Below are 42,655 nucleotides of genomic sequence, written 5' to 3' on the forward strand. Positions count from 1 at the left end.
CCGTATTAGCGCGGGCTGTTTCTTGTTTGGGAGATTAGAACTGCAATTTCGACTCGATAAACGCTTTGAGCTCGCTGATCGGCATCCGCGTTTGCTCCATCGTATCGCGGTCACGAACGGTCACTTGACCGTCCTGCTCCGACTCGAAGTCGTACGTAATGCAGAACGGCGTACCGATCTCGTCATGACGACGGTAACGCTTGCCGATCGAACCGGCCTCGTCATAGTCGACCAAGAAGTGCTTCGCCAAATCGGCAAATACTTGGTTAGCTCCGTCGGAAAGCTTCTTCGAGAGCGGGAAAATCGCCGCTTTATAAGGCGCCAGCGCCGGATGCAAATGCAATACCGTCCGGCTGTCGTCGCCTTCCAGCTTCTGTTCCTCGAACGCGTCAATCAGGAACGCCAGCGTTACCCGGTCCGCACCCAACGACGGCTCGATGCAGTACGGAATATACCGCTCGTTCGTTTCTTGCTCGATATAGTTGAAATCTTCGCCGGAATGCGTCATATGCTGCTTCAAATCGTAATCCGTGCGGTCGGCGATACCCCACAGCTCGCCCCAGCCGAACGGGAATTTGTATTCAATGTCCGTCGTTGCATTGGAATAATGGGACAACTCGTCGTCCGAGTGATCGCGCAGACGAATGTTCGCCTCCGTGATGCCGAGGTTTAAGAGCCAATCGCGGCAATACGAACGCCAGTATTCGAACCATTGCAGGTCTTCGCCCGGCTTGCAGAAAAATTCAAGCTCCATTTGTTCAAACTCGCGCGTACGGAAGGTGAAGTTCCCCGGCGTAATTTCGTTCCGGAAGCTTTTACCGACTTGGCCGATGCCGAACGGCAGCTTTTTGCGCATGGTGCGCTGTACGTTCTTGAAGTTGACGAAAATGCCCTGCGCCGTCTCCGGACGCATATAAACAACGTTCGCGCTCGATTCGGTTACGCCTTGGAACGTTTTGAACATCAGGTTAAACTGGCGAATTTCCGTGTAATCCAACGCTCCGCAGTCCGGGCAAACGATCTTATGCTCGGCGATCAGCTTCTCCATCTCGGCAAACGACAGGCCGTCGACGATCATCTCGATGCCTTTTTCCGCCAAGGCGTTCTCAATCAATTTGTCCGCGCGGTGACGCACTTTACACTGCTTGCAATCGATCATCGGATCGTTGAAGTTGCCTACATGACCGGATGCGACCCAAGCTTGAGGGTTCATCAGAATAGCCGCGTCGAGACCGACATTGTACGGGGATTCTTGAATGAACTTTTTCCACCAGGCGCGCTTAATGTTATTCTTCAGCTCAACGCCAAGCGGACCGTAGTCCCACGTATTGGCAAGACCGCCGTAAATTTCGGAGCCCGGGAAAATAAAGCCTCTGTGCTTGGCCAAAGCGACCAATTGTTCCATCGTTACGGATGACATCGTATATTCTCTCCTTCTACTTCTCTGGTTTGGACCGCTTCCGGTGTCCGTCAAACCTATGACAGATGCTTGATAATCTGATCCACGATGCGGTATGAGTTTTCGGAAGCCTGCACGGTGAATTCCGCAAAATTGACGTGCGCCGATCCGTCCGCCTTGTCGGACATGGAACGGATGATGACGAACGGGATACCGTTCATCGAGCAAGCCTGGGCGACCGCCGCGCCCTCCATCTCGACGCATGCGCCTTGAAGCTCCTTATGCAGCAATTGGACCGTCTCCCGGCTGGCGATAAACTGGTCGCCGGAAAGTACCCGTCCTTCCTTGACTGCTCCGAACAGCTCCCGGCTCGCTCCGGCCGCAGCGCTACGCAGTTCCGTATCGGCAGCAAAAACCGACGTCGCCGCATAAGGAATCGTCCCGCGCGAAAATCCAAGGGCCGTTACGTCCATATCGTGCTGTAGGCACTCCGTCGACACCACGATATCGCCGACGTTCAGCGACGGGTCAACCGCCCCTGCCACTCCGGTGAAGATTACGGCTTCCACGCCGTAGGTATCGATTAAAATCTGTGTCGTTACCGCAGCGTTCACTTTGCCTACGCCCGATTTGCACAGAACGATGCTTTTCCCGTGGAAAACGCCTTCGTAGAACGTGATTCCTGCCTTCGCCGATTCCCGCACCTGCTCCATATGCTCGTGGAACAGTTCGATTTCTTCCTTCATCGCGCCGATGACGCCTAGTTTACCGTACGTCAACCCCAAATCCCCCTTTTTACAAAAGAAAGTGGCTCATATTAGCGATGAGCCACCGAATTTCTATAAATCACTTCATGCGGCAAAATAACCTGCGACAGCTCCGAAGCATCCTTCGTTTCTTTATTCATCAGCTTGGTCAACAAGCGCATCGCCACAGCACCGATGTCGTACATCGGCTGAGCAACCGTTGTCAGCAGCGGACGAACCATCGAAGCCATCCGAATGTTGTCCACGCTGATGACGGACATGTCTTCCGGAACCTTCAAGCCGTTATCCTGCAGCGTGTGAATCGCTCCGATCGCCATCTCGTCCGTTGCGGCAAAGATCGCCGTAGGACGGTTGTCCAGCTCCAGGAAGTACTTCGTTACTTCCAGACCCGATTCATAGCGGTAGTTCCCGATACGGACCAGTTCTTCGCGCACCGGAATGTTCGCGGCTTCGAGCGCTTTCTTGTATCCTTGGTAACGTGCGTAACCGTTGGCAGGGTCCTGCAAAGTGCCGGAAATCATGGCGATATCGCGGTGTCCGTTCTCCAGCAGTACGTTTACGGCGTCAAACGCCGCCTTCTCATGGTCGATATCGACCGAAGGAATCGTCCGCTGTTCATCCGCCGTCGCACACAGCACCACCGGTACAGAAGACGTCTTGAACGCCTGAATGTGTTCCTCGGTAATCGCCCCGCCCATGAAGAGCAGTCCGTCTACTTGCTTCTCCAGCAAGGTGTTGATTACGCGGATTTCTTTTTCCTTCTTCTTGTCCGCGTTGGATAAAATAATATTGTAGTGATACATATTCGCGATATCTTCGATGCCGCGCGCAACCTCGGAAAAGATCGAGTTGGAAATATCGGGAATGACCACGCCGACCGTTGTCGTTTTCTTGCTGGCTAAGCCTCTTGCTACGGCATTCGGACGGTAGCCTAAACGCTCGATCGCCTCAAACACCTTCTTGCGCGTCTGCGGCTTCACGTTCGGGTTATTGTTGACAACCCTGGAAACGGTTGCCATGGAAACGCCTGCTTCTCTGGCTACATCATAAATTGTCACAGTCACGGCCATTCTCTCCATTGTTCTAAAAAGTATAATGCGATCATGTCATTTAGCCTTATCATACGACAAAATGCTTGTTTTCGCAATGAATTGGTCATAGTCCTACGAATATAGTATCAAAAAGACACAAAAAAAGCCAACTGCGAAGCAGCGGCTTTCAAAAATCGTGTACCGTTACCGAATGCTTGGCGATTTGCGACAGTCTTTTGCGGACGTCGTCAATCCATCCGCCGTCGTCCAGCGACTGGGCCAATAGCAGCAGATCAAGCAGTTCGTTGATTCTTTCTTGGATTATTGTCTCTACGGGGTCGGCTGCCCTTTTTTTCTCCGTTACTTTGACCATCAAATGGGCGACTTCGCATACATCGTCAAACTGAAGCAATTGCTTCTCCGGCTCGCTGCCGAGCTTGCCGATGAGTCCGGTTAATTCCGGCTTCACTTCGGCAAACACCTCGCTGCGGTTGCAGGTGTCGCACGAGAAAATCGGAACGTTCCCGATCTCGACTTTGTTTTGGTAAATGACGGTTCGAAGACGAATGCTCATCGCCTTACCACACTTGCACGGCTTATGCAACAACTACCACTCCTTTTGGCAGCAACGCCAAACCTTTCTCAAACGATCGGAATCCGTTGATTCCGACGGTCCCGACAAACGCGCCACCGTCGTCAATGACGGCACATTCGTTCATCCTGCTTAGATACAAATATTCTACCTTCGCGAACAAACTCCTGCCGCCGCGAGGCTAGTAATATTTAGCACACAGGCGCTCGTAAGCGCGCCGGACAAAAGGCAGCGACAGCGCAAGCATCGCCAAAGCGGCTCCAATCCCATCGTTGCGGATATCCATGACATCCGGCGTGCGCCCGGGTACGAACGATTGGTGATATTCGTCCGTCACCCCGTAAAGCACGCACAGCAGCACGACCGTAAACTTCGCCAGGAAGGTCAGCCGCTTGGGACGAAGTGCCCATAAATAAGTCCAAGCCAATATAAAGTAAGAAACGAAATGGCCCCAATCGAACCCTTCCATCGCAGGAATAATCAGGCGGATTTCATCCAGCCATCCCCCAAGATCGTCGCCGGTCCGCGAGGACAAATAAAAAATAACTGCCATCCACAGGACGGAAGGCAGCCACCTGACGATCATGTTCATCCCTTATGCTCCTCGGCATATTGCGCTAAACGGTCCACGAACGCTTTGGTAAACGCCGGAAGATCCGGAGGTCTGCGTCCCGACACAATGTGACGGTCGACTACCGCTTCCTGATCGACCCAAATTGCTCCCGCATTTTCAAGATCGTCCTTGATGCCCGGCGTGGAAGTCATGGTGTAGCCCTGGCATATTTTCGCCGAAACGAGCACCCAGCCGGCATGACAAATGTGCGCAATCGGTTTTTCCGCTTCGTGAAATTCACGGGTCAGCCGCAGCACCGAAACATAACGGCGCAGTTTGTCCGGCGCCCAGCCGCCCGGCACATAAAGCCCGATATAGTCTTCGGACTTCACTTCGTCCAGGGCGTATTCGGTCGTCAGAGGAACGCCGTATTTTCCGTGATAGACGGTGCCCGCTTTAGGACCTGCCAGATGTACGTCAAGCCCGGATTCCCGCAGCCGCAGCACCGGGTACCACATCTCCAGATCTTCAAATTCTTCGTCGACAAACGCAAGTACTTTATGTCCCGCAAGATTCATCCCATTCTCCCCCAATTATGTCTAGTATCGTAAAAAGTCAACAGTGCTTATGAGAAACCGCAAGCGGGTCTCGTGTGGCCCGACTGATCGGCGATATCCGTCTCCAAATACTTGGTAAGGACGGTCACCACTTCGGCGCTGCTGGCACAGCCGGCCAGCTCCTCCCAAATCTTCTCGCCTTCGCTGTGCCTGCTTTGGAGCAGGCTGTTTTTCACCTTCAAAATCGACTGCACTGACATGCTCAAGTCGGTAATGCCGAGCGCGATCCAAATCGGCAAAGCGCGGACATCCCCTGCCAGCTCGCCGCATACGCTGATATGCGTCCCATGCTTGTGGGCATGATCGGCCGTAATCTTCAGCATGCGGAGCACCGACGGATGAAACGGGTCGTACAAATGCGCCACCGTCTCGTTCATCCGGTCGACGGCCAGTACGTATTGCACCAAGTCGTTCGTTCCGATGCTGAAAAAGTCGACCTTTTGCGCGAGCAGATCGGAGATCATGACCGCAGCCGGAAGCTCGATCATAATGCCGACCTCAATGTCGGAGCGGAACGGGGTTCCTTCGGCAGCAAGCTCCTTTTTCGCTTCCTCCAGCACTTCATTGGCTCTGCGCAGCTCGTCTAGCGAGGAAATCATCGGATACAAGATTTTAACGTGACCGTAATGGCTGGCCCGCAATATGGCCCGAAGCTGCGTTTTGAACAAATCCGTCCGGTCCAGCATGATCCGGATCGCGCGGTAACCAAGCGACGGATTCTCTTCCTCCGGCAGGGCCAAATAATCGAGATGCTTATCCCCTCCGACATCCAGCGTCCGAATGACAACCGGCTTGCCGCCCAGCCGCTCGGCCACCTCGCGGTATACGGCGAACTGCTCCTCTTCTTCGGGAAAGCTGCTGCGGTCCATGTACAAAAATTCCGTCCGGAACAGGCCGACGCCGGAAGCGCCGTTCTTCATGACCAGCTCCAGCTCCTTCACCGAGCTGATGTTGGCCGCCAAATGCATCTGCCTTCCGTCCTCCGTCCGGGTAGGCAAATGGGCCAGCTTTTGCAGCTGCTCCTGAACGGCTTTCCACGTTTCCTTGCGCGCCTTGTATTTCTCGATCACAGCGTCGGCAGGATTCACATAGACGACGCCCTCGTCGCCGTCGATGATCAGATAATCTCCGTTTTGGATCGGCGTTTGCAGCTTGCCCTCAAGCCCGAGAACGTACGGAACGCCCATCGCGCGGGCCATGATCGCCACATGCGACGTTTTGCCTCCCAGCATCGTGACCAGCCCTAACGCCAGACTCACGTCCAGATGCACCATTTGGGACGGAATCAGCTCTTTGGCTACGAGAATGTAAGGCTGATCCTTGGGCGGCAGCGTCTCTTCGAGCGCTCCCAGCAGATGCTTGAGCAGCCGGTTGCCGACATCTTTAATATCGAGCGCGCGCTCCTTCATATAGCCGTCGTCGAGCAGATCGAACATTCCTACGAACTTATCGATCGCTTCTTTGACGGCGACCTCGGCCGCTTTGTACTGCCGCTGCATGATCCCCTGCACTTCGTTCATGAAAATCGGGTCTTCCAAGATGGCCAGATGCGCGTCGAAAATTTGCGTTTGCTCCTCGCCCAGTACGCTGACGAATTCCTGTTTGATCAGTTCGATTTCATCCTTGGAATGGCGGATTCCGTCATATAACCTTTCGAATTCGTACGCCAAGTCCGTGACGTCGATCAGCTTTTCGGGAAAGTCCCATTCCCAGGTTGGAATAACGAAAGCTTTGCCCATTGCAATCCCCGACGAAGCTCCGATCCCCTCAACCATAAGCGTTCCCTCCCCCTGTAACTCCTGTTGTAGCGGTATTTTTCAGCATGACGGACATGACCGACGCCTGTCCTTTCTTCACGGCTTTGTAAGGCGCGAAGCTCCATGATCTCACCATATCGACGTTCGTGATGAGCATAGGCGTCGCGAGCGACTTGCAGTTTTTCTTCACTTTCTGCAGATTGAACCTGACGAGCAGTTGGCCCGGTTCGACCAGGTCTCCTTCTTTCACGTAAGCGGTAAAATATTTGCCCTGCAGGCCAGCAGTATCGATTCCGATATGGAGGAGCACTTGAAGTCCTTGCTCCGTTTCGATCCCCAGGGCGTGAAGCGTCGGATAAACGTGGATGATTTTACCGGCCACAGGCGATACGAGCTCCCCTTTATCGGGGAAAAAGGCGACACCGTTGCCTACCAGCTTGCCGGCAAAAATTTTGTCCGGCACTTCCTCCAGCGGGATCATCCGCCCTTGCATCGGCGAGCTGAACAGCACCTGCTGAATATCTTTGCGCATGGACTTGATCATCTCTTCACGGATCAATTCCGAATACGTCCCGAACACGACCTGAACGTTGCCTCCGCCCAAACGGATAACGCCGGCCGCACCAAGAAGTCGAAGCGCCGACACATCCATCTGGCGGTCATTGACTAGCGTGAGCCGCAGGCGGGTAATGCACGCTTCGATGTTCTTGATGTTTTCTTTGCCGCCCAGCGCCTGCAAAATGAGCGGCGAACGGTACGGAATGTCCCCGGCCCATTCTTCGAGCTGCGAGCCTTCTTCGCGGCCGGGCGTCGGGATGCGGAAGCGGCGGATCGCCCAGCGGAACAGCACATAGTAGACGAAGCCGTACGCCAGCCCGATCGGAATCAGCAGCAGGCCGCGGGTCGACAAGTGCAGATTGATCAAGTAATCGATCGCTCCCGCCGAATAAGAGAAGCCGTGGTGAATATCGAGCACGTAAGCGATCCACATGGCCAATCCCGAAAGAATCGCATGCACGAAAAACAGATACGGCGCCACAAACAAAAACGCAAACTCAATCGGCTCGGTCACCCCGGTTAAGAAGCAGGCGAAAGCCGCCGTCAGGAAAGTCGTGCGAATTTTCGGCTTTAAATCCTCGCGCGCTTCCTGAATAATCGCCAAGGCAATAGCGGGCAGCGCGAACATCATGATCGGATATAGGCCGGCCATATACACTCCCGCTGTCGGATCACCGGCAAAGTAACGGGGCAAGTCGCCGAATACCGGCTGTCCTTGCGCATCATTGTATGCACCTAGCTGAAACCAGAAAAAGTTGTTAAACACGTGATGCAGTCCGGATGGGACCAGAAGACGGTGAATAATGCCGTATAAAAATGTGCCGAAGCCGCCGAGCCCCAAGATAAAATTCGTGAGCTTCTCCATCCCTGTTTCGAGCACAGGACCGACTTGGATCATCAGCAAGATCAATAAGAAAATGGCAAGCCCCATCAGCAGCGGCACCATACGGGGGCCGCCGAAAAATTGAATCGATTCGGGAAGCTGAATATGCTTTACCCTATGATAAATGACGGCGGCCAGCAACCCGATCATAATGCCGCCGGGAACGCCGAGCTGAAACGAATCGCCGAGGTAACGCTGCGTCGCTTCACTGAACATGTAATGGCCGATAAGCGCCGACATGCCCGCGATTCCTGCGCTTTCCGTCAACCCCAGAGCGACGCCGACCGCAAAAATAAGCGGCAAATACGTAAAGATCGTTGTGCCGCAGAGCAATAAAATTTCCCCGACGCGGGGCATATGAATCCGATCCCAAGGCAGGGTACCGAGGCGCAGCAAGATAGCGGCAACGGGAAGGGTAATGGTCGGCATCATAAGCGACCGGCCAAGCTGCTGCAAGTTTCCCATCCAATTCAAATCGGTCCGTTCCCCCTTTCATACTAACGATGGTACGCTCCGAACCGTTTTTTGTCAAACCGTAAGTTCAGGGAAAACACAAAGAAGACGGGCCTGCCGGGCCCGCCCGTTCGAAGCTGCTTGCCGATTAAAATTAGAATCTGTTAAAGCCGATGCCGCTGGCGCCGAAACCGGCTGTGCCGATACCCACTGCGCCGATGCCGAATTGGCTTTGCGCCGGTTGATTGGAATCGGAACGGAGATACGCATCGTGATCTTGTTGGTTGCCGCGGTAGTGAGCCAGATGGTACGATTGCGGGCTTTGGAATTGGGAGTACGATTGCCCGGAAACGCCCAATTGCTGCCCGAATTGATTTTGGCTTGCAAAGCTTGTGGCACCGAATTGGCTTGCGCCGATGCCGAATTGGCTTTGGGCCGGCTGCGTGGAATCTGAACGCAGGTAAGCGTCATGACCTTGTTGGTTCCCGCGGTAATTAGCCGTATGATACGATTGCGGCGATTGCGGGCTTTGATATTGCGAGAACTGTTGTCCGGCTCCGAAAGAAGAAGCGCCGAATTGGGGTGCGCCGATTCCGAATTGGCTTTGGGCCGGCTGCGTGGAATCGGAGCGAAGATAGGCGTCATGCCCTTGTTGGTTACCGCGGTAGTTGGCCGTATGGTACGATTGCGGGTTTTGGAATTGAGAGAACTGCTGCCCCGCTCCGTATTGCTGGCCGATTCCGGATTGATTCAAGGACTGGTTGTATTGGGATTGTACATAACCGACCGGTTGGTATTTCGCGTATTGGGAGCTTGCAAGACCGGCCGTACCCAATTGGTTTTGATAGCTGCTTTGGTAGCCTTGTTGGTACATGCGACAAAATCCTCCTCGAAGTTATTATAGAAAGTCTTCCGGTGCTGGTCGTTGTTCCGTTCCATTCCAGAAGCCTTTCTTATTGTCTTCAAGGAGGATTTATTTTATTACTTGCCGTTTATTTTTTTTAGGATTGTCCGGGACAAACTTCCTGCTTTAACTGCCGGGCGGCCGAGCAAGGATCGCTTTGCCGAACGATAGCCGATACGACGGCTACTCCGTCCGCGCCGGCCTGAATGACGGGCGCCGCATTGGAAGCGTCAATGCCTCCGATCCCGACCATGCTAATATGCGGCCAGCGCTGCTTGCTCTCCGAAATCAACCCGGTGCCGATCGGTGCCCCGGCATCCCCTTTGGTAAGGGTGGAATAGACGGCGCCCACGCCCAAATAATCTGCGCCTTGAGCCATGGCCCACTCGGCCTCAGCCATCGTGCCGGCGGAGATGCCGATGATCTTATCCTCGCCGAGCAGCTTACGGGCTTCCAATCCCGGCAGATCGTCCTGGCCGACATGCACACCGTCGGCGTCCAGCGCCAGCGCCACATCGACCCGGTCGTTGACCAGAAACGGGACGCCATATCCCCGACAAAGTTCCCGCAGCGCTCTGCCTTCTTCGATGACGCGGGCCAGAGGCGCTTTTTTCTCGCGAAGCTGGATCATCGTTACGCCGCCGTCCAGTGCCGCCCGGGCGATATCAAGCGCCGACTTCCCTTCGTGGCCCGTAAGATCCATAACCAAATAAACCGATAAATAACGACGCACGTCTGACCGGAACAATTTATTTCCCTCCGGGCAGCAAAATCGAGTCTTCTACTTTGATGCAGCGGTCCATGATCACTTCGAGACCGCCAGCGCGGGCAATATCCGCCGCTTCTTCGTTAAAGATCCCCTGCTGCAGCCAGAACACCTTGGCCCCGATCTTTACCGCTTCTTCGGCTACGGGAACGACCTGTTCGCTGCGGCGGAATACGTTCACGATATCGACCGGTTCGGGAATATCGCTGAGCGATGCGTAGCAAGTTTCCCCGAGAATCGATCCGCTTACGGTCGGATTGACCGGAATAATGCGGTAGCCTTTCTTCTGCATGGCTTCCGCAACCATGTAAGATACGCGGTCGGGCTTGTCGGACAGCCCAACGACCGCTACGTTGCCGGCTCCTGCCAATAGTTCTTTAATTCGTTCACGTGGTGGATTTTCAAAAACCATGACGTACCGCTCCTCGCTTCATGAATTTATTGTGCCTTTGTATAGCTTAACGCTTGGCGTCCCATCGCATCCCATGTTGCGATAAACGCTTCTTTGTCGATTTTTTTGTTGCTTTGGCCGGCAAGAGGGTCGTTGACATATACGTACTGTTCGTCAAAGCCGACCAGCAGCACCGCATGCTCCATAAAGGTCGTCTCGATGGGACCGATCGGCGTATCCCACACGACCCAATTGGCCGGAACCTGATAATTGATCGTCGTCCAAACGACGGACGGCACTCCCTGAATCAATTGGTCTTCCAGCTTCGAGAACGGCTCTTTGGTCAGATCTTGCGCCGTAGGAACATAAGCCTTAAGCAGCTCGAACAATGCGCTATGGTAGATCCCGAACCCTTTGGCAGCCCCCGTCACCTCTCCGACGAATCCGGTGTTCGGGTTGCCCCAGTAAGCGATCGAGCCGTTTTTGTTATAACGGATCGGGGTCGGATCTTTTTTCATCTCCGGAACCAAGTCCATCTTGGATTTGTTCACGCCGTAATATTGCAACAGCATCGTAAGACTCGTCACTTCGCATCCGGAAGGAAGCTCGGGCAGCTGCCGAATATGCGGAGCTTCCAGCAATATGCTTTTCGGCCGCTCGACCGGCTTCGCCGCAGGCGGTGCAGCGGTTGCGGCTGCCTTCGCTGCGGCAGCTTCTTGCTCCGCGTAGGCAACGGTCGGGTCCCGGAACCATGTCTGTCCCGTTAGTTTAGCGTAAAGCAGTACGCCAAATACGCCGCTCGCAAAGAGAAGCCCTGTGATGAGAAATAAAGCAAGCGTGACCTGGATTCCTTTCCACAATACGGTCACGTCCTTCACCGCCTCGTTACGATCAGCATGCCGATCATGATGATGGGTTGAGCAACGCCGGCGCGCGGCGCCTTACTCTTGAACCAGTTCGATCTGCGCCCCGAGCGACAGCAAATGCTCGAAGTAATGCGGGTAAGATTTGGCCACATGGTGCGCGTCGTTGATAATTAATCCTTGTTCGGAGCGGAGGCCGACGACGGTAAGCGCCATGATGACGCGGTGGTCGTAGTGCGCGTTAATCTCGACGCCACCCGTTACGCTCTGCGGACGCCCGTGAACGATGATCTCGCTTTGTCTTTCTTCCACATCCGCCCCGGCTTTGCGCAGCTCGTTGACAAAATCCGTAATTCGGTCACATTCCTTATACCGCAGGTTCTCTACATTGTAGAAGCGGGACGTACCTTCCGCGAACACCGCCGCAGCAACCATCGCCAGCACGGCGTCGGTGAAATGATCCCCGTCGAATTCGCCTGCGGTCAGCGTCTGATTGCCGCGAATCCGAACGGCATCGTTCTCGTGAGTAAGATCGACGCCCATCGCGCGGAGCACATCGACGACGGCCCGCTCGCCCTGCTTGCTTTGCTCCGCCAGATGAAGCACCGTTACGTCCGAATGCGTCACAGCCGCAGCGGCTAGAATGGCGGCAGAGCCGGGATAATCGCCCTGAACCGTGTAATTTTGAGGCTTGTACTGCTGCTTGCCCGGAATTTTATAATGCATCAAATCGTCGGACGCTTCGATCTTCACGCCCGCTTGGGCAATGACTTCCAGTGTCTGGCCGACGATAATTTTCGATTTCAGATCGTGCAGCACTGTAATTTCGCTATCCTCGTCCAGCAGAGGAGCAACGAACAGCAAGGAGCTTAAAAATTGCGAGCTGACATTCCCGGAAACGGTAATTTTACCGCCCCGCGGATGGCCGCCGCGAATCGTAATCGGCAGCTTTCCTTCCCGGTGCTCGACCTCGACTCCCATCTGCTTCAAGGCGTCGATCAGATCGTCATGAGGGCGTTTGCCGAGAGAATCCGGATAAGCGTTAATAAACGTCACCTCCGGGCAAAAAGCGGCGACCGACATCAGGAAGCGGAGTACCGCTCCCGCATTGCCAACATTCAGCTCGCTCACGTGCTTCGGATGAACGCCGAAACCGCGGATCGTCATCTTCTCGTCGTCCTCTTCCAGAACGGCGCCCAAATCCCGGATACAGCGGCGCATCGCATCGCTATCCTCGCTGTGGGCCGGAAAGTATACCGTGCTCGTCCCATCCGCAAGCGCGGCGATGAGCAAATAACGGGTCGTGTAGTTTTTGGAAGACAGGGCGTTAATCGTCCCGCCCAGACGCGGGGTCGGTTTGACAATGGCTTTCATCGTAAAGTATCTCTCCTTGTCCGTCAGAGCTTTATATATGTAAGTGAAAGGATATAGCCTGCATAAGCAAGCAGCAAACCGAGTGTATACGACAGCCCCATATACAGCCAGGCCGTCCGGCTTTCGCCTTGGCGAAGCAGCGCTTCGCTTTCCAGCTTTAGCGTCGAAAAGGTCGTGAATGCCCCCATAAACCCGCTGCCAAGGAGCGCCATCAGCCGTCCGTCCGCCCCTCCTCCCCACAGAACGCCCAACAAGAACGAACCGGCCAGGTTGACCGTCAGCGTTCCGTATGGCAGAGAAGTTTTAAGCCGTTCCGCGATCCGACTGCCGATCCAATACCTTGCAACGGCGCCGGCAAAGCCTCCTGCGCTTACGAGCAGCAGCGTTCCTAACGTATTCGACATCATTTCTCAGAACCCCTTTTTACCGCCGTCAAATTTAAGCCGAACCGGCGCCCGAGACGAATGCAGCCGATTCCGCCCCACAGACTGACGATAAAATAAGTAGCAGCGATCGTCCAAAGCTGCTGCTGGAGCATGGATACGAGCTCCCAGCTTAACGTCGAGAAGGTTGTAAACGCTCCGACGAATCCGGTTGTCAGCGCGGCGCGAAGGTCCGGGTATCGCTTCAAACCGGGCAAATAAGCCAGAAAGCCAAGCGTCAGGCAGCCGGCGAGGTTGCACAGCAGCGTTCCCCATGGCAGCGAGGTGACCTGCTGCGGATTCATTTCGACGGATAATCCGTACCGCGCCAACGCTCCGGCAATTCCCGCCAGACCTATATAAAGTACGGTCATCCCATATCTTCCCCATTCGAAATAAGCGTCATCAACGAGAGTCGTTCCGCTTTGTTTGACACGCTGCCGTTTTCTTTTTATGATGAAGGCAAGTCGGCCGCAAGCCGAACGAGAAGGAGGCTGTATTGATGCATACGATTACCCCGCAAGAAGTCAAGCAACGGCTTGAAAACGGCGAAAAGCTTACCATCATCGACGTGCGCGAACCGGATGAAGTCGCGCTCGGCATGATTCCGGGAGCCAAGCATATTCCGTTGATGGAAATCCCTCAGCGTCTTGGCGAAATCCCGCAGCAGAGCGAAACGATTCTCGTCTGCCGCAGTGGCAATCGCAGCGGGCGGGCGCTTGAATATTTGGAAGCCCAAGGCTTCACCGGACTTGTCAACATGACCGGCGGCATGCTGGAGTGGGAGCAGCTTTAAGCCCGCTCCCGCTCCAAGCGGCTGCAGATCTCGTCGACGATCTGCCCGACGGTCTTGCCGTCCGTATCTACATGGAGATCCGCAAAATCGTACGCGTGCTTGCGGCTCTCCATAATGTGGCGTACGCGGTCTTCGACTCCGCCTTGCAGCAACGGACGGTTTTGATCGGAACGAACCCGCTCGATGATCGTTTCGGCGGACGCCTTCAGCGCGACAACTAGACCGCTGCGCTTCATGAGTATCCGGTTGTGCTCTGCCAGAACGGCCCCGCCTCCGGTCGCCACCACTTGATGCCGACCTTGCAGCGTCCGTTCGATCGTTTCGCTTTCCGCTTTGCGGAAGAAGGGCTCTCCGAGCTCCGCAAACATTCGGGTAATGCTCATTCCCTGTTCCCGCTCAATGGCAGCGTCCGTATCCTCGTACACCCAGTTCAACCTCGAAGCGAGCGCTTGTCCGACGGAGGATTTGCCGGTTCCCATCATACCGACCAACACGATGTTACGGTATTCCACTTCCCTGCACCTCTAACTTTCGCATCATTCAACTGACCCTATCATATCATAGCCGACACCGTGTGAATAGAAAGTTTGACAAAATCATAAGATGGTTGTGAATAAATTCCAGCCAGATCAGTCATGATGTCTAATGCATATTTCCCGAAGGGAGAACACGGTCATATGACGCAAGGCGCTCTACCGCAACCCAGCGCAGCCGGTCCCGACTGGACCGAGCACAAGCTGGAACAAATCATGGATCCCACACGACCCTTATGCCGAGAAGAAATCGTCTGGATGCTGGAGTATATTAAAAAAAAGGTGGCCGAGGAAGACCCGAACTTGACGGATCTTTCCCAGCCACGGCTGCTTAAAAACTTCAGATATTTTGCCGAAATCGCTTTGATGCTCATTCAGCGGCGGGGCGGCCACGATATGGAGGCCGACCGGCTCAAGAACTGGCTGTTCGAAGCATCCTTCGGTCTGCATCCGGTTAAGCCGGACCGCATCAAAAGGCACCTGTAGCCGCTTAGTTTTCCATCCAGTGGAAGTGGAAGGTGCCTTCTTTGTCAACCCGTTTGAAGGTATGCGCGCCGAAATAATCGCGCTGCGCTTGCAGCAGGTTGGCCGGCAAACGCTCGGTCCGGTAGCTGTCGTAGTAAGCCAGCGCGGAAGCGAAGGCCGGAACCGGCACGCCGCGGGTGATTGCCGTTGCGACGACGTTTCTCCAAGCGTCTTGGTACTGCTCCACGATGCCCTTGAAGTATTCGTCAAGCAGCAGGTTTCTAAGCTCCGGATTGCGATCGTATGCATCCTTGATGTTCTGCAGGAAACGGGCGCGGATAATGCAGCCGCCGCGGAAAATCATCGCAATGCTGCCGTAGTCCAGGCTCCAGTTGTATTCCTCGCTCGCCGCTCTCATTTGGGCGAAGCCCTGCGCGTAAGAGCAAATTTTGCTCGCATACAGCGCCTTCCGTACCGCTTCGATAAACGCCGCGCGGTCGCCGTCGAATGCCGCTTGCTTCGGTCCGTTCAGCACTTTGCTGGCGGCAACGCGCTCTTCTTTCATGGCCGAGATGAAGCGGGAGAAGACGGATTCGGTAATGATGGACAGCGGAACGCCAAGATCAAGCGCGCTTTGGCTTGTCCATTTGCCCGTGCCCTTTTGACCGGCGGAATCGAGAATGACATCGACCATCGGCTTGCCCGTTTCCTGATCGTATTTGGTAAAAATGTCGGTTGTGATTTCAATCAGGTAGCTGTCCAGCTCGCCCTTGTTCCAGTCGGCGAAAATTTCGTGAAGCTCCTGTGTGCTGACGCCAAGCACGTCTTTGAGCAGATGGTACGCTTCGCAGATGAGCTGCATGTCGCCATACTCAATGCCGTTATGTACCATCTTGACGTAATGGCCGGCGCCGTCCGGTCCGATGTAGGTGCAGCAAGGATCGCCGTTCACTTTGGCCGAAATGGCCGTCAGAATCGGAGCGACCAGCTCGTAGGCGTCCTTTTGCCCGCCCGGCATGATCGCAGGGCCTTTCAGAGCGCCTTCCTCGCCGCCGGATACGCCCGTCCCGATAAAGCGGAGGCCGTGCGCTTCCAACTCTTTGTTGCGGCGCTGGGTGTCCGGGAAAAATGCGTTGCCGCCGTCGACGATAATGTCGCCTTTTTCCATATGAGGAACCAACTGGTTAATCGTGTCGTCCGTCGCATGGCCCGCTTGCACCATGATTAAAATTTTGCGAGGCGTTTCGAGCGAAGCTACGAATTCCTCGATGCTGTATGTACCGACCAGATTCTTGCCTTGCGCTTCAGCGAGCAGCGCATCCGTTTTCTCCCGCGAACGGTTGAAGACGGACACCGTGAAGCCTCTGCTTTCGATGTTCAGAGCCAGGTTTTTCCCCATGACCGCAAGACCGATAACGCCGACTTGTTGTTTGGACATTGTGGTTTCTCTTCCTTCCTTTTTTCTATTTTAATTTTGACGATTTAGAGGTTTGGAACTTTTCCCAAGAGACGGAGGTCAGAATATCCATCGGAGAGCCTGCGTGTCGCCTTTGAAAATGGATTCTTACCGCAAGGTAAGTTCAAGGAAGCCATTCTCAAGAGCGACCGGTGATGGATATTGCTGCACCGAAGTCGGTTTGGGAGCTGGTCCTTCCCGCTTAAATCGTCATCGCTCCGAAGCCCCCGTCCACCCGCAGCACTGTGCCGGTGACGAAACTCGAAGCTTTCTCCGAAGCCAGATACACGGCTGCGCCCTGAAGCTCTTCCGCTTCGCCGAAACGGTTCATCGGCGTATGACGCATGATCGATTCGACACGCTCGGGAGACAAAATTTTGCGGTTTTGCTCAGCCGGGAAGAAGCCCGGAATGATGGCATTGACACGCACGCGCGCCGGAGCGAATTCGCGCGCCAGAAATTGGGTGACGTTGTTCACCGCCGCTTTGGAAGCGGAGTACGTGAACACTTTGGACAGCGGTGGGTCCGAAGATACGGAGGAGATGTTAATGATGCTGCCCCCTTCGCCCTTGTCCACCATATGCTTCCCAAAAATTTGACACGCCAACACGACGCTTTTGAGATTCACTTCCATAATCGAATCCCATTCGTCCATCGTAATGTCAAAAAACGGCGTCGCGCTGTTTTTGCCCGGACAGTTCATCAAAATATCGCAGCGCCCCGTCCATGCAAGCACTTCGGACAGCACCCGCTTCAAGTCCTCGGCATTCGTCGCATCCGCCGAAAAGCACTTGGCCCGTCCGCCGGCCGCTTCGATCCGCTTCGCAACTTCTTCGGATTTCTCCATATTGCGCGCGACCACCGCGACATCGGCCCCGTGTCCGCCAAGCGCAATCCCCATCGTGCCGCCTAAGGTGCTGTTGCCTCCGATGATAACTGCCGTTTTTCCCGATAAATCGAATAAGTTCATGGCCTGCTGCCCCCTAAGATTTCGTGTGAATCTGTTGAAAGGCGGCGATGGCATCAAACTCATCCTTCAACTGATGGTACACACGATTATAAATTTTTGTCAACTGTTGATATACTTCATGGTTCGGCTCGCTTGCGCGAAGCGACTGATCCACCTGCATCCAATCGTGAACGCTGGAGAAATCGTTAATCTCGCCGAGCGCCAGCATGCCGAGCTGCGCGGCCCCGAGGCCGGAGCTTTCGATCGTATTCGGCACGGCGACGTTCGCATTCAGTACGTCGGCCATCATCTGAAGCCAGAACGAAGAGCGGGCAAAGCCGCCGGAGGCACGCACCTCCCGGGTCGGGCCGCTGAGCTCCTCCAGCGCGGAAACGACCGAATGAATCCGGTACATGACGCCCTCCAGCACCGCCCGGATCATATGTTTCTTCTGATGATAGAGTGACAACCCGAAAAATACGCCGCGTGCGTTCGCGTTCCAGTACGGCGCCCGCTCGCCGGCAAGCAGCGGCAGGAAGATGAGTCCGTCCGAGCCTGCAGCCACCTCGCGGGCCAAAGACGTCAAATAGTCGTACGGGTCCATGCCCAGACGACGCCCTTCCTCCGCTTCCGCCGTCGCAAGCTGATCGCGCACCCAGCGGAACATGATGCCGCCGTTGTTGATCGCGCCGCCAACCACCCAGAAATCTTCCTTGAGCGCATAGCAGAACAGCCGGCCCTTCGGATCGGTTAGCGGCTCTCGCACGACGCCGCGGACAGCGCCGCTCGTCCCGATCGTCACCGCGTAAACGCCCGGCTCGAACGCGCCGACGCCGAGGTTGGCCAGCACACCGTCGGACGCGCCTACGACAAAAGGTGTATCCGCCGCGAGCCCCATCGAGGCTGCATCCCCGGAGGTCAGCCCTTGCAGCACGTGCGTGGTCGATACGGGCTCCGACAACTGCTCGGGCCGGACGCCGCAGGCTTCAAGCGCCTGCTTATCCCACGCCAGCTCCCGCAGGTTGAACAGCCCGGTGCAGCTTGCCAGCGAGTAATCGATCACAAGCTTGCCGAACAGCTTGCCGAACACGTATTCTTTGATGCCGATGAACTTATACGCCTGCTCGAACAGGTGCGGCCGATTGTCCCTGAACCACATCAGCTTCAGCAAAGGCGACATCGGATGAATCGGAGTGCCCGTGTTCCGGTAAATGTCATGGCCGTTCAACTCTTCCTTTAGCACTTTGACGTAGCCTACGCTGCGGTTGTCCGCCCACGTGATGCAGCGCGTCAGCGGAGTCAAATCGCGGTCCACCGCGATCAGGCTGTGCATCGCCGAGCTAAACGAGACGCACAGCACTTGTCCCGGCAAAATGGCCGCTTTGCGGACGACTTCGCGAATGGCGGTAAGAACCGCTTGAAAAATTTCTTCCGGGTCCTGCTCGGCCCTGTCCGGTTTGGGTGTGTAAAGCGGATACTCCACCGCATGGGACGCAAGCACGCGTCCGCTCCGGTCGATCACCAGCGTCTTGGTGCTTGTCGTGCCGATATCCGCGGCGATAATGTAAGGCTTGGGTACAGACAAACCACTCATTTATACCAGATTCCCTTCGCTGTTGAATGGCAGATCGTACGGTTCGGTCAAAATCACGATATCCGGATGAAGCTTCGCTTCCTCGAGCAGATTGACCGAAATCTCGATTTCGCCCAAATGCAGTGTATCTCGTATACGCACTAGCCGGCATTGGGTATAATCCAAAATATTGCAGGTTTTGACCGCGGCTTTGATGGCGTACAGGTCGTTCTCAAGCGTCGTTGCGATTTTGGTCGGAGCGCATACGGTGGAAGTCAGCCCGTTGGCGTAAGTCGCGGCTAAATCCATCTTGTCGACCAGCCGCTGCGTCGTGAAATCGGCCGTGCCGACGCCGTTGGCGTTGCCTTTCGTCTCTGGCGTCGTGTCGAGCACGACCATCTTGGACACGTCGGGGCCGCCATGTGCGTACGGCGTCGGATAACGGCCGGTAATGTTCGGGTCCATGCCGTCGCCGCTGATGTTTTTGCCGATGTAATCGATGACCAGGACGTCGATTTGATCGAACAAAATTTTCGGCAGCCGCGCCTTGGCGATCTCAAGCAGCACCATCTCGCGTTCCTCCACCTGAGCTGCTGGCAGCACTTCGACGATGCACGTTTCGTCGTATGCATTTTCCACCAGCGCCACGCCGAACAGGATCGGCAGCTTTTCGATCATAATCCGCGCCATGGCCGGCACGTTTTCCGCCATATATTTGAAGCCGAGCTGGTGGCACGCTTCCGCTCCTTTTTGCTTGCCGAGTCCGATGGAAATCATTTTCATAATGCCGCTTTCGATTTTGCCACGGAAGGCGGTGTGCGGCTTCACCCGATTGATGACGACGATGGCGTCGGCCTCATACGCGTATTTATCGACGTAAACCGGGAGCCCGTTCGGCAGCTGGTCAATTTGCACGACCTCCATCGTCGAGCGGATCTCCACTCCCATCGCTTCTTCCGTAACGCCGAGATGGTGCAGCACTTCCTTCTGCCCTTCGGCGGTCGCGCCTCCGTGGCTGCCCATGCAGGGAACGATGAACGGATGGCCGCCTGCCCGTTTGATCGCATCGATCGTCGTCCGGGTGAAGGCGGCGATGTTCGCCACGCCGCGGCTGCCTACCGCCACGGCCACCTGCTGGCCGGGCTTGATCCGGTCGATGGTGCCGGGCTTCGCCAGCTCACGCTCCAAATCCTCGGTCGGGCGCTCCAGCCGGGTTCCGTCGAATTTTTGACGGATGCGGACCATTTGCGGAATCGGGATGTCTTGCAGAAGCGTTCTAAGTACGCTCATGTTACTTGCCTCCCCAAACGAATTAGATGGATTTGACGGAGTCGCGAATGACCAGCTCCGTATGGAATAGAACGAGCGACTTTTCCGAATGCTTCGTCTCGATGAACTTCAGGAGCGTCTCCGCCCCAGCCCGGCTCAGCTCTTCGATCGGTCTGCGAACCGTGGTCAGCGCAGGCGACATGAAAGCCGAGAACAGATGGTCGTCGAAGCCCGCCACCGATATGTCTTCCGGCACCGACAATCCCCGCTCCGTCACGGCTTTCACCGCGCCGAGCGCCATATCGTCGTTGCAGCAAAAGACGGCGGTCGGCCGGTCGGGCAGCTCCAGCAGCTTGCTCATGGCCGCGTGACCGCTTTCCAGATCGTAATTGCCGCTGGCGTAATACGCTTCCGGCACGGAGATCCCGTGCTCGCGGAGCGCCTCGCGATACCCGTCGCGGCGGGCTTGCGTCGATTTGAACCCCTGCTTCCCCTCGATGATCGCAATATGGCGGTGTCCCTGCTGCACCAAGTACTCCGTAAGCCGATAAGCGCCGCTCTGGTCGTCCGGGACGAAGTTCATCACTTGGACGCTCTCGACGGGACGGTTCAGCACCACAAGCGGAATCTCTTTGTCCGAAGCATATTCGATGAACGACTGGTCGCTTTCACTTTGGCTCATGACGATGATGCCGTCGAAGTTTTTACGGTTCACTTTATGAAAACTCTTGTAATCGTCAATCCCCCGCACGATCAAGTTGTAATCGTCTTTAATGACGTCGTTCACACCCTTGATGGCTTCGTACAAAAATCCGGCGGAGGTACCGGTATGCAGGGTTGTAAAAAACAGCCCTAAATTGTATGATCGATCCAGCACCAAGCTTCGCGCGCTGTAATTCGGAGTATAGTTCATGCTTCCTGCAATCGCTTTGATGCGCTCTTTCGTTTCCGGGTTGATCAGCGGGCTGTCATTCAATGCCCGGGAAACGGTCGTATGCGACACGCCGGCCAGTTTGGCGATGTCTTTGATCGTAACACTCATGGGACCACCTCCCACTCATCATAACATAGAAATGCACACGTTAACAATGCTATTTTCATGCGCATATTCAACACAAAACGGACTTTTGTACAATGTATGAAATCGATGAATCTCTTTTGTAGTCAAATGAGGTTATAGAGGTAACGTTGGGAGTTGGGGTATCCACTTCCGTTTGCATCTCTATTTTTGTAAAACCACTTTCTCAACAAGCTCAAGCCGACCAAATGGCCGGCTTATTTAATGAAATAGATTTAATCCTGATCGTTTTTCGATGACAGAAATAATCGATTCTACTTCTTCTCCGTAGCAAGATAAAGCATGGCCGCGACCGGAAAAGCTATTCCGATCCATAACACCGTACTCCATCCCCCTGAGGCATACGCCCATCCCCCAATTGAGGAACCGATAGCTCCGCCGAAAAAGAAAATAGCCATGAAAAGCCCGTTTAGACGACTGCGAATTTCCGGTCCCAAGGAAAAGATCGCGCGTTGGCCAAACACCAGATTTGCGGATACTCCCGCGTCCAACAATATGGCTGAAATGACCAGAACGGCGATTCTGACGGGCGAACCGGTTTGGATCATGAGCGGCAACAGTACAGAAATGACGACCGTAGCGAGCGCTATCCATGTTCCGGAACGCGTCCAGCCGCGATCGGCCAACCGTCCGGCGACGGGGGCCGCTATCGCACCCGCGACTCCGGCAAGAGCGAACAACGCAATGGCTTTCTGTGAAAAATGAAAAACTGGGCCGGATAACAATAATGGAACGGTCGTCCAAAATAAGCTGAATGTCGCAAACACACACGCATGATACGCAGCGCGGCGGCGCAAAACCGGGGTCGTTCGCAGCAAGTGCCACATCGAACCAAGTAGAGCCGCATAGTGTGCGTTTGTCGTCGGCCTTCTTGCAGGCAGCACTTTCAACAGAACGACCGCCAAAATAACAACCGCTGCGGCAGACAAAGCGAATATGGCATGCCAGCCAAAGAAATCGGCTACCAGACTGGACACAGGACGCGATAGCATGATTCCAAGCAACAAACCGCTCATGATATTGCCGACAACACGGCCGCGTGTCGTTTCTGTTGCCAGATAGGAAGCAAAAGGGACAAGTACTTGGGTTGCAACCGAACCCAACCCGATAAAAAGGGACGCAACCAGGAAAAGCAACGGCTGTTTCGCCATAGCGGCAGCTGCAAGGGCTACTGCTGTAAGAAGTAACGATACGACGATCAGCCTGCGATTTTCAACGATATCTCCCAAAGGCACGATGAATAACAAGCCGACAACGTAACCAATCTGCGTTAGCGTGACGATAAAGCCGGCACTGCTTTCGGAGAGTCCGATGGAAGAACTAATTAACCCGATTAAGGGCTGTGCATAGTAAAGATTAGCGACGATGATACCGCATGCCGTCGCCAGAAGAATGGTTAACCATTTCGGAATATTTTTCTCGACGGCTTGTTTGTTTTTTAAAGTAGTCATCTTAGGCAACTCCTTATTATTAAAATAAAATGCTCAACAATCCCTACACAAACCCGACTAACAATCAACCGGCGACTATGATTCGAAGCAGCTTTTTCCTTGTGTTAGTGCTTATTCCCCTCCTAATTGTTTTATTAAATACTGAACGTATAGTTTACTAAATCGATAATGAAATAATATACTGAACGTTCAGTTTTGTAAATAGGCAGTTTCAATTTTTCTTTTTTATCCATAATCGTTATACTGAACGTATAGTTTATATTTCCGTTGAAGACGTGAAATTTACGAAAGGGATGATTACAGTGCACGGCAAAAGAGGTCGGCCGCGTAATGTCGAAACTCAAAAGTCTATCCTTTCCGCTTCCTACGAATTATTGCTGGAAAATGGCTTTGCAGCGGTCACAGTTGACAAAATTGCAGATCGCGCCAAAGTCAGCAAAGCCACGATTTATAAATGGTGGCCTAACAAAGCTGCCGTTGTTATGGACGGGTTTCTTTTTGCCGCCTCGGCAAGGTTACCCGTGCCTGATACGGGCTCGACCTTGAACGATATTCTCATTCACGCTACGAATGTAACCCGATTTTTGACAAGTCGGGAGGGGACCATCATTACGGAGTTATTGGGCGAAGGGCAGTTTGATCCCGGATTGGCTGAAGCCTATCGGACCCGGTATTTCCAGCCCCGCCGGCGTGAGGCCAGTCAGCTTCTGGAAAAAGGGATTCGTCGCGGGGAATTGAAAAAAAATCTCGATATCGGATTATGCATCGATCTCCTTTACGGGCCGATTTTCTATCGCTTGCTTGTGACAGGCGAAAAACTGGACGATGCCTATGTGCAGCAATTGGTAATGAACGCATTTGAAGGAATTCGTGCGACCCCGCCCATTTTATAACACGTTAAAAAGGCCTGTGCTCCTAACCTCGCACAGGCCGTTCAGCGGCTGTTCGCTGCGCTGCGGTACGTTCCGCCAACGCCTTTCCTCAGCCAGATGATATTACATTTCGAGCAGCAGCATCTCATGCCGCAGTTCCATCAGCCTCTCCTTACATCGTTCGACCGCTTCCCGGTCTCCCTCTTCAAGCGCATCATGCAGCGTAGCCAGCTCGTAATCCAGCTCCAGCCGCAGCACCGGAATCCGTTCGTCCGGTCGTCTGGACCGGAACGCCTGCATCATTTCTTCCACCGTGACCACTGGTTCCTTTTGGAATAACACCTTATGTTCCACCCCCGAAATTTCAACCATACGGATGATTTCGCCGAACATGATGTTTTCAATCAGAATCTGCCGGTCTTTGAAGCGCTTTACTACCGCGTGACCTCGGGTATCGCCGATCATCTTTTCCATCAGCTCCGCCAGCTTTTCGTCTTTGAAGGAATAATTGCCCACGATTTTATACCGCTCGCCAATCCGCTGAAACCGCAGCTTTACCAGCTTGCGGCCGGTACGGATCGAGACGATAAACTGTTGGTCACTCTCGTTCCAATAGAGCGAGTAGCCTTCTTGAATGAGTGTTTTGATGAAGTTACGGATTAGCAGACGGTCAAACCGTAACTCAAGGTTGCAGTATTCCACTTCATGACTCTTGCTCACGGCAATCCCCTCCTTGATGATATCTTGCTTAATGAACAGCGACGTCTTCTGGTTCGGTCCGTGCTGCTGCCGGCGTGTGTATTGGCGTGAACGCTAGTCGAACAGGCCTATCTCTTTGATAGAATTTTCTGACTATTCTGTTTCTTAGTTCTATCTTATTATGAATCATATGATTTAGCAACTTGGATTATTGATTTTTTTAACGTTTTTTGAACCTATTTTTTTGTGGCCGATGTGCGTCCTGAACGAAAAACGCCTCCGCTCCAAGGCGAAGACGTCTTAACGTATATTCGATTGCCTCCCGCCACTCAGCCGGCTTCCGTTTCGCCCGGCTTCATCACGACGGAGCCGATGCCGAGTAGCACCAGAGCGAACAGTCCCAGCACGCCCAGATGCATGGCGATATCCCCTAGCCCTTGACCGGAGCCGAGCCTGCGAATGGCTTCGATCGCCCAGGTTTGCGGCACGAAATTGGCCAGCTTCTGCATAAACTCGGGCATGATCGAAACCGGCCAGAAGCAGCCGCCCAGCATGCAGGTCGGTGCCGATACCATCGAGTTGATCGCGCCGATATTCTCGCTGTTGCGGATCAATCCGGCCACCGCGCTGCCGATACCGATGACCGCCAGCAGGAAGCATTCCATCACAAGCAGATGCTGCATGAAAGGCAGCCCGTACGAAAAGTTCATCGCATACCGGGTAAACGCCAGCACGAGCACGATTTGCAGCGTGCCTACCGCGAAGCTCCCGAGGAAGTTGCCAAGCATAATTTCGTAGGCGCGGACGGGAGCCGCAAACATTCGACTCATCGTTTTTTTCTTCCGGTCTTCGACCATAAAGGAGACGGAGCTGTTGACCAGCCCCATCAGGAACATCAACAGGATGCCTGTTGCGAGGCCGAGCGCCGGACTGGCGTACCAGCCGTAATCGGTGCGCGTCGCGCGAACCTGATGCTTCTCCAGCTGCTCCAGCACGAGATTCAGCCGGTCGCCGGCCTGACCCGAAGCGTCCAGCGCGCGCATTGCCGTGCTCACCTGGCGGCTCGTTTGGTCCAAGCTCATCCGCAGCGTGAAGGACGCCTCGCTCATGGACAGCTCCAGCAGCTCCACATGTATGCCCCTGCCTTCCTCCAACCCTTCGGAGAAGCCCGTGGGAACGATGAAAGCAGCATCCGCCTTATGCTCGATCACCGCCGTTCGCATCGCGTCGGGTGTTGCCGCAGCGGAAAGCCGATAGCGGCCGGTATGCTCAAGCTCCCGCAAAATATGCCTGCCTACCGGCCCTTCGTCCGCATTGATATAAAGGACGGATGCCTTCTCGTCCTGCTTCGCGGCAAAGCCGATAATGAGCGACACGACCAAGGCCGGCGACACGATAAACAACAGAAAGCCTCTCCGGGTTCCGATCGTCCTCTTGATTAAATTGACGGCAATAAACAAACTATTCACGGTATCCCACCTTCCGGTACGCCGCGAAGGCAACGGCCGCCAGCGCGGCGGCGATCGCAGCCAAAACCGTAACATGATGCAGCACGAGCTGCGGTTTTCCATCCAGCATCATCTGCAGGATGCTTTGCATGGCCCAATGACTGACTGTCAATTGCCCGATCCGCTCAAGCGCCCCTAACTGCGGATCAAAGCCCCCGCTTAAAAAGGTCATCAGCATAATGACGATCTGGAACGCCATCGTCACCGACTTGATGTTGCGGCAGTACAGCGAGCTCAGCATCGACAGCGCCATCGAAGCCAGCGTAACGGCCAGACATACCGCAAGTAGGATGACCGGACGATTTCCCCAGTCGACGCCATACGCATAGTGCGTCACACCGATGACGACACCCGCCTGAGTCAAGGTCAGAAGGCTGTTCCCGAGCATTTTGCCGAATATAATCTGATTCATCGTAACCGGCATGGAGCCAAGTCTGAACAGCGTGTGACCTTCACGCTCGTTTATCAGGCTGATAGATGCCGTCATCCCGGCATACAGCATGAACATGACGAGCATTGAGACGGCATAATATTGAAGCGCCGTATATTCCTTGCCCTCGTTTCCCAGCCTGCCTGTCGTAACGAAAGATTCCGAAATGCCGGCATAAACGGATGCATCCGCCAGCTGAGTCATTACGGCCTGCGGCCCCAAAGTCAATGCGGCAGCCTGCATGCTGTTCGCGTAAGCGAGATAGCTTTCCAGCGCCGTCTCGGCGATCAGGTTCTGTCCCCGGTCTTTGCCTGCAATCAGCTCCCACGAAGCCGGCTTGCCCTGCAGCAAAGCTTCCCCGAATCCCTCTGGCACGATCAGCCCGTATTCGGCTCTTCCCTCTTGAAGCGCACGCACCGCTTCGTCGCGGCTGGACAATTCCTGCGGCTGGAGAATTTCCTTCGTCCTTGCATTGTCCAAATACGCTTTAAGCGGCTCGCTCCACCGGCTTGGATCCTGATTCACCACGGCGACCTTCACGGGTGTGATCTTGACATCCTCCGCCTTAAACTCCTTGGAGAGCGCTGCGCCCAGAATTAAGATCAGAATCAGCGGCAGCAAGAACAAAACGAGCATCACCACTTTGTTGCGGCTTAACCGCAGAAGCTCGTAACCGGCTACGGTCCATAAAATGCGCATGCTCTCCGCCCCCTAATCCCGAAGCGTCCGCCCCGTCAACGACAGGAACAGCGCCTCCAGGTCCGGCTCCACGCGGCTCAGCGATTGAATGACGACCTGATGCTTCGATAAAATATATAAAATGTCCTGCAGCGAATTGGGCGAGGTCGGCAAATAAATTTCAAGCGTCCGGTCGTTTATCGCCACTTGCTGAATGCGCGGATGGGCCTTTAGCTCGGATACGGCCTCTTCCTTGACCTCCGCGACTTTGATGAGCAGCTTCTCGTCCGAGGAGACAAGCGCCCGCAAATCCTCCTGTGTGCCGCAGGCGATCAAATGACCGTGATCGATAATCCCGACCCGCGTACTGATTGCAGCAACCTCTTCCATATAATGGCTCGTATAAATGATCGTCGAGCCCATCTGATTCAGCTGACGGACCGAATCGAGGATATGATTGCGGGATTGCGGGTCGATCCCGACCGTCGGCTCGTCCATAATGATTAGCTTCGGCCGGTGCATAATCGCGCACGCGATGTTCAGGCGCCGCTTCATCCCTCCCGAATAAGCGCCGGGTTTTTCGCCCTGACGATCCGACAGCCCTACGAATTCCAGCGCTTGCTGCACCCGCTCGCGCAGCAGGTCTCCCCGCAGACCATACAGCTTGCCGAAAAACGTAACGTTTTCGCGGGCCGTCAAGTTTTCATAAATCGCGAGCTCCTGCGGCACGAGTCCGATCCTCCGCTTGATCTCAAGCGGACTGGCGGTAACGGAAATGCCATCGATCCGCATTTCCCCTTGATCGATTTTGAGCAGCCCGCAGAGCATTTTGATCGTGGTGCTTTTCCCGGCTCCGTTCGGTCCGAGCAGACCGAATACTTCCCCCTGCCGGATGCTTAGATTCAAATGATCTACGGAAATGTTGCCGTCGTACCGTTTGACGACATCCTTGATTTCGATAAATGACACGTGAGCCCGCTCCTTGTAAGGTGATCTGCTTTGATTGTATTGTATCGCCCTTCGTGACGCAAAACAGGTAGCTTTCGTCATTTATTGGGAATGACGAAAGTCACGCCGGCCCGCCTTATGATATAATCGCATATGGAGGCGCATAAGGGATGCTATTACTGCTGCGATACGCACTGATTCTTTTTCCCGCCGTCAGTACGGCTTATATGCTGCCGCTCGAACAAAGCGGACAGCTCGCTTTCTACACGCTGGTCCTGCTTGCCATTGCGGAAATAAGCCGTTCGTGGCTGCCGAGGCGGGCGCAGAACCTGGCGGCTGCGGCCGAAATGCTGTTCGTCACCTGGCTCAGCCTGCAAATGGAAGGGATGATGTTCGCCTGTCATTATTCCACGTTGACGGCTTATATGCTGAAGGAGCGCTCGGGACTCCGCTGGTTTTTGCTTGCGCTGCAGGCTATGCTGTTGAACGTTTCGCTGACCTCCCATCCCGACATGGAGCTGAAGCTTACGGCGAATCTGCTGCTGGCCACCGGCGCGCTGCTGCTGTACGGCTGGGCGGAAACCGGCGACCGGAAGAGGGAGCTGGAGCAAGTGTACGACGAATTGCGAAGCAAAGCCTACGAGCTCGATGCCGCCCGCCGAAGGCTTGTCGAATACGCGGGCAAGGTGGAGCAGTTGGCACAGACAGAGGAGCGGACCCGGATCTCGCATGAAATTCACGACGATCTCGGACATAAGCTGATCCGGCTGAAAATGATGCTGGAAGCGATCATCCGGATTTCGCCCGGGCAGCCGGAGAAAGGCATGGAGATGACCCGGATCGTCCGGGATCAGCTGACGGAAGCGATGGAGACGCTGCGGCGGACGGTCCGGCGGATGAAGCCGCCGGCGGAGGAGGGACAGAGCTTCTCGCTCAAACGGCTGATCGAGGACTTCGCAGCCGACCCGCAGCTTCAAATTCGCTGCGAAATCGCCGGCATGCCGCGCCCGCTCTATCCGAGTCTTGAAATCGTGCTTTACCGGAATGCGCAAGAAGCCGTGACCAATGCCCTTCGTCACGGGCAGGCTACCGAGGTGCTTATCGAGCTGAGCTTCGAGGAGTCCAACGTTTCCATGACCGTTTCCAACAACGGGACGCTGCCGGATTCGGCCGCTATGGGCAGGGGACTCGGTCTCAGCGGCATGGAGGAACGGACGCGGCTTGTAGGCGGAGAGCTCCTCATTCAAACCGACGGCCGGTTCGTCGTCACGACCCTCGTGCCGACGCCCGGTGCGCAATAAGAGACACCGACGAAAGATTCCAACCATGAGGAGGCGGGTAATGCTGCCATGATTCGAGTATTGATTGTTGATGACGACCCGTTTATCCGCGAAAGCATGAAAATGATTTTGGAGCTGGACCCGGAACTACGCGTAGTCGGAGCGTGCGGTGACGGAAACGAAGCCCACCGTTTTTTTACCGACGGACAAACCGCCGATGTCGTGCTGATGGATATTCGAATGCCTAACTGCTCCGGGGTCGAAGGCACGCTAAGCATCAAGCAGACATCACCCGATACCCGCGTGCTCATTCTGACGACCTTCGACGACGACGATTATATCGTCGAGGCGCTGCGCAACGGCGCAAGCGGCTACCTGCTCAAGAATATCCCGCCGGACCGGATCGTGCAAGGCATTAAAACGGTTCACCAAGGCAACTGGCTCATCCATCCGGATATCGCCCGCAAGCTGACGGGCTGGATTCATCCCCAGTCTCCCGCGCAAGTGCAAGCGGAGGCGGCCTTGGAACAAGTGACGCTAAGCCGCAAGGACCCGTTTGCCAGGTTCGAATCGTACGGCCTCACCCCTACGGAGAAGCAGGTCGTCGAGAAAATCGCAGAAGGGCTGTCCAATAAAGAAATCGCCCAGGAATTGTTCCTGAGCGAAGGGACGATCAAAAATTACATATCGGAGATTTTGAGCAAGCTCGGCCTGAGAGACCGGACGCAAATTGCCATTCTCTATTGGAAACACGAAGATTAACGAGTGCCCCGTTTGTTGGCTTCCTCCTGCAAATCTATGCGGTCGACCATGTTGACGATATAGCTGAGCTCGGAGGAAGCGTTGTTTTTAGTCAGCTTCACACGCCCCAGCACAAAACGTTTGACCACGCCTCCGTTCGGCGGCGGAGGGCTGTTCGGAGCAACGGGCAGTTGCACGGTTTCGTGGAACAAGTAATCGTACTCATCCTCTTCCTCGCGCTTGTCGATAATGACCGCTTTTTGGTAAAACACCATTTCTCCATACTTGAGCATCTGCGAATTTTTGATGTACGTCCGCAGCGCATCGATCTTTTTCGGGCTGACTTCCCCGTTGATGATGTAATTGTCACCTTTGGTGGAATACACCTGCTCCGGGTTTTGCCGCCAGCGCTTCTTCAGCTCCTGCTCATTGATGTACACCACGCCGGTCAGGCGCTCCCGCGCTTTCTTCAAGCCGCTCGTATCGATACCCATCCGTTTGACGTCAATTTCCCGGTAGTACGGGACATAGGCGGACATGTTCTTCTTGTTGTACGTCAGAAGCATCGGATACTCGGCCCCAAGGTATTTGAGCGTAATCGAGTACGGGTCGGACAGCTCGATCGATTCGTACTCCTGATTCGAATCCTCCGGCTTCTGCTCGGGATTGATCCGGCTGTTGATGTAGATCGTCTTCGTATCTTCTCTCCAGAGCAGGTTAGCGCCAAGCAGCCGGGTCAGATCGGCCAGCGGCAGGTAGCTCTTGTCCCTGTACACCAGCGGCGATTCCGACAGCTTGACGGATTCCCCGTCCAGCACGAGGTTGAAATCGGGACGCAGGTAAGCGTCAACCCGCTGCAAAACGTCCTCGGCGTAAACGCCGGCGGCGAACGCTCCGCTAATGATCGCGGCCAGCACCGCGACTCGCTTCATTCGCTTCATTCACACCCATACCTTTCTATATAAATAGGAAAAATGTGGTCTTCCTCTACCATTCGACAAAAGACCGCGAAATCCTGCAAAATTTGTAGTTGACAATACACCCAATTCCTATAAAATAAGTTGGTATAGTTGATTATGCATTTTCTCATGTCTCTTCGAGGAGAGTGAACCCATTGATTGAAATCAAAGACGTCAGCAAGACGTTCCATCAGCGTACCGGCGGCAGCTTTACCGCCATTGACAACGTTTCCCTGACGATCCGCAAGGGCGAATTCGTCTCGCTGCTCGGCCCGTCGGGATGCGGCAAATCCACGCTGCTCAATCTGGTCGCCGGCCTGGAGCAAGCCGAGCAGGGAACTATTACGGTGAACGGCAAGCCCTGCAGTGCGCCCGGACCCGACCGCGTCGTCGTCTTTCAGGAGCATGCTTTGTTCCCTTGGCTGACGGTGCTGGATAACGTCGCGTTCGGACTAAAGCAAAAAGGCATCGGCAAAAAGGACCGCGAAGCGATGGCGATGGAGCAGATCAAAGCGGTGCATTTGAGCAAATTCGCGGACCGCTACCCGCATGAGCTGTCGGGCGGCATGAAGCAAAGGGCAGCCATTGCCCGGGCACTGGCGATGGACCCGGAAATTTTGCTGATGGATGAGCCTTTTGCGGCACTGGACGAACAGACCCGGCTCATTTTGCACAAGGAGCTTGAAGAAATTTGGATGCGGACGCGCAAAACGATCCTCTTCATTACGCATAACATCCGCGAAGCCGTCATCTTGTCGGACCGCGTGCTGGTCATGTCGACCCGCCCCGGGAAGATCAAGAAGGAATTCGCCGTTCAGGCGGCGCGTCCCCGCGATTACGCCGACTCCGTCCTGCATCACGTGGAAGCCAGCATTATGGATGCGCTGGCCGACGAGCTGGAAAAAGTGGTAAAGGAGGAGATGGGCGATGAGTACAGCATTAAGAAGGGGCCTCTTCCTGGTTCTGCTCTTGATAGCGTGGGAAGCGGGATTTAGAATATTCGACTGGGGCTGGAAGTTCCCTTCCGTCACCCAGACGTTTCAAGCGTTCTACGACGGATTCGTCCACGGCCAGCTGCTTGAAGCGACGTTTCAAAGCCTGACGCGGCTTCTGCTCGCTTTTGCCATTTCGATTGTGGTCGGCACGGTGCTCGGCTTCCTGTTCGCCCGGTACCGCTTAATCGACGACACGATCGGCTTTCTGGTCGTGGCGCTGCAGACGATTCCGAGTATCGCTTGGCTGCCTTTTGCTATCATCTGGTTCGGAATGAACGATTTCTCGGTAATCTTCATCACCACGCTGGGCGCCACATGGACGATGGCGATGGCCAGCCGGACGGGGATCAAAAATATCCCTTCCATATATATCAAGGCCGCGCAAACGATGGGAACCGGCGACGGCATGCGTATGTTTTACCAAATCATGGTCCCCGCCGCGTTCCCGCACATGATTACCGGCGTTCGCGTCGCCTGGGCCTTTGCCTGGCGGGCGCTTGTCGCGGGCGAGCTGATCGCCAAGGGCGTCGGGCTCGGACAGCTGCTGCAGGACGGCCGCAATCTGGCGGATACGGCGCTTATGCTCTGCATCGTGATCATCATTGCCGTGCTCGGCACGGTGTCCGACCATTTTTGCTTCAAGCGGCTTGAGGATAAACTATTACTGCGCTACGGCCTGATCAGCGGCAAAAAATAACCAATCGGGGGCAACACGGCCGAACGGCCGGTGTTAAACAAAGGAGAGAAACGGTACGATGAAAAAGTGGTCTACACTATTGGCGGTCGTTCTGACTGCATCGCTTGCGCTTTCCGCCTGCGGAAGCAAAACGGAAGCGCCGAAAGACGGAGCCGCCGGAGCGAACAAACCGGCCGCGGCGAAAACGGTACGGCTCGGCATCTTCAAGAACGTTACTCATGCACCGGGCTATGTCGCACTGGAGCAAGGCTTGTTCAAGAAATATTGGGGCGAGAACGTCAAGATCGAGGTGACGCCGTTCGACAACGGGTCCGACTTCTCCACCGCGCTGGCTACGGATCAGATCGACCTCGGCTTCGTCGGTCCCGGCCCTTCGACGAACCAGTTCCTGAAAAGCAAAAACTTCCGCGTCATTTCCGGTTCGAATAACGGAGGCGCCGTGCTTGTAGCCGGCAAAGATTCCGGCATCAACAGCGTCAAGGATTTGGTCGGCAAAACCGTCGCCATCCCGACGAAAGGCAGCACGAACGAAATTTCGCTCCGCCTGCTGCTGAAGCAGAACAATCTGAACGTGACGACCGACAAGAGCGGCGTGCAGCTGATTGCCCGGGCTCCGGCGGATACGCTCGTAGCGATGCGCCAGAAAGAAATCGACGCGACGCTCATTCCCGAGCCGTGGGCCACGCAGATGGAACAAGAAGGCATCGGCAAAGTGATCGTGCCGTGGGATCAAATTCCGCCGAACAACGGCAATTATCCGCTCACGATTCTCGTTGCCGGCGACAAGTTTCTGAAAGACAACCGTGAGCTGGCAAAGGGAGCCATTCAGGCCAATGCAGACGCGATTGATTTTATCAAGAAAAATCCGGACAAAGCGTATGAACTGATCAACAACCAGTTGAAGGCGCTCAGCGGAAAAGGAATGGATGTCGCTTTGATTAAAGCGGCGATCTCCCACTTGAATCTGACAACGGACGTCAGCAAGGAAGCGATCGAAGAAATGGCCCGCGTCTCCATCGAGGCCGGATACATCAAGGACGTGAAGAAAGAGGAGCTGGATCTGAGCAAATTCCTCGATCTCTCGCTTTTGAACGAAGTGAAGCAGGGCAAATAAGTCACAAACTGCGCAGCAGCGCATAAAAAACAGGCAGGAGCCGTTAGCGGCTTCTGCCTGTTTTTTGCATTTGCGGCTGGCTAAGCCGGGTGCTGGCCCGGTGCCCCTCCCCGCCAACTATCCGTATAACCTCGTGTAGTGGCCTCCGCGTTCAAGCAATTTCTGATGCGTGCCCTGCTCCACGATCGTCCCTTGATTCATGACCGTAATGAAATCCGCTTTCTCCACGGTGCTTAGGCGATGGGCGATCATAATGGTCGTACGTCCTTTCATCAACTCGTTCAGGGCTTGCTGCACCCAATATTCCGACTCGTTATCGAGAGCCGACGTTGCCTCGTCCAGCAGCAGGATCGGTGCATTTTTCAAGATCGCCCTGGCAATCGCAATGCGCTGTCTTTGCCCGCCCGATAGCGACGCTCCCCGCTCCCCTACCTGGGTGTTGTACTGCTCGGGCAGCTCTTGAATAAAATGATGGGCATAGGCGGCTTTCGCGGCCTCTATGACTTCCTCCGTTGTCGCCTGCGGATTCCCGTAACGGATATTGTCTTCGATCGTTCCGCTGAACAGAAAAGCGTCTTGCGGCACATAGGCGATTTGGCCGCGGATCTCTTCGAGCGTATAGTGCCCGAACGGCTTGCCTTGCAGCAAAATCTCTCCCCGGTCGACCGGGTAAAAGCCCAGCAGCAATTTGATCAAGGTGCTCTTGCCGCTGCCGCTTGCTCCTACGATTGCCGCGACCTGTCCCTGATAGACCCGAAGGGAGAGCTTTTGCAGAACCCGCTTATCCGTTTGGTAAGAAAACTCCACGTCCCGGAATTCGACCATGGCCTCCGAAACGAGTTCACTCACCGGCGAGCCGATCCGCTCCGGCTCTTCTTCTTCATCCAATATTTCTTGGATCCGGTGCGCTCCGGCCAGCGAATTTTGCGCATGCGACAGCACGGTGCCGAAATTCATGATGGCATGGGTCAAGTTGATTTGCAGCACGGCCAGCGCCGCAACGCTTCCCATTCCAATCAGGCCGTAGGCATATAACAAGCTGCCGATGACGATAATCCCGCAAAACGTAACGTAGCTGACAAAATGATTCACGGCAGTCAGCATCCCGCTTTTTTTGGCGGTTTGCACCGCAATCTGCGTCACTTGCTCATTCAGGCCTCGATATTGAGAGTAGACCGGACGGATATGGAACAATTTGACCAGTTGAATGCCTCCGATAAAGTCCAGAAACTTTTCCGTCATTTTCGCCAGCCCTTGAAGCGATTGCTCGTACAGGTTTCGAATCTGCCGGACAAACCGGATGCTAATCGAAAAGGACAGCAGCAGAATCGTCAGCGAAGCGCAGGCAAACTGCCAATGAATGAGCAGCATAGCCACGATGGAGCCGATACTGAAAATGATTTGCAGCAGCATCACGAAATAAATGGTGGAGTACGTCGTCTCTACGGTCGTTACATCATTATTGACCCGCGAGAGCAAATCTCCATTATGCGTCTGCTCCAAGTATTTCGCCCGTAGCCGGCAAAGCTTATGATAAAGCCGCTCCCGGATTTCCAGTACCGTAAACTCTACGCTTCTTTGATACATGTATGTAAACCAAGGAGAAATGACGTTTTCCAGCAGCAAAGCGCCGGCCAGAATGTAAAAGGCTTGGAACAGCAGCGAAGTATCCCGGGTCTCGGCAAAATTGACCAGACTTTGGACGACCAAGCTAAACGATACGAGAAATAAAGTTTGAGTGACCGCCGTTACGCTCAGACCGATGTAGTAATTCGTTTTTCGTTTTCGGTTCATGAATCGCATCAAGTACCCAAGCTCTTTGGCATATGAGATTAATCCGCCTGTCTTCATGTATAAACCGCCTCCTTGCGCTTCGCAAGATCGGTAAACTCCTGATGGTACGATTGAGCGTATAATCCCTTCTTCTCCAATAACTCGGCATGGCTGCCCGCTTCAACAATTTGCCCCTGCTCCATGACCCAGATTTGATCCGCGTTCTGGACGGTCGACAAGCGGTGAGCGATAACGATGGTCGTTCTTTGTTTCATGAGCACGCTCAGCGCCTCCTGGACGGAGCCTTCAGACTCGGGGTCTAAAGCGGACGTGGGTTCGTCCAACAGCAGAATCGGAGCATTCTTAAGCAGGGCCCGCGCAATGGCAATCCGCTGACGCTGTCCCCCGGAAAGAAATCCGCCCCGCTCCCCTACATTCGTTTGATATCCTTCGGGAAGCTCCATAATAAAATGGTGCGCATGAGCCGACTTTGCGGCTTCGATCACCTCATCCATCGATGCATGCTCCCGGCCGTAGGCGATATTCTCAGCTACGGTGCCGCTGAACAAATATGAATCTTGGGTAACGACGGACAAATGGGCGCGCAGTTTGTCCGGATTGCAGCCGTTGATCGACTGACCGAACACTTTGATCGTCCCTTGCTCCGCAGTCAAAGAGTAAAAACCGCATAACAGCTTAAAAACCGTGCTCTTTCCCCCGCCGCTCGCTCCGACTAAAGCGATCGTTGCCCCTTCCGGCACCGTAAAATTCAGGTTACGCAGGATGGGGGGACTGCCCTCGTAAGCAAAAGAAACGTTATCGAACGCAACGGGCGGACCGCTTGTTAGCGCAATAGAATGCCCTTCTTGGTTCTCGACAGGCTGCTCCAGAATCCCCGAGATCCGTTTTAAAGCGCCGGTCATTTCAAACGTATGCGTAATCAGCTCGGGAATGTGGTCAAGCGGCTCCAAGCATAAATTCAACAAATAAAGGAAGGCGATTAATTCCCCCGTACCGAGCAAGCCTTTGGAAATCAAATAGCTTCCGTAGCTCACGGCAAAGATGATTGGGCTAAGCATCAGCGTAGACAAGAGAGGGTTTACCCACGCCTCCCTCTTTTTCACGGCAAGCTTTTTTTGCGCCGTCAATTGCAGCAGCCTTTGATAAGAGCGGAACATCATTCCCGACAATAAATAGCTCTTAACGATCGGCATTCCCCCGAGCGTATCCTGCAAATTGACGTTCATCCGTCCCATATTGGCCTGAGCTTCTTCCGTCAGCTGCTGCAGTTGCTTCCCAATCCATTGCGAAACCAGCAAGGAAACGGGAAACAGCAGCAAGCTGTACAGCATAAGCTCCCATTGAATCCATATTAAATAAATGAAACAGCCGATAAACAGCAACGGATGATAAAACCATTGCGCCAAATCCCGGATCATGAATTGATGGATGAGCTGGATGTCGTTGCTTATCCGCGAAAGCACGTCGCCCGAATGTTGTTTTTCAACGTAATGAATAGGCAGCTTCCCCACATGGTTCATCACATGGTTGCGAATATCTCTTACCGCCAGGGCGCTGCTCCGCTCCACACCATAAACCATAAAATATTTGGCGGGCACCCCGATCAAAATGACGATAAAAACGGTATAGACGATTTGCGTGACGATCGGCCCCGCCCCATTCTCAGCTTGGGACGTCAACTGTTCGATCAAGCTGCCCGTCCATACTTCGATCACGGCCGCGGCAATGGCAGAGGCGGTTCCAACGATCATCCAGCCCCTGTGATTGTTTACAAATGTTAATAACCAATGGAATGCTGTCCATAGGGCCAATACCTGATTTCGTTTTTGCGCCACCGTGTTATCCCCTTTCAAAGCATGCGGGCGCCGTTCAGCCTCCATGCAGCACCTTTCGGGATGTGTCATTCTGTTCCACGATTTGATCGAGGATCCGCTGAATGACAATCGACGTTCCATCTATACATTCGGGTTCCAGCAATTTTTCGTGAGCGCCTGCGAGCTTATATTCCGTATAGGCTTGCCCGGCGGCTCCGCGCCATGACGGCAGTTGGTGCTCCAATCGGAAAGCATCGCTGTCTTCCGCGACTAACTCGTAAATGTTTCCGTGAACGGTGCCCGTATTGATCAATTGCGCCTCGTACGTCAAGGTCGCACGCACCTTTTGCTGGACACGCTCCCGAATCAAGGGGTTTTCCAGCAATTCTTTTTCCGTTTCCGTCAAATCCTCCATTGTTTCCAGCAGCTCGTTTTCCGTCGTAGCCGCCGGTGTCAAGGTCTCCTTAATCCACGAATCTACCATGATCAGATCCGATACTTGGTACCCTCTCTTTTCCATCGTTTTGGCTACTTCGAACATCAAATTCCCGCCGAAGCAGTACCCAAGGAAGATGTAAGGCCCCTGATCCTGGATGCGGATGACCTCGTCCACATAACGATTCAGCATGTCCTCGTAGTTCTCGGAATCGTCAATGAAATCAATCGCATACACCACGTACCGATTCTCCAGTCTATCCGCCAATCCCCGATAACCTATGCCGAATCCGCTTCCCGGAGGAAAGCAAAACAAATTCGTCGCCCCATGCTTATTCAGCTTCATAAAATGATTGGCGTCCTGCTCAAACCCAGATTCCCAATTCTCACGCGCCATCGCTTCGATAGTTACATCCTGATATCCTTTATGCAGCGGGATTTCTCTTCCCGTTTCGTCATAGATTCGTTGAATTAACCGCATCAGGTTGATCGAGTTACCGCCGAGCTCGAAAAAATCGTCCTTTATTCCTATCTTATCTAAACCGAGCACTTCCTGCCAGATTTGGACCAGTTTCATTTCAAGCAGCGTGCGCGGCGCAACGTATTCCGTTTCGTAATGGCTTGCTTCCGGAGCGGGCAGCGCCTTGCGGTCAATTTTGCCATTCGGCGTTAACGGCATCCGTTCCAGCTGCACAAAGTGCGACGGAATCATGTAGCCCGGCAGCTCTTTCGCCATGGCTTCCTTCAGCTCAGTCGCCTTCAGCTTCGTTTGCGCCACGAAGTAGGCGCACAGCTGACTTTGTCCGTTTGCGTCTTCACGCGCGATAACGATCGCTTCTTGAACAGATGCGATCTTCAAGAGCTGCTCTTCGACCTCGCCAATCTCGATCCGGTAGCCGCGGATTTTCACTTGATGGTCGATGCGGCCCATATATTCGATGCTGCCGTCCGGCAGCCATCTGGCCAAGTCGCCGGTCCGGTACATCCGCTCGCCCGGCGCAAACGGATTGTCCACGAACTTCTCTGCGGTCAGCTCAGGACGATTCAAATAGCCGCGGGCCAATCCTACCCCCGCGACGCACAGTTCCCCCGCCACACCGACCGGCAGCAATTGCAGCTGCGAATCTACAATATGAATCCGGTGATTCTGAATCGGACGGCCGATCGGAATCGATTTTCGGTCGACAGCACCCGTTGAAGCTGCCCAAACCGAAGTCACGATCGAAGCTTCCGTCGGACCGTAGGCGTTAAAATACTGCACTTTGTCTTTCCACTGCTGAACGAATTCGACCGAAACGGCTGAACCTCCGGTAATCAGTTTTTCGAGGCTCGGCATCCGATCGGGGTTCAAATAGGCCGCATACGTCGGCGGCAAGATCGTTGCCGTAATCCCGTTCTCGTTCATGAAGCTCTCGAATAATCGATAGTCCAGAATCGTTTCGGCCGTCGGAATATATAAAGCCGCGCCAAAAAATAATGCTTTGAAAATTTCCCAGCACGACGCATCGAACGACAAGCTGGCAAATTGGACCACTCGGTCCCGCTCGCTCATTTGCAGCGTTTCCCCGAACATCATTTTCAAGCTGCTCAGCCCGCGATGCTCTACCAATACCCCTTTGGGCTTGCCCGTCGTTCCCGACGTGTAGATCACGTAGGCCAGATCGTTCGGTCCGGTGACCGCCTCCAGATTCGAGCCATCCTCGCTGTAGGCCGCTTCGTCGTCCAACGCGATCGCTTTCCCGGCAAACGATACTCGCTCCTGCAAACGCCGCTGCGTCAATAGCAGCCGTGCCCCTGAATCTTCCAGCAAATAGCGGATGCGCTCCTCCGGATACTCCGGATCGATCGGCACATACGCGCCTCCGGCTTTCAAGATTCCCAGAATGCCGACGACCATCTCCAGCGAACGCCCAACCATCAGGCCTACCAGTTGATCCGGCTGCACGCCCTCGGCCCGCAGTGTCCGGGCCAGCCGGTTCGCCCGCTCATTCAGCTCGCGGTAAGTAAGCTGCTCCTTCTCAAAAACAACCGCCACCGCGTCCGGAACCCGTTCCGCCTGCTCCTCGATCAGCTGATGGATCGTTTTATCCCGCGGATATTCCGTCTCGGTATCGTTGAACCCATGCAGCAGCTGATGCTTCTCGGACTCCGACAGCATGTCCACGGCGCCGAGCTCAAGCTCCGGCTGAAACAAGACGACAGACAGCAGCCGCATAAGATGATCGACCGCCGCGGCCATGAAATTTTGATCGTATCGATTGCCGTCAAAGCTTACGCTTAACCGGATGGAGTCATGGTCCGCATCAAACTCAAATACGGTATCGGCCGATACGGCTTTTGCATAATCAGACCCATGTATTTTTTTAAAGGAAACCATTGTGTTAACGACAGGCACACCATCGGGGGTATATTCGAAATTCATGGAATGAATCATTTTTCTGAACGGAATATGCTGATGCTCCAAAGCTTCGCCGACCGACGTTTTGATTTGGCCCAGCAGCGATTTAAACGTGCTTTCGCGGCGGATGATATTTTTAATAATCAGAAAATCTTGAATCGGCGGATTCTCATCGTTCAGTGCCGATGCGGGGATACCTACCAGTACGTTCTCCCGCTTGGTGTAGGCATGGAGCAAACCGTTGACCCCAGCCAATACGATCATAAAGAAGGCCATATCCGATCCATTGGCGAGGCGTACGATTCGATCGGACAGCTCCTTCGGCAGCGTACGCTGAATCACGCCGGGTGCTACCGCATGATCCGCACTGCTGATTTTTATGGAGAAGTTGCTGTGGGGCAGGAAGCTCATGCTGTCTTCGGCATCGAACTTTTCGTTCCAATACATTTCTTCCTTTTCAAACAAGGATTTCATTCGTATCCTCCCCTAAGATGTGATGACAACATGCCCGGAGTGCATGTCTCGAACGAATTCGGACATACACTCCTGTTTCAGGCATGAACAAGCTGTTCCTTGCGGAGCTTGTCTAGAATGCAAATTCAATGCTGTCTATCGAGCTCTTGTTCTTATGGCTTGCCGCTTGTTTATTTAATTGGACCCCGCTCAATTGGATTTGGGGATCTTCGCAAACCTGAGCCAGCACCAACAATAAATCTTGAGCCATAGTCTGGATCATCGCCGCTTTGAACAATTTGGCGCAATAATGGAAGCCTCCCTTGAGCACTCCATTTTCTTCGTACATGGACAGGATGAGATCGAATTTCACTTCTTCCTCCTCGTCCAGATCATACGGAAGCAGCTTCAATTCTTCGAAGTCGGCATCGCGATCGTCAACATTTTGCAGGTCGAATGCCGTGTCGAACACCGGATTGCGGCTTGGGTCCCGCTTGACATTCAATCGCTCCACAAGCTCTTCGAAAGGATAATCCTGATGCTCGAACGCCCCCAAAGCCGACTCCTTGACTTCCTCCAGGTAGGCGAGGAACGTTTTGTCTCCTGCCGGATAGTTGCGGATCGCGAGCGTATTGACAAACATCCCGAGGATCGGCTCCAGATCGGCATGCGTTCTTCCCGCAACCGGCGTTCCGACAATGATGTCTTCTTGCCCGCTGTATTTGGAAAGCAGCACGGTATAGGCCGACAGCAGAACCATGTACAGCGTGCTATCGTACTTGGCTGCCAGCTCGTTCAACTGCTTCGCAAGAGCCACGTCGACTTCGAACTCGATGTGCGCTCCGTCGAAGCTTCGGGTCGCCGGCCGCTCGTAGTCGGTAGGCAAATCCACCTTAGGAAGGTCGCCTGCCAGCTTCTGCAGCCAATACGCCTCCTGCCGACTTGTCCGCTCCTTGTACACTTCGGATTGCTGCCATACGGCATAATCTTTGTACTGAATGCGCAGAGGCGGCAGCTCCTCGCCGGCATAGAGCCGAGTAAACTCTTCCACCAAAATCGTCATCGAAACGCCATCCGAAATAATGTGATGCATGTCGAACATCAGGATATGAGCGTCTCGCTCCAATTCGACCAATCCTACGCGCAGCAAAGGCGCTGTCTTCAAATCAAACGGGCGGACGAAACGGCGGACGATATCCGCGGCCTCTTCTTGGGCAGCCTTGCTGTGCTCCACAGCAAATTCGACTTCGTCATGCACCTGTTGGACAGGCTCGCCATGTACCATCGCAAAGCTGGTACGCAGCGTCTCATGCCGCGCGATCAGCTTCCGGAAAGCTTCTTGGAAGCGATCGAGATCCACCGGCCCTTCCAGCCGCATAATTTCCGGCATATTGTACAGCTGATCCGCCCCTTCCAGCTGATGCTGGATGAAGAGCCGCTTCTGTGCGGAAGATAGCGGGTAGTGCGCTCTCTCCTCCGCCACCGGTATGGCCGAAAACGCCCCCTCTTCCATTTGGGCAATCGCTTGGGCCATCTCTTCAACCGTAGAGTAGCGGAACACGTCCCGCAGCGGCAGATCCACGTTCAACTCCTTGTGAATCTTGCTGACAAGCGTCGTTGCCCGCAAGGAGTGTCCTCCGAGATCGAAGAAGTTGTCCTTCACGCCGGCGGTTGCAACCCCCAGCACTTCCTGCCATATGCGGACCAGCTTCGCTTCCAGCGGTGTACGCGGCGCGGTATACTCCGATCCGCTCGCGCCCCCTTCCGGCGCAGGCAGCGCCTTGCGGTCGATCTTCCCGTTCGGCGTCAGCGGCAAACGCCCCAGCTGCACGAAGTACGACGGAATCATGTACCCCGGTAGCTCCTGCGCCATCGCGCTTCGCAGCCCGCTGGCTTGCAGCTCCTCCTCCGCCGTGTAGTACGCGCACAGCGCCTTCTGT

The 42,655-nt window shown here is 54.5% G+C and carries 39 protein-coding genes; 8 read left to right on the forward strand and 31 right to left on the reverse strand.

Translation table 11 applies throughout. The annotated features are described in order from the left end of the window. Positions 1 to 34: 34 nt before the first annotated feature. From QMG93_RS33380 to crcB, 15 genes are all read right to left on the reverse strand, one after another. Positions 35 to 1,420: a glycine--tRNA ligase gene (locus QMG93_RS33380; protein WP_281944233.1), complete on the reverse strand. Its 1,386-nt coding sequence runs from the start codon at positions 1,418 to 1,420 to the stop codon at positions 35 to 37. Between the two features lie 56 nt (positions 1,421 to 1,476). Continuing rightward, positions 1,477 to 2,178, reverse strand: coding sequence for a 5'-methylthioadenosine/adenosylhomocysteine nucleosidase (locus tag QMG93_RS33385; protein WP_281944234.1), 702 nt, complete (start codon positions 2,176 to 2,178; stop codon positions 1,477 to 1,479). 38 nt (positions 2,179 to 2,216) lie between these two features. Then, entirely contained in the window at positions 2,217 to 3,230 is a 1,014-nt protein-coding gene (gene ccpA / locus QMG93_RS33390) for a catabolite control protein A (RefSeq protein WP_281944235.1), read from the reverse strand. Positions 3,231 to 3,384: 154 nt separating this feature from the next. Next, the gene (locus QMG93_RS33395; protein ID WP_281944236.1) at positions 3,385 to 3,801 is read right to left on the reverse strand and encodes a hypothetical protein; all 417 of its coding nucleotides are present in this window, start codon (positions 3,799 to 3,801) and stop codon (positions 3,385 to 3,387) included. 169 nt (positions 3,802 to 3,970) lie between these two features. Beyond that, the gene (locus QMG93_RS33400) at positions 3,971 to 4,381 is read right to left on the reverse strand and encodes a VanZ family protein (protein ID WP_281944237.1); all 411 of its coding nucleotides are present in this window, start codon (positions 4,379 to 4,381) and stop codon (positions 3,971 to 3,973) included. Beyond that, positions 4,378 to 4,920 carry a type 1 glutamine amidotransferase domain-containing protein gene (locus tag QMG93_RS33405; protein WP_281944238.1) on the reverse strand — a complete coding sequence of 181 codons (543 nt, stop codon included), beginning with the start codon at positions 4,918 to 4,920 and terminating at the stop codon, positions 4,378 to 4,380. Before QMG93_RS33405 ends, QMG93_RS33400 begins: the two co-directional genes overlap by 4 nt. Positions 4,921 to 4,967: 47 nt before the next feature. Beyond that, the gene (gene ptsP, locus QMG93_RS33410; RefSeq protein ID WP_281944239.1) at positions 4,968 to 6,734 is read right to left on the reverse strand and encodes a phosphoenolpyruvate--protein phosphotransferase; all 1,767 of its coding nucleotides are present in this window, start codon (positions 6,732 to 6,734) and stop codon (positions 4,968 to 4,970) included. Continuing rightward, positions 6,727 to 8,631, reverse strand: a complete 1,905-nt coding sequence (locus tag QMG93_RS33415; RefSeq protein ID WP_281944240.1) for a glucose PTS transporter subunit IIA — start codon at positions 8,629 to 8,631, stop codon at positions 6,727 to 6,729. The genes ptsP and QMG93_RS33415 overlap by 8 nt, the downstream gene beginning before the upstream one ends. Before the next feature lie 133 nt (positions 8,632 to 8,764). After that, a complete protein-coding gene (locus QMG93_RS33420) occupies positions 8,765 to 9,484 on the reverse strand; it encodes a hypothetical protein (RefSeq protein WP_281944241.1) in 720 nt (239 codons plus the stop codon). Between the two features lie 127 nt (positions 9,485 to 9,611). After that, complete coding sequence (thiE, locus tag QMG93_RS33425) at positions 9,612 to 10,262, reverse strand: thiamine phosphate synthase (protein WP_281944242.1); 651 nt, start codon at positions 10,260 to 10,262, stop codon at positions 9,612 to 9,614. Position 10,263: 1 nt separating this feature from the next. Continuing rightward, positions 10,264 to 10,692: a CoA-binding protein gene (locus QMG93_RS33430; protein WP_281944243.1), complete on the reverse strand. Its 429-nt coding sequence runs from the start codon at positions 10,690 to 10,692 to the stop codon at positions 10,264 to 10,266. Between the two features lie 26 nt (positions 10,693 to 10,718). Further along, a complete protein-coding gene (locus tag QMG93_RS33435; protein ID WP_281944244.1) occupies positions 10,719 to 11,540 on the reverse strand; it encodes a C39 family peptidase in 822 nt (273 codons plus the stop codon). 72 nt (positions 11,541 to 11,612) lie between these two features. Further along, complete coding sequence (aroA, locus tag QMG93_RS33440; RefSeq protein WP_281944245.1) at positions 11,613 to 12,908, reverse strand: 3-phosphoshikimate 1-carboxyvinyltransferase; 1,296 nt, start codon at positions 12,906 to 12,908, stop codon at positions 11,613 to 11,615. Between the two features lie 23 nt (positions 12,909 to 12,931). Beyond that, entirely contained in the window at positions 12,932 to 13,315 is a 384-nt protein-coding gene (locus tag QMG93_RS33445) for a fluoride efflux transporter FluC (protein ID WP_036677644.1), read from the reverse strand. Beyond that, the gene (gene crcB, locus QMG93_RS33450; protein WP_281944246.1) at positions 13,312 to 13,704 is read right to left on the reverse strand and encodes a fluoride efflux transporter CrcB; all 393 of its coding nucleotides are present in this window, start codon (positions 13,702 to 13,704) and stop codon (positions 13,312 to 13,314) included. The genes QMG93_RS33445 and crcB overlap by 4 nt, the downstream gene beginning before the upstream one ends. A gap of 128 nt (positions 13,705 to 13,832) precedes the next feature. Between crcB and QMG93_RS33455 the strand changes: the two genes are divergently transcribed. Then, positions 13,833 to 14,126 (forward strand): rhodanese-like domain-containing protein, encoded by a 294-nt coding sequence (locus tag QMG93_RS33455; protein ID WP_281944247.1) that lies wholly within the window; start codon positions 13,833 to 13,835, stop codon positions 14,124 to 14,126. Here the strand turns inward: QMG93_RS33455 and QMG93_RS33460 are convergent. Next, positions 14,123 to 14,638 carry a shikimate kinase gene (locus QMG93_RS33460; protein WP_281944248.1) on the reverse strand — a complete coding sequence of 172 codons (516 nt, stop codon included), beginning with the start codon at positions 14,636 to 14,638 and terminating at the stop codon, positions 14,123 to 14,125. The two genes, QMG93_RS33455 and QMG93_RS33460, sit on opposite strands and share 4 nt — an antisense overlap. A 165-nt stretch (positions 14,639 to 14,803) precedes the next feature. On the opposite strand from QMG93_RS33460, the gene QMG93_RS33465 reads away from it, so the two are divergent. Beyond that, positions 14,804 to 15,145 carry a hypothetical protein gene (locus QMG93_RS33465; RefSeq protein ID WP_281944249.1) on the forward strand — a complete coding sequence of 114 codons (342 nt, stop codon included), beginning with the start codon at positions 14,804 to 14,806 and terminating at the stop codon, positions 15,143 to 15,145. Between the two features lie 4 nt (positions 15,146 to 15,149). Here QMG93_RS33465 and gndA read toward each other — a convergent pair whose 3' ends face one another. From gndA to QMG93_RS33495, 6 genes are all read right to left on the reverse strand, one after another. Beyond that, positions 15,150 to 16,562, reverse strand: coding sequence for an NADP-dependent phosphogluconate dehydrogenase (gene gndA, locus QMG93_RS33470; RefSeq protein ID WP_281944250.1), 1,413 nt, complete (start codon positions 16,560 to 16,562; stop codon positions 15,150 to 15,152). Between the two features lie 220 nt (positions 16,563 to 16,782). Then, the gene (locus QMG93_RS33475) at positions 16,783 to 17,550 is read right to left on the reverse strand and encodes an SDR family oxidoreductase (protein ID WP_281944251.1); all 768 of its coding nucleotides are present in this window, start codon (positions 17,548 to 17,550) and stop codon (positions 16,783 to 16,785) included. Positions 17,551 to 17,563: 13 nt separating this feature from the next. Continuing rightward, complete coding sequence (gene gntK, locus QMG93_RS33480) at positions 17,564 to 19,123, reverse strand: gluconokinase (RefSeq protein WP_281944252.1); 1,560 nt, start codon at positions 19,121 to 19,123, stop codon at positions 17,564 to 17,566. Further along, the gene (locus tag QMG93_RS33485) at positions 19,124 to 20,392 is read right to left on the reverse strand and encodes a lactate racemase domain-containing protein (RefSeq protein WP_281944253.1); all 1,269 of its coding nucleotides are present in this window, start codon (positions 20,390 to 20,392) and stop codon (positions 19,124 to 19,126) included. It abuts the gene before it with no gap. 22 nt (positions 20,393 to 20,414) lie between these two features. After that, positions 20,415 to 21,413: a LacI family DNA-binding transcriptional regulator gene (locus tag QMG93_RS33490; protein ID WP_281944254.1), complete on the reverse strand. Its 999-nt coding sequence runs from the start codon at positions 21,411 to 21,413 to the stop codon at positions 20,415 to 20,417. A gap of 290 nt (positions 21,414 to 21,703) precedes the next feature. Next, positions 21,704 to 22,900: an MFS transporter gene (locus QMG93_RS33495; protein ID WP_281944255.1), complete on the reverse strand. Its 1,197-nt coding sequence runs from the start codon at positions 22,898 to 22,900 to the stop codon at positions 21,704 to 21,706. Positions 22,901 to 23,193: 293 nt separating this feature from the next. Here QMG93_RS33495 and QMG93_RS33500 point away from each other — a divergent pair, with 293 nt between their 5' ends. After that, entirely contained in the window at positions 23,194 to 23,793 is a 600-nt protein-coding gene (locus QMG93_RS33500) for a TetR/AcrR family transcriptional regulator (protein ID WP_281944269.1), read from the forward strand. Between the two features lie 102 nt (positions 23,794 to 23,895). Here the strand turns inward: QMG93_RS33500 and QMG93_RS33505 are convergent, their stop codons facing one another. The 4 genes from QMG93_RS33505 to QMG93_RS33520 form a co-directional block, all read right to left on the reverse strand. Then, entirely contained in the window at positions 23,896 to 24,492 is a 597-nt protein-coding gene (locus tag QMG93_RS33505) for a hypothetical protein (protein WP_281944256.1), read from the reverse strand. Positions 24,493 to 24,800: 308 nt separating this feature from the next. After that, on the reverse strand, positions 24,801 to 25,940 hold the full coding sequence (locus QMG93_RS33510; protein ID WP_281944257.1) for an ABC transporter permease: 1,140 nt from the start codon (positions 25,938 to 25,940) through the stop codon (positions 24,801 to 24,803). Then, entirely contained in the window at positions 25,933 to 27,108 is a 1,176-nt protein-coding gene (locus QMG93_RS33515; protein WP_281944258.1) for an ABC transporter permease, read from the reverse strand. The genes QMG93_RS33510 and QMG93_RS33515 overlap by 8 nt, the downstream gene beginning before the upstream one ends. Positions 27,109 to 27,120: 12 nt before the next feature. Beyond that, positions 27,121 to 28,056 carry an ABC transporter ATP-binding protein gene (locus QMG93_RS33520; RefSeq protein ID WP_281944259.1) on the reverse strand — a complete coding sequence of 312 codons (936 nt, stop codon included), beginning with the start codon at positions 28,054 to 28,056 and terminating at the stop codon, positions 27,121 to 27,123. Positions 28,057 to 28,205: 149 nt separating this feature from the next. Here QMG93_RS33520 and QMG93_RS33525 point away from each other — a divergent pair, with 149 nt between their 5' ends. After that, positions 28,206 to 29,336, forward strand: a complete 1,131-nt coding sequence (locus QMG93_RS33525; RefSeq protein ID WP_281944260.1) for a sensor histidine kinase — start codon at positions 28,206 to 28,208, stop codon at positions 29,334 to 29,336. Positions 29,337 to 29,384: 48 nt separating this feature from the next. Further along, positions 29,385 to 30,077, forward strand: a complete 693-nt coding sequence (locus QMG93_RS33530) for a response regulator transcription factor (protein WP_281944261.1) — start codon at positions 29,385 to 29,387, stop codon at positions 30,075 to 30,077. Here the strand turns inward: QMG93_RS33530 and QMG93_RS33535 are convergent. After that, positions 30,074 to 30,988: a stalk domain-containing protein gene (locus QMG93_RS33535; RefSeq protein ID WP_281944262.1), complete on the reverse strand. Its 915-nt coding sequence runs from the start codon at positions 30,986 to 30,988 to the stop codon at positions 30,074 to 30,076. The genes QMG93_RS33530 and QMG93_RS33535 overlap by 4 nt on opposite strands. 182 nt (positions 30,989 to 31,170) lie before the next feature. Here QMG93_RS33535 and QMG93_RS33540 point away from each other — a divergent pair, with 182 nt between their 5' ends. Genes QMG93_RS33540 through QMG93_RS33550 form a run of 3 tightly spaced genes read left to right on the forward strand, consistent with a single transcriptional unit; the run spans position 31,171 to position 33,821 of the window. Beyond that, on the forward strand, positions 31,171 to 32,010 hold the full coding sequence (locus QMG93_RS33540; protein WP_281944263.1) for an ABC transporter ATP-binding protein: 840 nt from the start codon (positions 31,171 to 31,173) through the stop codon (positions 32,008 to 32,010). After that, a complete protein-coding gene (locus tag QMG93_RS33545) occupies positions 31,943 to 32,707 on the forward strand; it encodes an ABC transporter permease (protein ID WP_063177657.1) in 765 nt (254 codons plus the stop codon). Before QMG93_RS33540 ends, QMG93_RS33545 begins: the two co-directional genes overlap by 68 nt. Positions 32,708 to 32,765: 58 nt before the next feature. Then, positions 32,766 to 33,821: an ABC transporter substrate-binding protein gene (locus tag QMG93_RS33550; RefSeq protein ID WP_281944264.1), complete on the forward strand. Its 1,056-nt coding sequence runs from the start codon at positions 32,766 to 32,768 to the stop codon at positions 33,819 to 33,821. Between the two features lie 117 nt (positions 33,822 to 33,938). Here QMG93_RS33550 and QMG93_RS33555 read toward each other — a convergent pair whose 3' ends face one another. From QMG93_RS33555 to QMG93_RS33570, 4 genes are all read right to left on the reverse strand, one after another. After that, on the reverse strand, positions 33,939 to 35,672 hold the full coding sequence (locus tag QMG93_RS33555) for an ABC transporter ATP-binding protein (RefSeq protein ID WP_281944265.1): 1,734 nt from the start codon (positions 35,670 to 35,672) through the stop codon (positions 33,939 to 33,941). Next, the gene (locus QMG93_RS33560) at positions 35,669 to 37,495 is read right to left on the reverse strand and encodes an ABC transporter ATP-binding protein (protein WP_281944266.1); all 1,827 of its coding nucleotides are present in this window, start codon (positions 37,493 to 37,495) and stop codon (positions 35,669 to 35,671) included. Before QMG93_RS33560 ends, QMG93_RS33555 begins: the two co-directional genes overlap by 4 nt. Then, positions 37,485 to 40,736, reverse strand: coding sequence for a non-ribosomal peptide synthetase (locus tag QMG93_RS33565; protein WP_281944267.1), 3,252 nt, complete (start codon positions 40,734 to 40,736; stop codon positions 37,485 to 37,487). Before QMG93_RS33565 ends, QMG93_RS33560 begins: the two co-directional genes overlap by 11 nt. 112 nt (positions 40,737 to 40,848) lie before the next feature. After that, the coding region (locus QMG93_RS33570) for a condensation domain-containing protein (RefSeq protein WP_281944268.1) at positions 40,849 to 42,655 on the reverse strand (1,807 nt) is incomplete at its 5' end.

It is taken from the genome of Paenibacillus tyrphae, from assembly GCF_027925525.1.
GTDB lineage: Bacteria > Bacillota > Bacilli > Paenibacillales > NBRC-103111 > Paenibacillus_G > Paenibacillus_G tyrfis_B.

Coding starts and splice junctions, on each gene's coding strand:
- QMG93_RS33515 (WP_281944258.1), bottom strand. CDS start 27,108: ATGCGCATTTTATGGACCGTAGCCGGTTACGAGCTTCTGCGGTTAAGC.
- QMG93_RS33475 (WP_281944251.1), bottom strand. CDS start 17,550: ATGAACTTATTCGATTTATCGGGAAAAACGGCAGTTATCATCGGAGGC.
- QMG93_RS33430 (WP_281944243.1), bottom strand. CDS start 10,692: ATGGTTTTTGAAAATCCACCACGTGAACGAATTAAAGAACTATTGGCA.
- aroA (WP_281944245.1), bottom strand. CDS start 12,908: ATGAAAGCCATTGTCAAACCGACCCCGCGTCTGGGCGGGACGATTAAC.
- QMG93_RS33465 (WP_281944249.1), top strand. CDS start 14,804: ATGACGCAAGGCGCTCTACCGCAACCCAGCGCAGCCGGTCCCGACTGG.
- QMG93_RS33490 (WP_281944254.1), bottom strand. CDS start 21,413: ATGAGTGTTACGATCAAAGACATCGCCAAACTGGCCGGCGTGTCGCAT.
- QMG93_RS33500 (WP_281944269.1), top strand. CDS start 23,194: ATGATTACAGTGCACGGCAAAAGAGGTCGGCCGCGTAATGTCGAAACT.
- QMG93_RS33455 (WP_281944247.1), top strand. CDS start 13,833: ATGCATACGATTACCCCGCAAGAAGTCAAGCAACGGCTTGAAAACGGC.
- QMG93_RS33545 (WP_063177657.1), top strand. CDS start 31,943: ATGAGTACAGCATTAAGAAGGGGCCTCTTCCTGGTTCTGCTCTTGATA.
- QMG93_RS33560 (WP_281944266.1), bottom strand. CDS start 37,495: ATGGAGGCTGAACGGCGCCCGCATGCTTTGAAAGGGGATAACACGGTG.
- QMG93_RS33445 (WP_036677644.1), bottom strand. CDS start 13,315: ATGATGTCGAATACGTTAGGAACGCTGCTGCTCGTAAGCGCAGGAGGC.
- QMG93_RS33555 (WP_281944265.1), bottom strand. CDS start 35,672: ATGAAGACAGGCGGATTAATCTCATATGCCAAAGAGCTTGGGTACTTG.
- QMG93_RS33485 (WP_281944253.1), bottom strand. CDS start 20,392: ATGAGCGTACTTAGAACGCTTCTGCAAGACATCCCGATTCCGCAAATG.
- gntK (WP_281944252.1), bottom strand. CDS start 19,123: ATGAGTGGTTTGTCTGTACCCAAGCCTTACATTATCGCCGCGGATATC.
- QMG93_RS33400 (WP_281944237.1), bottom strand. CDS start 4,381: ATGAACATGATCGTCAGGTGGCTGCCTTCCGTCCTGTGGATGGCAGTT.
- QMG93_RS33565 (WP_281944267.1), bottom strand. CDS start 40,736: ATGAAATCCTTGTTTGAAAAGGAAGAAATGTATTGGAACGAAAAGTTC.
- ptsP (WP_281944239.1), bottom strand. CDS start 6,734: ATGGTTGAGGGGATCGGAGCTTCGTCGGGGATTGCAATGGGCAAAGCT.
- QMG93_RS33405 (WP_281944238.1), bottom strand. CDS start 4,920: ATGAATCTTGCGGGACATAAAGTACTTGCGTTTGTCGACGAAGAATTT.
- gndA (WP_281944250.1), bottom strand. CDS start 16,562: ATGTCCAAACAACAAGTCGGCGTTATCGGTCTTGCGGTCATGGGGAAA.
- QMG93_RS33525 (WP_281944260.1), top strand. CDS start 28,206: ATGCTATTACTGCTGCGATACGCACTGATTCTTTTTCCCGCCGTCAGT.
- QMG93_RS33535 (WP_281944262.1), bottom strand. CDS start 30,988: ATGAAGCGAGTCGCGGTGCTGGCCGCGATCATTAGCGGAGCGTTCGCC.
- QMG93_RS33550 (WP_281944264.1), top strand. CDS start 32,766: ATGAAAAAGTGGTCTACACTATTGGCGGTCGTTCTGACTGCATCGCTT.
- QMG93_RS33420 (WP_281944241.1), bottom strand. CDS start 9,484: ATGTACCAACAAGGCTACCAAAGCAGCTATCAAAACCAATTGGGTACG.
- QMG93_RS33495 (WP_281944255.1), bottom strand. CDS start 22,900: ATGACTACTTTAAAAAACAAACAAGCCGTCGAGAAAAATATTCCGAAA.
- QMG93_RS33380 (WP_281944233.1), bottom strand. CDS start 1,420: ATGTCATCCGTAACGATGGAACAATTGGTCGCTTTGGCCAAGCACAGA.
- crcB (WP_281944246.1), bottom strand. CDS start 13,704: ATGACCGTACTTTATATAGGTCTGGCGGGAATTGCCGGAGCGTTGGCG.
- QMG93_RS33530 (WP_281944261.1), top strand. CDS start 29,385: ATGATTCGAGTATTGATTGTTGATGACGACCCGTTTATCCGCGAAAGC.